Source organism: Streptomyces sp. NPDC001914, assembly GCF_042891215.1.
Lineage (GTDB): Bacteria > Actinomycetota > Actinomycetes > Streptomycetales > Streptomycetaceae > Streptomyces.
The window spans coordinates 169,588-227,258 of sequence record NZ_JBIASW010000012.1 but is presented as its reverse complement, the minus strand read 5'-3'; the positions used below and the strand labels follow the sequence as shown (position 1 = coordinate 227,258).

The following is a 57,671-nucleotide window of genomic DNA, read 5'->3' as shown; positions in this document are numbered from 1 at the left end:
CCCACGCCCCCGTCCGGCCCGGCTGCCCCCGGTCCTCGGCCCGGGCCCGTCCGCCTGCCCGCCGGACCCGGCACCGCCCCGGCCCGGCCCGCGGACCACACCGCCACCGGCACCGCCACCGGCTCGGGCACTGGCACCGCCACCGGCACTGGCTCGGGCGCTGGCCCCGGCGCTGGTACGGGTGTGCTGCGTGCCGCGCTGTCCCCGGCCAGCAGTGCCCGTCTGACCCACTGGGCGGCCCGCTGGGGGGTGGCGGAGAGCAGCGTGCTCCAGGCGGTGTGGGCCCTGCTCCTCTACCGCGCCCGCGCCACCGCGCCCGCACCCGCCACCGTGGGCTTCGGCCTGGACTTCCCCGGCCGCGGCCTGCTCCTGGACGGCATCGAGGGCATCCCCGGCCCCTTCGAGAACACCCTGCCGCTGAGCGTCGCCGTCGACCCGGCACTCACCCTGCCCCGCCTGCTGCGCACCCTGCGCGATGTGGTGATGGACCTGTCCGCCTACGAATGGGCCACCCCCGCCGGACCGGCCACCGCCCACACCCTGGGACCGCGGGCCGGCGGCCTGCTCGCCTTCGACTGCGGACCCGGCCCCGAAACCGCCCACGCCGGCGAACTGGCCGCACACGGCATACGCCTGGAGGAACAGGAAGCCGCCGGAGCACCCGCCGGATACGCCCTGCGCCTGCGCGCCGGCCACGACAGCCACCGCGCTCTCGTCCTGACCTGCGCCTACGACCGCGACCTCATCGACGACACCACCACCCGCACCCTGCTGGCACACACCGTACGGCTGCTGCGCCTGCTGCCCGTGACGGCGACCGCGGCCACCACCGTCGCGGACGTGCTGGCCTGGATGCCGAAGACCCCCACACCCCCGGTACCCGACGGCCCCGCCGCCGGGGAGACGGCCCCTCTCGTCCTGCTGCGCGCCGCGCAGGCGCCCGCGGCGGCCACCGTGTGCCTGCTCGACGCCCCCGGCGCGCCGCGCGCCGGACACCGCGAACTGCTGCGGCACTACCGGGGACCGGAGGCCCTGACCGCGCTGCGCCCGGCCGTGGGCCGGCTGCCCGCCCAGGCCGAGACACTGGCCCGCCTCGCCCGCACCGCCGGCCGGCTGGTCCTGGGCGGCTACTCCGGCACCGGCGCCCTCGCCTGCGAACTGGCCCGGCAGGTCACCCGGGCCGGGGTGCGCCCGCCGCTGGTCGTGGTCGGCGGCCCCGACGACGATCCGCACGCGCCCCGCGGCCTGGCCCACGCCCTGCAACGGGCGAGCGCGTCAGCCGCCCGGCCCTGACGACACCACACCCGCCCCCGGCACACCCGCACCCCGCCCCCGGCACCCGGTGCACCCGGTGCGCCGTACGCCGGCGGGGAACGGGCCACTTCCAGGGCCAGGTGATTTCCAGGGCCGGCCAGGTGTCTTCTAGGGCCAGTTGATGTCGTCGTCCGAGGAGGTGGCGGACACCGGCGCCGGCCGGCCGGCCGGGCCCGTGCGGGCGACGCGGGCGACGCGGCGGGCAAGAACCGCGTGTTTCATGAGGGGACTCCCACGGACGCGGACGAGGCGGCTTCTGGTGAACGAGGACGAGGCCGGTGCGCAGGCAGCGGCCCCGGGTGCTTGAGACATTGCCCGTAACCGCTCAAGAGCCGCTCGAGGAACGCCGGAGGAATCCGTGAGGTTCGCATGAACCCCGGGGCACGGCACCTGGCAAAACATTGCCCGCCCCTTGCCCGGCCCCTACGCTCGGTTGCGGCACCGGGCGGTGACACGCCCGCTCCGCCCCTCACGCCACCCCCCACCCGTCCGTCCCAGGGAATGGTCACATGCTGCGTCAGCCCGCGTTCGGCCGTCGTCTCCGCAAACTGCGACAGGCCCGCGACCTGTCCCAGACCGCCCTGGCCGGGGACGGCATGTCCACCGGATACCTCTCCCGTCTGGAGTCCGGTGCCCGCCAGCCCACCGAACGGGCCGTCGCCTACCTCGCCGAACGCCTGGGCCTGGAGCCGGCCGACTTCGAGGAACCCGCCGGCGGCTCCCTGGCCAACGCCCTGTCGCTGGTCTCCTCCACCGGCTCCGACACGGCGATGGAGACCCTGCGCGAAGCCCTGGCCGCCGAGGGGCACGAGGCCCCGGTGCTGCGCTGGCAGGCCCTGTGGCAGCTCGCCGGACAGCGGCGCCTGCAGGGCGACCACGACGGCGAACGGGAGTACCTGCAGGAACTGGTCCAGCTCGGCGAGGCGGTCGGACTGGTGGCCCTGCGGGTGCGCGGCCTGACCCGCCTGGCCCGCTGCCTGCGCACCCTGGGCGAGATCAACGCCGCCCTCGACGCCGCCATGACGGCCCACCACCTCGCCCGCGAGGACGGCCTCGACGCGGAGGACCGCGCCACCGTGCTGCTGGCCCTGGTCTCCGTCGAGGCCGAGGCCGGCCGGATGCCGGACGCCCGCGCCCACGCCGACGAACTGGCCGAACTCGTCGCGGGCCGCAGCGACACCCTGTGGGCGGAAGCCATGTGGACCTGCGCGGCGGTGCGCCTGCGCCAGGGCGACCACACCGCCGCCCAGGGCTACCTGGAAGAGGCGCTGGAGAAGTTCAGCAGCCGCGAGGACCTCGTCCTGTGGCTGCGCCTGCGGTTCACCGCCAGCCGCCTGTACCTGCAGAAGCAGCCGCCGGACCCCCGGGCCGCCGAGCGGTGCCTGACCGCCGCCGAACCCGCGCTCGCCTTCGTCGGCACCCCCGGCCTGCGCCAGGACCTGCTCGCGCTCAAGGCCGACGTCGCCTTCTTCCTGGCCCGCTACGACGAGGCCCACGCCCTGCTCGGCGAACTCGCCGAGATGGACCTGAGGATGAGCTACCGCGACCGGGTCCGCCTGGACATCCTGCGCAACCAGCTCCGTATCCGCTCCGGCGACCCCAGCGGCATCCAGGGACTGCGGGACCTGGCCGAACAGGCCCAGGCCGGCGCCAACATCGACCTGGCCGCCGACATCTGGCGCATCCTCGCCGAATCCCTGGCCGACTCCACCGCCCGCCCCACCCCCCAGCCCGGCCCCGCCACACCCGGCACATGACCCCCGCCCCGACTGCCGGCCCCGCCGTGCCCGGTACGTGACCCCCGTCCCGCCTACCGGCCCTGCCCCGCCCGGCATGTGACCGTCCGTCTCCTGCCGGCCCGGCCTCGACCGGCCCGGCCCTCGCCTCCGCCGCGCCCGGCGCGTGACCGCCCGCCTCCCGGCCCGGCCCCGCCCCCAGGCCCTGCCTCGCCTCCGTGAAGTTCCCGGCGAGCGTTCTCAGCGGTTCTTCGTGGCCGTCCGGGACCAGCCGGGCGGGACGGTGGCGGCGGCCGGCCACAGGGCCCGGTGACCGGTCGCGTCCGTCAGGACCACGAAGACGGCGCAGGCGTCGTCGAACGGGTCGTCGTGCGCCGGGACGTCCAGCACCCGCAGATTGCCGTACTCGTCGAGCCGGGCGGCCCGCCCGGTGCGCCACATACGGGCCGCACCGCCGGCCGTACTGCCGGCCGTGCCGCCGGCTGGGCTGCCGGACGGGGCGGCGAACGGGTCGGGCAGGAACCGTTCGCAGCCGGCCGCGCGGGCGCCGGTGTAACCGCGGGCCACCCCGGCGCCCGCGATGTACAGGGAGCCGGTCTGGCCCGGGCCCACCGGGCGCAGCCGCGCGTCGAGGAGGTAGGCGCGGTGGCCGGGGGCGGGACGGGCCGCGGCGCCCGGGGTGTGTTCCACGACGAGCCGGGCCTCGGCCCAGCCGCCGCTCACGGTCAGCTCGGCGCCCTCGCCGCGGGCGAGGGCGACCAGCGCGCTCAGTACGTCGTCGGCACCGCCCAGCACCACCCGGGCCCCCTGCCGGCGCAGCCACCCCAGCACCTCGTGCGGCACGTCCCGGGTGAGGGAGTGGTCCGGGATGTGTATGCGCGCCCCGCCGGCCAGGGCGCTCAGCAGTCCGATCGCCGCGTCCCCGTCCGGGTAGCCGCGCACCAGCCACGCCGCATCCGCCGCCGTAGCCGTAGCCGTAGCCGTAGCCGCCGTCGTCGTAGCCGTGGCCGTGGCCGTCGTGGCCGTCGTGGCTGTCGTTGTCGCGGTGACGGTGACGGTCTCGGCTCCCACCGCGACGGTGCCGTTCTCCCCGGGCAGCAGCAGGAGCGGGTCGCCGGCGCGCAGCGGACGGATCCGGTCGGCCGCGGTCACCGGCCAGGGCCCGGCGGGCGGCCACCGCTCGGCCCCCTCCTCACGCACCAGCCGCGCCGCGCCGGGCACGGCCGGCAGCAGCAGGTCCGCGGTCTCGTCCAGCAGCAGCACCACCGGGTGCAGCGACTCGTCCACGTCCAGCGCCGGGTCCACCGGCACCAGCGCGGCCCCCGTCTTGGCCACCGCCAGCGCGGCCACCGCGAACCCGGCCGGTGAGGACAGCGCGGTCAGCACACAGCTGCCCGGACCGGCCCGGTGCTCGATCAGGGCGTGCGCCAACAGATCCGAACGGGCGTCGAGTCCGGCGTAGTCCAGGCCCTCCAGCGCGAGCGCCCCCGGGGCGCGCGCCACCTGCGCGGCGAACAGCGCCGCCACGTCCTGCCGGGCGGGCGCCGCCTCCTCGCCCGCCCACACCCCGCCGCCGGCCGCCGTCCCGGGCAGCAGCCGCAGCCCGCTCAGCGGCGTGGCGGGCGCGCCGAGGGCCGAACGCAGTACGGCGGTGAGCTGACCGGCCACACGGGCCGCGGCCCGCTCGCCGACCGTCTCGTGGCGGAAGGTGACGGTGACGCCGATACCGGCGGCCTCACCCGCCGGGCTCTGCCGCTCGGTGAGCGTCAGCCCCAGGTCCGCGGCCGGCACCGCGGGCGTGCAGTGCTCGGCCCGCACCGACAGCCCGCCCGCCTCGAAGCGGCCCACACACTCCTGCACCACCGACAGCGCGACCCCGCCGGGCAGCGCGGCCAGCGCCGCCTCACCGTCCCGGTAGGCGGCCAGGTCCCGTTCGCGGACCCGGCGCAGCAGTTCGGTGAAGGACGGATCGCCCGAGGTGTCCACCGTCAGCGCCAGCACCCGCCCGTAGGGGCCCACCGCCTCGCGCAGCGCCGCGGTGTCCCGGGCCGGGACCGGCGCGGCCACGGTGACCGGGTCCTGGGCACCCAGCCGCCCCAGCAGCGCCACGAGCGCGGCGTGCACCACCATGAACACGGTGGCGCCCTGCCCGGCCGCCCACCGCGTCAGCTCCGCGTGCAGGTCCGCGTCCAGGGCGTCCTCCAGGGTGCCCCAGGAGGCGTGCGCGGACCGCGGCCCGCTGCCCGGCAGCACGGCGGGCAGCCGGTCGCCGAAGACCGCGCGGGGCGCCGCGTCCAGACCGGCCGGCGAACGGTGCGGGGCGCCCCCGCGCACCCGCGCCCCATAGGCCCGGGCCAGGTCGGCGGCCAGCGGCACATGCGACCACAGGTCCACCGAGTCGGCGGGCAGCGCCACCTCCAGCAGATGGTCGTCCGCCGCCAGCGCCCGCAGCCGTGTCCCCGCCGCGCCCAGCCGGACGTTGCGCAGCGCCTCATGACGCCGCCCCAGATCCTCCAGGGCCCTCTCCAGGGCACGCCGGTCCAGCGCGCCGCGCAGCCGCAGCGAGAACGCACGGCTGTCGCCGGCCGTGTCGTCCGGCCCGATCACCGCGGCGGGCACGTCACCGACCAGCGCGGCGAACGCGGCCGGCGTCGGCGCCTCGTACAGCGCCCGGCTGCCCGGATCGACCCCCAGCGTCTCCCGGACCCGGGACAGCAGCCGGGCCGCCGCCAGCGAGTGACCGCCGATGCGGAAGAAGTCCGACTCCGCCCGCACCCGGTGCCGGGGCAGGCCCACCACCTCGGCGAACAGGTCACGGACGATCTCCTGGATCGGCGTGCCGGGCTGGGTGAGCGGACGGCCGGCGGTGCGGGCGGGCACCGGCAGCGCCGCGCGGTCCACCCCGCCGCCGGCGTCCAGCGGCAGCTCCGGCACGGTCATCAGCGCGGAGGGCACCATGTGCTCGGGCAGCCGCTCGCGCAGATGGGCCCGCAGGACGACCTCCAGATCGACGGTGTGCTCGAAAGCGGCCGGAGTGTTGGCCCACCCCTCCACCCCGGCACCGGCCCCCGTCCCGGCACCGGCTCCTGTCCCGGCACCGGCCCCCGTCCCGGCACCGGCGCCCGTCCCGGCACCGCCCTCCACTCCGGCACCGGCACCGGGCCCAGCCTCGCTTCCCGGCTCCGCCCTGCCCCCGGACCCCGTCCCGCCTCCGGACCCCGTTACGCCGCCCGGCCGGGCCCCGCCCCCGGGCGTCGCGTACACGCCCGTCAGCGCGCCCGGGGGCACCCGCGTGGGATCGAGCAGGACGATGTCGAGGAGTTCGGGACTCTCGCCCCAGGTGGGCAGCGCCCGGTAGCCCAGGTGCTCGGCCCGCTCGCACAGCGCCTCCACGTCGGGTGCCACGGCGTCCTGCGGCGGCAGGTCGACGCTCTCGCGGGGGTCGAAGAGGGACCGCGTCGCCGCGTACTCGTCGTGGATGCGCCGGTTGGGCACCCCGGCCAGACGCAGCACCGCCGGACGCCGCGCCACCACCCGGTCCACCGCCTCCAGCCCGCCCGCCGCGCCGTCCGTACCCCAGCGCACGACGGGCGCGCCGGCGAGGTCGGCGACCGGCTCGGCGGTGGAGAGCACCACGTCGTAGCGGTAGCGGGACAGCTCGTTGTGGTGCACCCCCCGCTTGAGGCGTACGTCGACCGCGCGCACCGCGGGCAGCTCCCGTGCCAGCGCGCCGAACAGGGCGGGGGAGAGCAGCAGTTCGGTCTCCGTGGCCACCCGGTGCCCGATGCCCCGGCGCAGCGCCTCCCGGTCGCCCCCGGCGCCGCCCGGCCGGGCCAGCGCGATCCCGGTCTGCAGACAGCGGGCCAGGTCCAGGCTGCGCACGTCGCCGAGGAAGAGCGAGCCGCCGGGGGCGAGCAGCGGCAGCACCCGCTCAAGGACCGTGCGCAGCCGGGCCAGGCTCGGCAGGTACTGCAGAACCGAGTTGACGACGACCGCGTCGAAATGGCCCGCGGGCAGTCCGCCGGTGTCCTCGGCGTCCCGGCAGTCCAGCCGCACCTTGTCCCTCAGCACACGGTCCGCCTCCACCCGCGCGCCGAGCGCGGCGACGGCGGCGGGGGAGAAGTCGGTGGCCCAGTACTCCTGGACCTCCTCCTCACGCGCGAGGTGGGCCAGCAGCAGCCCGCTGCCCACCCCGATCTCCAGCACCCGCCGGCGCGGCAGCTCCCTGATCCGGTCCAAGGCGGCGTACTGCCACTCCCGCAGCTCCTCGAGCGGGATCGGCAGGGCGTCGTAACTGCTGTTCCAGCCGGTGAAGTCGTCCCCCAGCCCACGGGCCGCGGCGTCGGCGTGGAGCGCCTCGTGGATCTCCTTCCACTGGGCGGTCTGCGCGTCCTGATCGGCGGCCGCCGCGGCCGGTGCGGCCGGCACCACATGGGCCACCAGCCGCCCGCCGCCGTCCGCGTCCTCGTGCAGCGACACCGCGGCGGCGGACACCGCCGGGTGCGCGCCCAGCACCGACTCCACCTCACCGAGCCGAAAGCGCCGCCCGCACAACTCCACCCGCTCCTCCGCCCGCTCAGCCGCCCGCGGCCCGCCGCCCTCACCCGGCCCGCCCTTACCCGGCCCGCCGCCTTCACTCGCCCTGTCGCCTTCACCCGCCCTACCGCCTTCACCCGGTCCGTCGCCTTCGTCCGGTCCGCCGGCCGGGCGGCTCCCTGACGCCAGGGCGCCCCACACCGCGAAGGCGACCGCGTCGAAGGCGGGCCCGGCCCCGGGCAGGCCCGCCGCACCGGCCGGGTCCGGTCCCGGGGGAGCGGCGGAGCGTACGAGGTCCAGCACCGCCCGGTGCGGCACCACGACCCCCTCGACCCCGCCGGGGGCGTACCAGACGCACAGGGCGTCGTCCGGGCCGGTGCTCTGCTCGGGCAGGGCGGCCGAGCGCCGGGCGATCTCGGGCGCCTCGGCGTCCAGCGCGAGGACCACCGTGTCCAGACCCGCGTAGTCCGCGACGCCCGAACTCCCGGTCAGCACCGCCGCGGCCGCACAGTCACGCACGATCGCCCGCCGCCGCTGCGCGGACTCCGCGGGATCGAGGGGGACGTAGGCCGCTCCGGCCCGCACGATCCCGAGGAACGCCGTCACCGTCTCCGGGCCCGGCCGCAGCGAGGTCACCACCCGGTCGCCCCGGCCGATGCCGCGGGCCCGCAGATGGGCGGCGAGGCGGTTGGCCGCGCGGCCCAGCTCCCGGTAGGTCAGGCGCCCGCCGCGGCCGGGGCCGCCACTGTGCCCGGGAAGCCCGGGATGGTGCACCGCGACCGCGTCGGGACGCTCCTGGACCTGCTGCTCGATGAGGCCGGAGATGGACATCGGTACCCGCTCCTTATGACAGCCTTCCGGCTTGGCAAAATGTTTCCTGAATGGTGGCAAGGGTGGCCTGAGGTGGCGTCCTGAGGCGGTCGAGCGGCGCTGGAGCCGCTGGTGGCGAGGGGGTGCCGCCGCCGGGTCGCGGGGCGCGAGGTTGCCAAGGGGCCCGGGGCGGGGGAGTGGCCGGCGATCACCCGGGGCGGCCCGCGCGCGACTTCGCCCCAAAAACGCCGAAGCCCCCGCCAGGCACGCATGCCTGCGGGGGCGTCACGGGGCGGGCACGGATGCCCGGGGTACTGATCTCAGACGCTGGCGACGGCCGGGGCGGTCGGCCAGTCGATGTCACCGGCCGGGGTGGAGGTCGGCGCGACCGGCCAGTGGGTGTCGGCCTGGACCGTGGTGGGGGCGACGGGCCAGTGGGTGTCGGCCTGGATCGCGGTGGGGGCGGTCGGCCAGTGGGTGTCGGCCTGGACCGTGGTGGGGGCGGTCGGCCAGTGGGTGTCGGCCTGGACCGTGGTGGGGGCGACGGGCCAGTGGGTGTCGACCTGGATCGCGGCCGGGGCGGTGGGCCAGTTGATGTCGCCGGCCTGGACCGTGGAGGCCGTCTTCGCCGTCGCCGGGCGGCCGATCGCGTCGGCGGCGGTGACGCCCGCGGCGGTGAGGGCGGTGAGGGCGGTGGCGGCGACGGCGATGCGGGCGATGCGGTTCATGGCGGGCTCCTCGGTGTGTCAATCTCGTTTTCGTTGCTTGGCAACCTTCTGCCAAGAAGATTGGCAACCAAAGCTCGCAAACGGGTCGGGAATGGGTCGATTCGGACTCAAGGTGCACACCAGGAACGCCCCAGAAGCCGGTCCGACACCGCCGAGTTGCCTGAGAAAAGCTTCCCTGAGCTGGGGAAATGAGGATTCTTGGCAGAGCCGGAAACGCTCTGGCAACGCTTGGCAATTCCTGGAGAACCGGGCCGGACGGGGTCGGGATCCTTGCCAGTGGCCCGGCAACTAGAGCCGTGCCGGAGCCGGTGCCCTCCGAGGTTGCCAAACCTCCGACAGTGAAGGCAAGGTATTGCCAAGAACTAGGCAATCATTTGCCTCACCTGTGGGGGGAGGCCCCTGAAGTGAACGAGAAATCCCACGGTGACCGCAGGATCCACCTCGACCCGGCCGGTACGGGCCGCATGCCCGCGGCCGTACGGGAGGTCCTCACCGAGTGGACGCGTTTCGAGGACCGCTACGGCCCCTGCGAGCTGGACGAACACCTCGAGGACGTCCTGCACCGGGAGATCCACCAGCGGCTGGCCGCCCTGCTCGGCGTGCCGCCCGCGGACACCCACCTGTGCACCGGCGCCGCCGACGCGTTCGCCACCGTGCTGTCCCGGCTGCCGCTCGGCCCGCGCGACCGCGTCTGGGCCACTCCCTACGAGTCGGCCGCCAACCTCAGCGCCGTCCTCGCGCTGCGCGCGCGCACCGGCTGCCGCCTGGAGGTCGTACCGCTGCGCCCCGACGGCGACCTCGACCTGGAGTGGATGGCCCGGCACATCGGCGGCGACGTCGCCCTCGTCTGCGTCCCCTACGTGCCCTCCGGCTGCGGCATCGTCCATCCCGTCGAGGACATCGGCCGCCTGCTGGCCCCGCACCGCTGCCTGTACGCCGTCGACGCCTCCTACGCGGCGGGGCAACTGCCCCTGGACGCCGCCCGCATCGGCTGCCACCTGCTGACCGGGGACGGCTGGCGGTTCCTGCGGGGCCCCTACGCCACCGGATTCGCCGGCGTGGCACCGCGGCTGCGCACGGCCCTGGCCCCGCACGGCGGCCTGCCCCTGGCACCGCCGCACGGCGCCGCGGCCGCCGCGCTGAACCGGGCGCTCGCCCTGCACACGCCACCGCCTGCGGGCAGGGACCTCGCCCCCGGCCTGCGCGCCGCCGTCCAGGACGCGGCCGGCACCGAACTGATCGCCCCCGGACGCCTCCAGAGCGGCATCGTCACCTTCCGGCACCAGGACGTGCCGGCCGCGCTGATGCGCCGCCGGCTCGCCGACCGCGGCGTCGTGGTGGGCAAGACGGTCGCCGACGAGATCCCGCTCTACCTGCCCGAGCGGGGCATCGTCACGGCCGTCCGCGCATCCGTCCACCACGACAACGCCGCCGAGGACATCGAGGTGTTCGCCCACGCCCTCAAGGACGCGGTGACCGCGACCCACCCCCTTCCCGCCCCCGCCCAGCACCCGCGGCCCCCCGCCCCGACCCCCGCCCCCGTACCGGAACCGGCCCCGACCTCCGTACCGGCACCGGCATCGGCGCCGCCGTTGGTGGTGCGTGCCGCGCCTGCGGGGCCCGGGACGGCGCGTGTGCGTGCGGCCGGCCGGCGCCACCTGACCCTGGTGCCGGACCGGCCACCGGCCACCGGCCGGCTCCAGCCCGGCGCATGACAGGACGCCCGCCCGGCACCTCACCGCATACGCCCGGCACCTCACCGCGTACGCCACCGCCCGCCCCGGCCACGGAGCCGGGGCGGCCGGTGCCCTGACCCGCCGGACACCTGGGCCCGCACCGGCCCCGCCGGGCAACGCGCCCTGGCACAAGCAGACTTCACCCGCGCGCAGCGCCCCGCGAGCCCCGCGCTCCGATCTGGCCGCGCCGGCGGGAAGAGGGAGCCGGTGAACCAGCCTCAGGGAGCACTTGAGGCGGTTTTGAAAGATGCTCGATCCCGGCCCCGAAGACTGTCCCCACCGAACGCGGACCCCCGGGAGCGGCACCCCCGGGATCCTCCCCGGCGTCCCCCACCCCTCAAGGACGCGGATGAAAGCGGAGGCCTGAGATGACCGTCGAACTTGTCGACACCGCCGAACCCGCCCTGCCCGGGCAGGAGTTCGCCGCCCTGTACGCGCAGGCACAGCACTTCTACGCACACCAGATGCGGCTGCTGGACACGCACGACACCGAACGCTGGGCCGAGACCTTCGCCGAGGACGCCGTCCTGCACCTGCCCTCCCGGCCCGCGCCGGTCAGGGCCCGCACCGCCCTGGCCGGCTACGTACGGGCCGGCGCGGCCCACCGTCTGCGGGCCGGAAACCGCCTGGACCACTGGGTCGGCATCCTCGACGTACGGCCGCAGGCCGACGGCTCACTGCACACCCGCTGCTCCGCGCTGGTCCACATCACACCCGGCCAGGGCGGCCCCAAGGCGCTGCACGTGTACGCCATGCAGGACGTCCTGGTCCGCTCGGGCGGCCGGTGGCGCATCACGCACCGCCGGGTCACCCGCGACGACCTCGCCTGAACCGGAGCCCAGGACACCGCTGCAGCCGCACTCGAAGTCCCGTACAGCACCAAGGACTTGAAGGCCGGCCTCGTCTAGGGTCACCCGTGCACATCCTCCTCCCCGTCCGCGCCCGCCTGCCGTCCCCGACGCGGGCGGGCGCGTCGACGCGGGCGGAAACGCCCCGCGGACTCGAGAGCGGTTCGAGGCCCGCTCGAGGACAGCGGCCCCGGCGGCCCCGGCGCCGCTGTCGTCGCCGTCCCACCCCTGGTCCGGGCCCGTTCTGCCGCAGGGCCGGACACCGGAGTGTCCTCTCGATGGAGTCTTCATGCACAAGGCGGAAGAGCCGAAACTGCGCCTGTTCGTGTTCCACCACTCCGGCGGTTCGCACCTGGCGTACCGCGACTGGCCCGCCGGCTTCCCCGCCCACTGGGACGTGCGGATCCCCGACGCACCCGGCCGCGGCCCCCGCGACCGGCGCCCCGCGCTCGGCGACGCCGGCGCCCTGCTCGACCACTTCCTGCACGAACTGGACACCCGACTGACCGGCCCCTACGCGTTCTTCGGGCACAGCATGGGCGGACTCGTCGCCTACGAACTGACCCGCCGCCTCCTCGACCAGGACCGCACACCCCCTGTCTGGCTCGGCATCTCCGCCCGCGGCACCCTGCACCCCGACGGGGACCCGGTGCGCCGGCACCTGCTGAGCGACACCGAACTGCGCCACGAACTGACCACGATGGGCGGCACCCCCTCCGAGGTCATGGACCACGACGAACTGTGGGAGCTGTTCGAGCCCACCATCCGCGCCGACCTGCGCATGAGCGAGACCTGGCGCACCCCGCCCCTGACCGCGCCGCTGCCGGTGCCCCTGTCGGTGTTCGGCGGCACCCGCGACCAGGTGGCCCCGCCCGACCGCCTGGACGGCTGGGCCGATGCCACCGAGCACTTCCTGGGCCGGCACCTCTTCGACGGCGGCCACTTCTACTTCCAGGACCACCTCCCCGCCGTCGCCGCACAGATCCAGGACGACGTGCGCCGCGCCGCCCTGCTCAGCGCCCGCGCCCCGTCCGCGGTGACGCGATGAGCGTCCTGGACCTCACCGCACCCGCCCCCGCACGCACCCGAACGACCGCAGCGACCCGAACGACCGCAGCGACCGGAACGGCCGGGGCGACCGGAACGGCCGAGGTGATCGAGGCGACCGAGTTCCGGCTGCTGGGCCCGGTGAGCGTCCACAACCGGCGGACCGGGACCGGCATCACCCCCTGCGGACCCAAACAGCGCGCCCTGCTCGCCACCCTCGTCGTCCACGCCGGCGAACAACTGTCCGTGGAGCGCCTGGTGGAGGAACTGTGGGGCGACCGGCCCCCCGCCAACGCGCCCAGCGCCCTGCACACCCACGTCGCCCGGCTGCGCCGCCTGCTGCCCGCCCCCGGCCACGAGTGGATCAGCACCCTGCCCACCGGATACCTGCTCAGCCTGGACCGGGCCTCCACCGACGTGGCCCGCTTCACCCGCCTGTCCGGCCAGGGCCGCGCCACCGCCCCCAGCGACCCCCACGACGCCACCCGCCTCCTGGACCAGGCACTCGCCCTGTGGCAGGGCAGAGCCCTGCAGGACTCCTGCCACGGCCCGCTGTGCACGGCCGAGGCGGACCGCCTGGAGGAACAGCGCCTGACCACCCTGGAAGCCCTCTACGAGGCGAGCCTGAACTGCGGCCGCCACACCGAGATCGTCTCCGGCCTGGAACGACTCACCGCCGCCCACCCGCTGCGCGAACGCCTCTACGACCTGCTGATGGTCGCCCTGTACCGCTGCGGCCGGCAGTCGGAGGCCCTCGGCGTCTACGAACGCGCGCGCCGCCGTCTGGTCGGCACGCTCGGCGTGGAGCCGGGCCCGGCACTGCGCCGCCGCCTGGAGGCGGTCCTCAACCACTGCCCCACCCTGACACCCGCGCGTCCGCACCACCCGGCCCCGGCGGACCTGGCGGCCGAGGCCGCGCGCCTGCAGACCCGGATCGACCAACTGGCCCGGGACCAGGCCGACCTGCTGCGCAGGATCAAGGAACAGGGCACGGGCGCCTGACCCCGCGGCCACCACCGCCCGGCGCCCGGCGCACCGGGCCGGCGGCGATCCTCCTGCCCCCCGGGTCCGGAGGTTCAGAGCAGGCCGGTGAACGCGGCGAAGACGTCGTCGAGTTCGTTGGAGTGCACCGTGAGCGACTCGGGCGCGAGCGCCGCCGCGTCGAGGACCGCGAGCACGGCCCGCAGCGCCTCGACGCCGGCGTCCGCGGGGACCTGGAGGATGCCCGTGGCGGGGTCGCTCACGGCACCCTCGAAGCAGGCGCCGGCCCGCTCCAACGCGACCACGTCGGCGAACCGCAGCCGCACGACGACGGCGGCGGCGGGCGCCCCGGCATACGGCTCGGGCCACAACCCGCCCCCATCAGCGCCGTCACCGTCACCGTCACCGTTGCCGGGGACACGGTTGTCGGTGTCGGTGTCGGTGTCGGTGTCGGTGCCGCTGCCGGCGGGTGGGCGGTCCGGCCCGGGTGCCGGGCAGGCGGGCAGGAGGCTCAGGTGGGAGCGGGCCGCGGGCAGCGGATATTCGGGTCCGTCGAAGAAGAGCCCGCCGCCGGCCTCGTACCCGTCGGGGCTGTCCTCGTATCCGTCCGGGCCGGTCTCGTACTCGTCCGGGCCGGCCTGGTTCTCGTCCGGGACGGTCTCGTGCCAGGGGCCCGTCCGGGTCAGGGCGTCGAGCAGCGCGGACCGGGCCCGGGGCGGCAGCGCGGCGGCGAGCCGGCGCGCGCACTCCTCGGTCTCCGCTCCGCCGGCCGCGGCCACGGTGACCAACTCGTGCACGAGGACGGCCGGCTGCGGGGCCTGCCCGGTGCCCGGGGCCGGGCGCAGGGTGCCCGCCGGCCCGGCGGCCCGCGGCCGCTGTCGCTGGTGCCACTGCTCGTTCACGTCAGGACCTCCTGGTCGTCCGGGTCCGGCACGATCACCGTTCCGATCCCGTCGTCGGTGAACATCTCCAGCAGGACCGAGTGCGCGATCCGCCCGTCGATCACCCGGGCCGCGCCCACCCCGCCCCGCACGGCCGCCAGGCAGCCGGCCATCTTGGGCACCATGCCATCGCTCAGCTCCGGCAGGAGCTTTTCCAGCTCGCCGGCCGTCAGCCGCGGGATCACCTCGGCCCGGTGCGGCCAGCCCGCGCACAGCCCCGCCACGTCCGTCAGCATGACGAGCGCGTCGGCGCCCAGCGCGGTCGCCAGCGCCGCCGCCACGGTGTCGGCGTTGACGTTGTAGACCAGGCCGTCCTCGGCGCTGCGGGCGAGCGGCGAGACGACCGGGATCCGGCCGGCGGCCAGCAGGCCGTCCAGGGTGGTGGTGTCCACGGCGGTGATGTCGCCGACCCTGCCGACGTCGACGGGTTCCCCGTCGATCCACGGCACGTGCCGCACCGCGGTCAGGGTGTCGGCGTCCTCGCCGGTCATGCCGACGGCGAGCGGGCCGTGACGGTTGATCAGCCCGACCAGTTCGCGCTGCACCTGGCCGGCGAGGACCATGCGCACCACGTCCATCGCCGCCGGCGAGGTGACGCGCAGGCCCGCGGCGAACTCGCGTTCCATGCCGCGCCGTTCGAGCTCGGCGTCGATCTGGGGGCCGCCTCCGTGCACCACCACGGGCCGCAGCCCGGCGTAGCGCAGGAAGGCGACGTCGCGGGCGAAGGCCGCCGTGAGGTCCGCGTCGACCATGGCGTGCCCGCCCAGTTTGACGACGACCGTCCGGCCCTGGCGGCGGGCCAGCCACGGCAGGGCGTCGCCGAGGGATCGGGCCTTGACCTGGGCCTGGTGCGCGCTGACGGTCATGACGCCCTCGCCCGCCGAACGAGGCCGCCGACCGGGGAATGGGAGCTCAATGGGTCACGACTCCTTCTGTGGGGGCCCCGGTCACGATCTGGAGCCCATGACCGGTGGACATGCGCTGGAAGGCTGCACGAAAGGACTTGGCTGTGATGCGGGTTCCTGGGACGGTGAACCCGTCCGGCCCGAAGGGGCGCGCCGCGCTCTCGCGCGCGGGTTCTCGAGTGTCCTGCCGCGGGGTCACGTCCTGTCAACAAGACAGCTGCCGGGCCCGGCGCTTCAGGCGGCCGAGCGGGTGGCCCGCGCGGTGCCGGCGCGGTTCAGCTCCTGCTCGGTGCGCCGCAGCACGATCGAATCGGCGATCTCACCGCTGCGGACCGCGATGTTCGACAGCAGGGCCGAGGACAGGCCGTGGGTGTGCTCGGTGCCGCCCTGGAGGTAGACCCCGCTGCTCAGACCGCTCGCGCTCAGAAGGCGGTAGTCGCGCTCCACCTGGTGCCGGCCGGCGCCGTCGCGCAGGAAGTGCCGGTCGAAGTCGCCGAGCAGGCGGGCGGGGTCCAGGTTGTCGTAGCCGGTGGCGAACACCAGGGCGTCGACGGCGAGTTCCTCGGTGCGGTCGTCGAGCAGCGAGCGCAGACCCACCCGTGTCTCGCTCCCGGCGCGCTTGACGTCGGTGACCCGGGTGAGGTTGCGGAAGTGCAGCCGCTCGGTGCCGCGCACCCGCTCGTCGTAGGAACGCCGGTACAGGTCGCGGATGACGTCGGAGTCGACCACCGAGTAGTTGGTGTTGCGGTGGTAGCGCCAGAAGGCGTCCCGTGCCTGCTCGGTGCCGAAGTAGTGGTCGTCGACCGCGCCGGGGTCGAACACCTGGTTGGCGAAGGGCGTGTCGTCGGCGATGGCGTAGCCGTAGGACGGGACGACGGCGCTGACCTGGGCGTGCGGCAGCGTGTCGTGGAAGAACCGGAGGATCTCGGCCGCGCTCTGGCCGGCGCCGACCACCGCCACGCTCCGGAGGTCCCGCGGGTCCTGTGCGTTGAACCGGCTGAGGAACTCCGAGCTGTGCCACACCCGTTCGTCGGAGCTCACGCCGTCCGGCATGCGCGGCACCAGGCCGGTCGAGATGACCACGTTGCGTGCGGCGACCACCCGGGTACTGCCGTCGCCGGTGCGGACCTCGATCTCCAGGAGGTCGCACTTCGCGGCCCCGGCCCCGGTGACGGGCCGGATCGAGGTGACCTCGGCGCCGTAGGTGACCCGGTCGGCCAGGTCGGCGGCCGCCCACTCCAGGTACTGGTGGAACTCCTGGCGGGTGGGGAAGAAGTCCTGGTTGTTGACGAACTGCACCAGCCGGTTCGAGGCGTGCAGATACGACACGAAGCTGTACCGGGACAGCGGGTTCCGGTACGTCGCCAGGTCCTTGAGGAACGAGATCTGCATGGTCGTCGACGGCAGCAGCATGTTCCGGTGCCAGCCGAAGGCGGGCTGCCGCTCGAAGAAGTGGGCGGTGACCGGATGCTGCGGAGTGCTCGCCCCGTGCTCTTCCAGAGCGATGGCGAGCGACAGGTTGGACGGGCCGAACCCGATACCGACCACGTCGTAGACCTCTTCGCTCCGCCTGCCCGTTGTCTCCATGTGAATGCTCCCGATGCGTCTTGAAATCGACCGGTGGCCCACAACGCCTTCCGGCTTGGCAAAACCTTGCCATGATGTTGGCAACTCGATCCTGAGATCCGGTCTCGGGACGCTGGAGCGACGGCGGAGTCGCTGGTGAGAGAGGTGACTTCGCGTCGCGGCGGCGGAGAGGCCCTTGCCCGCGCCGCCCGGAAACCCGCGCCGGGGACCGCCGGGAGGACCGTTCCCGGGACCGCCGGGAAGCCCGCGCCCGGCGCTGACGCACGCTCATGGCGGCGGGCAGCGCGCCGCGCGCCGGTATCGCCGCCGTGCCGGCACCGGCTCTGTGTCGGCCCTGCACCGGTCCGGCGGCGGGCGGACGGGACGGACGGGCGGGAAACGAAAGAGGGATCTACGAAAACGGGCCGCGGAAAGCGGATCTCCGAAAGCGGTCTTCGCGGCCGGGTCTTCGGAATCGGCGTGTTTTCGGAGTATTTCTCGAAGGGCGGTCGAGAACCGCTGGAGGACTCCTTCAGGACTTCTCCAGGCGCCCGGAACGTGGAAGCATTGTCCTGTCGGCGGGACGGCCGTACGGTCGGGGACCCTCGAAACGTGCCGATTTCCGAAAAGGAGAATGCGAATGTTCGTGCCCCGCTTTTATCGCGAGCCGAATAATTCCTGGGCGGCGGATCTGATCCGCGACAACCCCCTGGCTCTCGCGGTGACGAACGGCAGCCCCGAGAACGGTCCCTTCGCCACGCACCTGCCGGTCATCTTCGACCCCGACGCCCCCGACGCCCCCGACTCCTCCGGCACTCCCGATTCCTCCGGTGACGCCGGCGGCGCCGGTGAGGGGCTGCGGGGAGTCACGCTGCTCGGGCACATGAACCGGGCCAACCCGCACTGGGAGGCGCTGCGGCCGGGCGGCGTGCTGCTGCTGACGTTCACCGGCCCGCACACCTACGTGTCACCCACGGTGTACGAGAAGACCCCGGCCGCCCCCACGTGGAACTTCACCGCGGTGCACGTCCGGGGCGTGGTCGAGAAGATCGACTCGACCGAGGAGACGCTGGAGGTGGTGCAGTCCACCGTGCGCGCCTTCGAGAAGGCGTTCGGCGACGGCTGGGACATGACCGACTCGCTCGGCTACTTCCGCGAGATCGTGCCCGCCGTCGGGGCCTTCCGGTTCACGGTCACGGGGGCCGAGGGCATGTTCAAGCTCAGCCAGGAGCAGCCGGACGAGGTACGCGAGCGGGTCCAGGCTTCGTTCGGGCAGAGCGGATGCACCTACAAGCGCGAGGTCGCCGGGCTGATGAACCGGCTGCCGTGAGACGCCCGGTGGTCCCGGCGCCGGCGGGCTCAGGCGCTGATGGCCACCGGCCGGGTCCGCTGCTCGGCGATCCCGCTCACGTCCTGCACGCCCGTGAGTCCGGCCGCCTCGGGGCGCTCCGCGGTGGTGCCGGGAGCCTCCAGGGCGGTCGCGGCGGCGCTGTCCAGTGTGGCCATCACCCACTGCTCGAAGTCGACGCCCAGCTGCTGGGCGGCCTGGTGCCACCACTCGAGACGGCTGCCGGGAACCTCCAGCCGGCGGCCCGCCCTGGCGGGAACGGCCGGCTGCTGCTCGCCCTGGCGTGCGGCGCGCAGGGCGCCACGCAGCTGCTTGGTGGTCCACTGCCGCTGTTCGGCGCGGTCCAGCCACAGTTCCTGGTCCGCGACCGGCATGGAGGCCAGTTCGGCGTGGTGCTGGAAGCTCAGGGCGGCGCGGCGCCGGGTGAGGTCGAAACGCCGTGAGACCCAGGCGTAGTTGCGCAGGGTCTGGTACGACAGGCCGGCGGCGCGTATCCCGCGCTGGTAGCGGTCGGTGTAGTGGTCCTTGCCGTACACCATCCAGTCGCCCAGCCACCAGGAGGAGGAGTCGAGGACGTCGGCGAGCTGCCGGCCGGCCCGCTCCCACTCGTCGTAGGCCATCTTGGCGGGCATCTGCAGGCCCACCTTGGTCGTCAGCACCGGGACCCGGCGCGGCGCGGACGCCGTGGCGCGTGCCGGCCGCGGCATCGCCTGCGCGACGGTGGTCGCCGTGCCGCCGTGCGATCCCGCGGTCTGACCGGCCTGATGCGCCATCATGCCTCCAAAGAACGGTGCATATAACCGTCGATAAGCGTCGCAGCGCTGCCTGGGGTGGCACCGGAGCGGCACTCGAACGGTTGCACGTCGAACTTCCTCACCGAATGAAGGCCGCCCTTTTTCCGCAGGGCACCCGCATTTCCCGCCGGGAAATACGAAGGCCGCGGACCGGCCGCTCCGGGAAAGCGTTCATCAGGTCTCCTTCGTGGATACCCGGCCTTCAGGTCGGGGAGGAAACGAGGCTCCTGCGGAGCAGGGCAGGGCAGGGAAAGCCGGTTCGCCCTGGGTGGAGCGGCGTTGTCAGTGGCGGTCGTTAGGTTGATCGCGTGTATCTGCGGTATTCCTTCCGGATGGAGCCGACTCCGGGTCAGCGCGTCGCGCTGGCTCGTACGTTCGGCTGTGCACGGGTGGTCTACAACGATGCGCTGGCCGCGAGGAAGGCCGCGTACCGGGCGGACGGGTCGCGGGTCGCGACGGGTGTGCTGGCGAAGCGGGTGATCACGGAGGCGAAGAAGACGCCTGAGCGGGCTTGGCTTGCCGAGGTGTCGGTGGATGCCTTGCAGTCCTCTCTTCGTGATCTCGATGCGGCGTACGCGAACTTCTTCGGGTCGGTGTCGGGGAAGCGGCCAGGGCGCCGTATGGGGCTTCCGGTGTTCAAGTCGAAGAAGGACAGCCGGCAGGCCGTTCGTTTCTCCAGGAACGGGTTTCGGTTGCGGGACAACGGGCGATTGAACCTCGCGAAGATCGGTGATGTGCGAGTGCGCTGGTCGCGTTCGCTGCCGTCGGCTCCGTCGTCGGTGACCGTGATGAAGGATCCGTCGGGCCGGTACTTCGCGAGTTTCGTCGTGCAGGTCGAGGCCGAGCCGCTCGCGCCCGTCACGTCCGAGGTCGGCATCGATCTTGGCCTGACCCACTACGCCGTGCTGTCCGACGGGCGGGTGATTGACAACCCGCGCTTCCTGCGGCGTGCCGAGCGGAGACTGAGGAAGGCGCAGCAGGCGCTGAGCCGGAAGACGAAGGGATCGAAGAACCGGGCCAAGGCCCGGCTGAAGGTCGCCCGTGCCCACGCCCGGGTGGCCGACGCGCGCAGGGACTGGTGTCACCAGAATGCTTCGAGGCTGGTCCGCGACAACCAAGCGGTCTACCTCGAAGACCTGGCGGTCTCCGGCCTCGCCCGCACGCGTCTTGCCAAGTCTGTGCACGATGCTGCGTGGGGCATGTTTCGCCGCGTGCTGGAGGAGAAGGCGGCCCGCAACGGCCGGCACGTCGGCATCGTCTCCCGCTGGCTGCCCTCCTCGCAGACGTGCTCGGTGTGCTGGGTCGTGGATGGGAAGAAGCTGCTGCACGTGCGGATCTGGCGGTGCGAGGGCTGCGGTACTGAGCATGATCGTGACCTCAACGCGTCGCGAGTGATCCTCGCCGCCGGGCAGGCGGAGAGGCTAAACGCCCCTGGAGGGCCGGTCAGTCCGGGAGTGGAAATCCCACGCCAGGCACGGCCCGTTGAACGGGGAACCCACCCGAAGGCCCAGCCGGTCACCACTGGCAGTCAGGCGGGAATCCCCGTCCTTTAGGGCGGGGAGGATGTCAACAGGGGTGCTCCTTCGGGGCCGCGGGCGCTCACAGGCTGCGGGCGGTGATGTCGCCGTAGGCGGTGACGGCGTGCAGGTCCAGGTCGCATGTGCCGTTGTTGCGCAGGGAGTTGTCGATGCGGCCGTAACCGGTCCGGGCGTCCAGGGAGGCGGAGACACCGCGCGCGGCGCCCACCGTGATGTCGCCGTGCCGGACGCCGAGGGTGACCGTGCCGCGCACGGCCTCGCCGATGCGGATGCCGCCCTTGTGGACACTGATCTCGGCGGGGCCCTCGAGACGGCCGACCCAGACCTCGCCGTCGTGGGCGTCGATGCGGGCGCCGGCGGCCTCGTCGACCTTGACCGAGCGGTGCCCGCCCGTGAAGGCGACGTCGCCGAGGCGTCCCACGCCGCGGAACTCGGCGGCGGCCGCCTTCGCCTCCACCCGGGAGCCGGCGGGCAGCATGACCGTGACCTCGACGGACCCCGCGTGCCCGAGGAACCTGCGGGCCGCCTGCACGGCCCCGATCCGCAGGACACCGTCGCCGTAGACGGTTCGGATCTCCTCGGCCGCCTTCACGTCACGGTTCTTGGCCGGGTCGGCGGGGCGGACCTCGACGACGGTGTCGGCCCGGTCGGCGGCGATGAACCGGATGCGTCCGGCGGGGATGTCCACCTCGGCGCGGATGGGGGCGGGGGTGTCGAACTGCTGCGTCGCGTACTCGGTCTTCTGCATCGGGGACTCCTTGGACTCGTGTTTTCCGATGCAGAAAACGCTACGTTGCGTTCATGGATCTGGCAACAAGTCTGATGCGCGATGTGCGCGTAACTCCAGCTCAACACTGCCTAATTGTTGCAACCGAGCTGAATGTAATGCAACGTCAGAGGTCTAGCTTGTTGCAATGAACTGTGGGTTAACGCTCCGCGGTGACCTCCCGGGCCACGCGGACGGCAGGCGGCAGGCGGCAGGCGGCGGACGGCGGACGGTGGTCGGTGGTCGGTGGTCGGTCCGGAAACGCGATCCGCCGGGCGCCCGCGGACTTCTCGCGGGCACCCGGCGGATCACGGTTCAGCAGGCGGCCGCCTGCCCCGGCCGGACGCGGCCGGGCTCTGCCGCGCCGCGCGGGCGGGGTCTCAGCCCGCCGCCGGGCCGCAGAACTCGGCGTTCAGGATGGGGATGATCCCCGACGCGTCCCAGTCGCCGTTGTAGTTGAAGGTGAGCTGATGGCGGCCGTCCTCGGTGAAGGCGGCCAGCGTCAGCGACCCCACCACACCCCCGTCGTGGTACCAGATGTCCCCGCAGCCCAGCGTCAGCTTCTCGATGCCGAGCCCGTACGACGTGATCGGCAGGTCGGGGTTGACGACGGTCGTCTTCAGCTCCTTGAGCTGCTGCGCCGGCAGCAACTTGCCGCCCAGCAGGGCCCGGTAGAACAGGTTCAGGTCGTGGGCGCTGGAGATGATGTCGCCGTCGCCCCAGTTCTGCGAGCCGTTCAGCTCGGTGACGTCGTCGATCCGGTCCGGCTGGGTCTCGTAGAACAGCTTGGAGTAGCCGCGGCTGCTGGGCCGGGGCAGCTCACTGCTCGTGCCGGGGTTGGACGTCGACTTCAGCTCCAGGGGCCCGATGATGCGCCGGCGCACCTCGTCCTCGTACGGCCTGCCGGCCACCTTCTGGACGATCAGCGCCGCCAGCAGGTCGTTGGTGTGGGAGAACGCGTGCCGGGCACCGGGCTGGAACAGCGGCGCGTGGGAGAAGGCCACCTGCAGGCGCTGCTGGGCCGTCAGGGTGTCGTAGCGGTGCGCCAGGAAGCTGTCGCCCATGGTGTACGTCTGGTAGTACGACACGTCGGCGAGGTAGTCGAACAGGCCGCTGGTGTGGTTCAGCAACTGGCGCACGGTGATCGCGCCGCCGTCGTTGCCGTTCCCGGCGACCACGCCGGGCAGGTAGCGCTCCACCGGGTCGTCCAGGCTGAGCTTGCGCTCCGCCTCCATCTGGAGCAGGACCGTCGCCACGAAGCTGTCGGTGATGCTGCCGGTGCGGAACCGGTCGCTCTTGCCGCGCGGCGCGCCCGTCGCCCGGTTGCCGACGCCCACCGCGCTCTTCCACACCCCGGCCGCGTCCCGCGCCTCGGCGCTCACGCCGGGGATGCCGGCCGCGACGGCCGCCTCGATCGCCGCCTGCGTGTTCTGGTGACCGGCCGCCCCCGTGGCCGTGTCACCCGATGCCCGGGCGGGACCCGTGAAGACGGTGGCCGTCAGCGCCACCGCCGCCAGACCGACCACGCCGGCTCTTGGCCCATTCCGCATCGTCATCGTCGCTTCCCCGTCTCCTCGTCGTGTCCGCACGTTGGCTGGATTCCTGCAGGTGCGGTTCGTGGCGGCACCGTAGGTCACCTGGCTCAAGGGCAACTCGTGCGGCGACACCGCGTCCGCGAAGACGCAGGTCCGAAGCACTCCGCCCGTTCGCCGTCCGGCCCGCGCGCGGCCGGAATTGGTCGTTCTGCCTTTGCGGTGAGGGGAGTTGGGGTGTGCCGGGTGTGGCCCGTCATCGTCGTGGCGGCCGCCTGCGCCCTGCGGCGGTGCCGGGCCCTGCGGCGGTGCCGGGGCTCGGCGGCATCCGCGCGGGCGTGCGCGGACGCCGGGGCACTGCGGGGAAGGGGGCGTACGGGCCGTGCCCGGGGTGTGTGTCCCGTGGGGGGGCGCCGAGGCAGGGGGGCAGGCACGGCCATGCCCCGGGATGTGTTCCGTGGGGTCAGCGCGGGGGAGGGGCGGACGGCTGTGCGCGGGCCGTCTCCAGTGCCGTGGCCGCGTCCCGTGTCATCTGCCGCAGCAGGGGAGCGGGATCGTCCTGGAAATAGAAGTGGCCGCCGCTGAAGACCCGCAGGCCCAGGAAGAGTTCGGCGTGCTCCGCCCAGCCGGCCATCCGCCGCGGTGGGGCGGAGTGGTCCTCGGCGCCCGCGTAGGCGGACAGCGCCACGGGCAGGGCGGGGGCGCCGGGAGCGGGACGCCAGTTGTCCACCAGGCGCAGGTCGGCCCGGATGACCGGGGCGAACAGGGCCCACAGGTCCGGGTCGTCCAGGACGGCGCCGGGGGTGCCGCCGAGCAGTCTCAGGCGCGCGCGCAGCCCGGCGTCGTCCAGCTCGTGCAACCGGTGTCGCCGCTGGGCGAGTTGAGGGGCGGGGCGGGCGGAGACACCCACCCACACCGGCGGGGGCAGGCCCCGTTCCACGGCCCGCCGGGTGATCTCGTACGCCACGAGGGCGCCCATGCTGTGCCCGAACAGGGCCCAGGGGAGATCCAGTTCGGCCTCGATGCCGCGCAGCAGGAAGTCGGCCAGGCGGCCGGCGTCGTCGATCCGCGGCACGTCGAGGAGGAGTCCGTGGCCCGGCGCGTCGAGCAGCCGTACGTCCCAGGTGTCCGGCAACCCGGCCGCCCAGTGGCGGTAGAGCACGTGGGAGCCGCCCGCGTGGTGCAGCACGAACAGGCGCAGGGCGTCTCGTGTGCCGTCCATCGCTCCCCCTCGGATCGGGCCGCACCCTTCGCACCCTAGAACGCGGCCGGGCCGGGCGGACGCGGCACCCGAGGGGACTCTGCCGCTGGTCAGGCGGCCCTTGAGCGAGCCTCAGGCCGTCCTGGACCCGCCCGCGGGCGAGCCGTCACCGGACGCCGGGCCGGGCCCGGGGAGTTGGGGTGCGCGGGGACGGTCGGCCGAGCCGGGATGCGCGGGGACATACGGCCGGGGCCGGGGGAGGGGACGCGGGGATGCCTGGCCGGTCCGCGGGCGCGGCGGCGAAAGGCGGCCCGTCGGCCCGTCGGCCCGGCGGCCCGGTGGCCCGTCGGCGCGGCGGCGCGGCGGCGCCAAGGGTTCGGCGGTCTGCGGGCGCGGCGACGACAAGGTGCCCGGCGGTCTGGGGGCGCGCGGCGGCGACAAGGTGCCCGGCGGCGCCAAGGGTTCGGCGTCTGCGGGCGCGGCGGCGACAAGGTGCCCGGCGGTCTGGGGGCGCGCGGCGGAGACAAGGGGCCCGGCGGTCCGCGGGCGCGGCATCGTGGCACACGAAAGCGGCCCGGTACAGAGGATCACCGCCGCGTGCAGGCGCGGGCGCACACCGGGGCGGCCGGCAGGGCCGCCTCCCTTGTAGCGCCGGCGGCGCGCTCCCTACGGTTTCGAGGCATCGCCGGGGCCGCCACCGGCGCCGGCTGTCCTGTCGACCGGACAGCGCGGGTGTCCCGTCGACCGGACGGGCGCCGGCCGGCGGACCCGCGCCCGGTGCCCCGCGCACCCGGCCGAGCGATCCTTCGAATCCCGAGCCACCCCCTGACCGACAAGGACGGTGCCCCAGTTGAGCACGAACCCCTTCGATGACGCGGACGGCCGCTTCTACGTGGTCGTCAACGACGAGGAGCAGCACTCCCTGTGGCCGGTGTTCGCCGAGGTGCCCGCGGGCTGGCGTGTGGTCTTCGGTGAGGCGGCCAAGGCCGAGTGCCTGGAGTACGTCGAGCAGAACTGGACCGACCTGCGGCCCAAGAGCCTGCAGGAGGCCATGGCGGCGGACTGAACACCGCCCCTCCCGCGGCCCCGGCCGGGGGACGACGCCGTCGTCCGCCCGCCCGGTCCGCGCCCAGGACGACACTTCGAGTGGGGAGTTGAAGGCTGTGACGGGGGCTGTGAGAACCACGGGCAGGCCCGGACCGGGGCCCGTGGACGCCGGCCGTGCGCCGGCGCAGGGCGACGCGGTCCTGTCCTTCGTGGGATCGCAGGCCACGGTGCAGAAATCGGGGATGGTCCTGCCTCCCAACCTGCCGGAGCGGTCCTGGGAGCGGATCGGCGCCAACCTGCGCGAGCTGGTCAACTCGTCCGCGTGGTGGCTCGCCGACTGGCTGCTCTACGGTGAGGCCACCTACGGCTGGCGGCGCTACAAGGAGGCGATCGAGCGCACCGGGCTCGACTACCAGACCCTGCGCAACTACGCGTGGGTGGCCCGCCGGTTCGAGCACCACCGCAGACGCGACAGCCTCAGCTTCGCCCACCACGCCGAGGTCACCCGCCTCTCACCTCCGGAGCAGGACTACTGGCTGCGCCGGGCCGAACAGCAGAAATGGTCGCGCAACGAACTGCGCAGGGCGGTCCGCGCCGGCCTGGCCGCGCAGAGCGAAGCGGCCGCCACCTGCCCGGACACCGGCACCAGCACCGACACCGGCACCGGCACCGGCACCGGCACCGACACCGGCACCGGCACCGGCACCGGGAAGCAGCAGCCACCCCGGCCCACCGGGCCCGCCACCACCGACCAGCGCCAGGCCACCCCCGGACAGCGGCCGCCCACGACCGGACAACGCCAGGCCGCCACCGAACAGCGGCCGCCCACGACCGACCAGCGCCAGGCCGCCACCGAACAGCCGCAGCCGGTCACCACGCTCACCATCGAGCTGTCCGCCGACCAGCTGGAGCACTACTCCCGGGCGGCCGCCGCGCACGGCCTGCCCGTCGCGCAGTGGGTCACCCGAACGCTCGACACCACCGACCGGCATACCCCGGACCTGCACACCGCAGGCCGGCACACCCCCGGCCACCCCGCCCCAAGCCGGCCCACCACCGCCCGCCCCGCCCAAGGCCCGCACACCGCCGACCGGCGCACCGCCTGAACCGGCCGCGCCCACCGGCACACCGCACCGCCTGGACCAGCCGCGCCCCACCCGCACAGCGCACCACCCGAAGGCACCGCCGCGCCCGTACCGCGTGGCGGGCCGGCGGCCCGCCCCACCGGACACCCCGGACACCCCTCATATCGGAGTCAGTTGATGATCCTTCAGGGAAAGCGGGTCGCCCTGCCCTCGGCGCCCGTCGTCCACCAGCAGTTCGAGGCGCACGCGCAGGCCACCCCCGACGCCGTCGCCGTCGTCCGGGCCGGCCGGCAGGTGACGTACGCCGAACTCGACGCGAGGGCCAACCGGTTCGCGCACTTCCTCGCCGCGCGCGGACACGGCCGGGGCGCGAAGGTGGGCATCTGTCTCGACTACTCCGTCGACCTGCTCGTCGCCATCCTCGGCACACTGAAGGCGGGCGCGGCCTACGTGCCCTTCGACCCGGCCTACCCCGCCGCCCGCCTCCAGCTCCTGCTGGGCCAGGTCCCCGGCCTCGCCCTGATCGTGGCCTCCCCGGACACCGCCGCCATGGTCGAGGCGGCGGCCGCCGACGTCGTCGACCTCGACGAACTCGGCGAGCACCTGGCGAGCCTGCCGGCCACCTCCCCGGACATCCCCGTCACCGGCGACGACCTCTGCTACGCCGTCTTCACCTCCGGCTCGACCGGCACACCGAAACTGACCGCGGTGCGCCACGAGGGCTGGTTCAACCTGATGAACTGGCTGAAGCTCGAATACGGCCTGCACAGCGGCTCGAACAACCTCGTCGTCAGCGCGTTCGGCTTCGACCTGTCCCAACGCGCCCTGATGACACCGCTGTTCTGCGGCGCCACCCAGCACCTGATGGCCAGCCGCAACTTCGACCCCATGCTGGCCTACCGCATCCTGCGCGAGCACGACATCCGCGTCGTGCACTGCGCCTCCAGCACCCTGTACGTGCTGATCGACTGGGAGACCGCGCGCGGCGGCGACGCACTCACCCGCCTGGACTACGTCCTCTTCGGCGGGGAGGCGCTCAAGCCCGAACGGCTCACCGGCTGGATGCGCCGCGAGAACAACACCTGCACCCTGCTGCACCAGTACGGCGTGGCCGAATGCACCGACGTGGCCACGTCGTTCGACCTCGCCGGGTACCGCAGCACCGAGCACGACATCGCCCCGGTGGGCCGGCCGGCGTACAACACCGACATCCACCTCCTCGACGAACGGCTGCGCCCCGTGCGGGCCGGACAGGACGGCGAGATCTGCATCGCCGGGACCGGCGTCGGCGCCGGCTACCTGGGCGCCGCCGGCCCCGAGAACGCCAGGTTCACCACCGTCGAGGTCGACGGCACACCGGTCCGGCTGTACCGCACCGGAGACCGGGGCCGGGTGACCGAGTCCGGCGACCTCGTCGTCGCCGGACGGATGGACGCCCAGGTCAAGGTGCGCGGCATGCGCATCGACCCCACCGACATCGAGCGCGCGCTCGGCAGGCTCGCCGAGGTGCGGGAGGCCGCCGTCGCGGTCACCCACACCGACGCCGGCGAGGCCGAACTGACCGCGTTCGTGGTACCGGAGGCGGGCGCCCTCGCCAAGGACGCCGTGCGCGCCCGCCTCCTTCAGACACTGCCGCGCAACATGGTCCCGGCCCGCTTCGTCGACGTACCGGCCATTCCCCTGAGCCCGCACGGGAAGGTCGACCGCGCGGCACTGGTCGACACCCTCAAGAACCGAGGACTGTGATGACTGCCGACAGCGTGCGCGCCATCTGGAGCCGGGAACTGGGACGCGAGGACATCACGGCCGACGACGACTTCTTCGCCCTCGGCGGCCAGTCCGTGATCATGGTCCGGATCCAGGGCGCCTTCCTGGAGGAACTGGGCGCCGAGGTCCCCATGGACCAGATGTTCCTCCACCCGACGGTGGCGTCGATCTCCGCCTACATCGAATCCCTGCCGCTGCACCGCTAGCACGCCGGACCGGCCCCGGTCCCTTCGGCCCGCGGGCCGTACCGCGTGCAAAAACTACCTGGTTAGAGAGGCGCGCCATGTACGACGTGATTGTCATCGGTGCCCGTTGCGCGGGTTCGCCGACGGCCATGCTCTTCGCCCGGCAGGGCTACCGCGTCCTGCTCCTGGAGAAGGCGCGGTTCCCGCAGGACACCCTGTCCTCCCACTACATCCACATGCAGGGCATGGGGCTGCTGAACCGGTGGGGGCTGCTCGACAAGCTCCGCGACGCGGGCTGCAAGCCCATCACCCGCCAGAGCTACCAGGGCCCCGGAGTGCGCATCGAGGGCTTCTCCCTGCCGGTCGACGGCCTGACCCACACCTACGCGCCCCGCCGCTACGTCCTGGACCCGCTGCTCGCCGAGGGAGCCGTCGAGGCCGGCGTGGACTTCCGCGAGGGCTGCGCGGTCAAGGACCTGCTGTGGCAGGACGACCGGGTCGCCGGCGTGCGCTACACCACCCCGGAGGGCACCGAGACGACCGAGCGGGCACGCCTGGTCGTCGGCGCGGACGGCATGCGCTCCCTGGTGGCCCGCAAGACCGGCGCACCCAACGTCATCGAGCACCCGCGGGTCAGCTGCACCTACTACAGCTACTGGGAGAACGTCCCCTCGCACTTCGAACTCTACGAGCGGCCCGGCCGCTGGATCGGCGTCATCCCCACCAACGACGACCTCACCCTGCTGATGACCTACTTCCCGCAGGACCTCTACAACGAGGTCCGCAAGGGAGTGGAACCCTTCTACCTCGACTCCTTCCGCACCACCGCGCCCGAGCTGTACGAGCGGATGCGGGCGGGCCGGCGCGTGGAGCAGATCTACGGCACCGGCCACCAGGAGAACTACTTCCGCAAGGCCCACGGCCCCGGCTGGGTACTGGTCGGCGACGCGGTCAACCACAAGGACTCCATCACCGCCCGCGGCATCACCGAGGCCTTCGCCCAGGCCCAGTCCCTCACCGCCCACATCGGCACCCAGCTCCACGACGACGCCGCGCTGCGCACCGCGCTCAAGCGCTACGAGAACGACCTGAGCGGCGAGGCCCTGAGCCACTACCAGGGCGCCCTGAACGTGGCCGAGCTCAAGCCCGAGGGCCGCGTGGAGATGCTGCGGCACCTGGTCGGCCACCAGGAACACATCGACCGCTACTTCTCGACCCTGTCGGGCGCGTGCTCCATCGACGACTTCTACAACGACGAACTGCTGGACCTGCTCGACCTGAGCTGAGCCGCCGCTGTCCCTCCTGGTTCCGCCGATTTGGAGAAAACACCAATGATCCCGTTGTCGTTCGCGCAGCGCCGGCTGTGGTTCGTGGACCAGTTCGAAGGCCCTTCGCCGACCTACAACGGCGCTTTCGCCCTGCGGCTGACCGGCAAGCTGGACGCCGGCGCGCTGCGGGCCGCCCTCGCCGACGTCGTCGACCGGCACGAGGTCCTGCGCACCGTGATCGTCGAGGGCGACGACGGCGTCCCGCACCAGCGGGTGCTGGCACCGGGGGACAAGCCCGTCGACCTGGCCGTCGTCGACGTCACCGAGCAGGACCGGGCGGCGGCCGTCGCCGAGACGGCCACCGCCACCTTCGACCTGGCCGCCGACGTGCCGATCCGGGCCCGGCTGCTGCGCTGCGCACCCGACGAGCACACCCTCGTCGTCGTCGCGCACCACATCGCCGTGGACGGGGAGTCCTTCGGGCCGCTGTTCCGCGACCTCACCACCGCCTACGCGGCCCGCGCCGAGGGCCGCGCCCCCGCCTGGGAGCCGCTCGCGGTGCAGTACGCGGACTACACGCTGTGGCAGCGCGAGCTGCTCGGCGAGGAGTCCGACCCGGACAGCGTCTCGGCCCGCCAACTCGCCTACTGGTCACAGGCGCTGGCCGGCCTGCCGCAGCCTCTCGCGCTGCCGGCGGACCGCCCCCGCCCGCGGGTGATGAGCCCGGCCGGCGACCGGATCCCCTTCCGCATCGACGCCGACCTGCTGGGCGCGGTGGAGAAACTCGCCACCGGAGCGGACACCACCGTCTCGATGGTCATGCACGCGGCGCTCGCGGTGCTCCTGCACCACCTCGGCTGCGGCGACGACCTGTCCATCGGCGCACCCATCACGGACCGCACCGACGAGGAACTGCGCGACCTCGTCGGCTTCTTCGTCAACACCTGGGTGCTGCGCGTCGACCTCTCCGCCAACCCGACCTTCCGCGACCTCCTCGGACAGGTCCGCGACCGCTCGCTGGCCGCCTACGACAACCAGGACATGCCCTTCGAACGCCTGGTGGAACTCCTCAACCCCGACCGCTCCACCGCCTACAACCCCTTCTTCCAGGTCATGCTCTCCTGGCAGCCGCCCGTGCCGCCGCTCCAGCTTCCCGGCCTGGACGTGCAGGTCGAACGGCTGGAGACCGACACCGCCAAGTTCGACCTGTTCTTCGACCTGCTCCCGGACGGCTCCGGCGGCGCGCAGTGCCGCCTGGAGTACGCCACCAGCCTCTTCGACCAGGACACCGCCGAGGCCATCGCGCAGCGCTTCGTCCGCGTCCTGGGCCGCCTCGTGGCCGACCCCGCCCGCGCGATCGCCACCGTCGACGTCCTCGACACGGCCGAACGCGACCTGCTGCTCGCCCGCCCGGCCGGCACCACCGCCACCACGCCCGGGGAGACCGTCCCGCACCTGTTCGAGAGCCAGGCGGCCCGCACCCCCGACGCCCCGGCGCTCACCTGCCAGGGACGGACCCTGACCTACCGGGAGCTGGACGAGCGGGCCGATGCCGTCGCCCTCGAACTCATCGGCCGCGGCGCCGGACCCGAGGACCTGGTGGTCCTCGCCCTGCCCCGCACCGAGAACCTGGTGATCGGCCTGCTCGGCATCCTCAAGTCCGGTGCGGGCTACGTACCGCTGGACCCGGCCCACGCCAAGGGCCGGGCCCACAGCGTGCTGACCGAGGCCGCCCCGCGCTTCGCCGTCACCGACACCGCCACCTGGCAGGAGATACCCGCCAACACCGTCGAGACCGTCGTCCGCCTCGACGGGCACACCGGCACCGGACCCACCGCCGAGACCCCCGGCGACACGGCCCGCCGCGCACCGCTCAGCCCGGACAACCTCGCCTACGTGATGTACACCTCCGGCTCCACCGGCAAGCCCAAGGGCGCCGCCCTCACCCACCGCAACATCACCGACGGCGTCCGCGAACTGGCCGGCGTCCTGGGCACCCCGCCCGGCCGGCGGATGCTGGCCGGCACCTCCGTCAACTTCGACGTCTCCGTCTTCGAACTGCTGACCACCCTGAGCACCGGCGGCACCGCCGAGATCGTCGAGAACGCGGCGGCCCTGGCGGAGCGGGAGAGCTGGGACGGGCACATCCTCAGCGGCGTCCCCTCGGTGCTCGGCGAACTCGTGCCCCACCTCGCCAACGCACCCGAGGTGCACACCGTCGTCCTCGCCGGCGACGTGCTCCCGGGCCGTCTGGTCAAGCAGATCCGCCAGGCCCTGCCCGCCGCCCGGATCGTCAACTCCTACGGCCAGAGCGAGAGCTTCTACGCCACCGCCTTCACCCTCGATTCCGCCCAGGAATGGCCGGACAGCGACGTCGCCCCCATCGGCACCCCGCTGGGCAACATGCGCGCCTACGTCCTTGGCCCCGGCCTCGCCCCGGTGCCCCAGGGCGTCATCGGCGAACTGTACGTCGCCGGGACCTGCCTGGGCCGCGGCTACCACGGCCGGGCCGGCCTGACCGCCGAACGCTACGTCGCCGACCCCTACGGCCCGGCGGGCGAGCGCATGTACCGCACCGGCGACCTGGCCCGCCGCACCGCGCACGGACAGCTCGAATGCGTGGGCCGCAGCGACGGCCAGGTCAAGGTGCGCGGTTTTCGCATCGAGACCGCCGAGGTCGAGGCGGCCATCACCCAGCACCCCGGGATCAGCGAGGCGGTGGTGATCAGCCGGGAGGTGCCCGCGGGCGGCAAACGGCTCGTCGCCTACGTCGTGCACACCGGCGAAGGAGCCGTCGGCGACGACGGCGCCGGCGGCATCGGCGACGTGGACGTCCTGGCCGGAGCCTCCTCCGCCGAACTGCGCAAATTCACCGCCGCCCGCCTGCCCGACTACATGGTGCCCGCCGCCTTCGTGGCCCTGGGCCGCCTCCCGCTCGGCCCCACCGGCAAGCTGGACCGCTCCGCCCTGCCCGAACCGGAGTTCCTCGGCGAGGCCTACCGCGAACCGCGCACCGAGGCCGAGGCGATCGTCACCGCCGCCTACGCGGACGTCCTGGGCGTCGAACGCGTCGGCGCCGACGACGACTTCTTCGCCATCGGCGGCGACAGCCTGCGCTCCATCCAGGTCGTCGCCCGGGCCCGCGCCCGCGGCCTGCAGCTGTCCACGCGGGAGATCTTCGAGTGCCGCACCGCGGCCCGCCTCGCCGAGACCGCCGCCGCCCGCCCGGCCCGCACCCCCGTCCTCCAGGAGGACGAGAGCGGCGGCGTCGGCCCGATGCCGCTGCAGCCGGTGGCCCGCCACGTGTTCGAACACGGCGGCTCCACCGGCCGGTTCGCCATGTCGATGGTCCTCGAACTGCCCGCAAACATCACCGCCGACAACCTGACCGCGACCCTGGACGCCGTCCTGGACCGGCACGACCTGCTGCGCGCCCGCCTCGTCCCCGGCGACCAGCCCCAGCTCGTGGCCCGCCCGGCGGGCAGCGTACGGGCGGCGGACCACCTGCGCCGGATCGACTGCGAGGGCCGCTGGGAGGAGCCGGCCGCGCTGGCGGCGGCCACCGCGGAACTGCACGACGCGGCCGGCCGCCTGGACCCCGAGGCCGGCACCATGGCGGACTTCGTCTGGTTCGCCGCCGGATCGGGCGAGGGCAGGCTGCTGGTGGTGCTGCACCACCTGGTCGTCGACGGCGTCTCCTGGCGCATCCTCATGGCCGACCTCGCCGAGGCCTGGCAGCAGATCCGCACCGGCACCGCACCCCAGCTGCCCCCGGTCCCCACCTCCGCCCGCCGCTGGGCGGCCGCCCTGGCCGACGAGGCCCTCACCGAACGAAGGGAGGCCGAACTCCCGTACTGGCAAGGCCTCCTCGAAACCCCCAACCCCCCGCTGGGCAGCCGCGCCTTCGACCCCGCCCTCGACGTGTGGTCCACCCTCGACACCGTGCGGGTCCAGCTGCCCGCCGACGTCACCGACGCCGTACTGACCACACTGCCCGCCGCGTTCAGGGCCACCGGCACCGACGTGCTGCTCGCCGCCCTCGCCCTGGCCGTCGACCACTGGCGCACCGCCAAGGCCCCCACCCTGGTCCGCCTGGAGGGACACGGCCGCGAGGAGGACGCCGTCCCCGGCGCCGACCTGTCCCGCACCGTCGGCTGGTTCACCACCATGTACCCCGCCCGCGTCGACGTCAGCACCGTCGACCTGGAGAACGTGCTGGCCGGCGGCCCCGCCGCCGCCAAGGCCGTCAAACTGGTCAAGGAACAGCTGCGCGAGGTCCCCGACAAGGGCCTGGGCTACGGACTGCTGCGCCACCTCAACCCCGAGACCGCCGCACAGCTCGCCCACCTGGCCGTGCCCCAGATCGGGTTCAACTACCTCGGCCGGATCTCCGAGACCGACGTGCCCGGACACCTGCGCGACCAGGGATGGGGACCGGCGTCCTGGTCCGCCGAACTGATCGCCGAACCCGATGCGGACCTGCCCGCACTGTCCGCGCTGGAGGTCAACTCCGTCGCCACCGACACCGCCGACGGCACCCGCCTGCAAGCCGCGTTCCTCTTCCCCACCGGCGTCCTCTCCCGCGAACGGGCCGGCGAACTGGCCGACCTGTGGGTGCAGGTCCTGCACGGCATGGCCGCCCACGCCGCGAGCGGCCCAACCGGCGGACTCACCCCCTGCGACGCACCGCTGGTCACCGTCGCCCAAGGCGACATCGAGACCTGGGAACACCGCTACGGCCCGCTGGTCCAGGTATGGCCGCAGGCCCCCGGACAGTCCGGCATCCAGTTCCAGGCCGCGCTCGCCGACGGCACCTTCGACGTCTACCACATGCAGTTCGTGCTGCACCTGTCCGGCAACGTCGACCCCGACCGCATGCGGGCCGCCGGCCAGGCCCTGCTGGAGCGCCACCCCAACCTGCGCTCCGCGTTCCTGACCACCGCCGAGGGCGAGCCCGTGCAGGTCGTCGCCGAACACGTCACCCTGCCCTGGCGGCACCTGGACCTGACCGGCCGCAGCGAGGCCGAGCAGAACACCGCCCTGGACGCCGCCCTGGCCGCCGACCGCGCCGACCAGCTCGACCCCACCCGGCCCCCGCTGCTGCGCCTGGCCCAGCTCACCTGCGGACCCGACCGGGCCAAGGTCGTCCTCACCGCCCACCACACCCTCTTCGACGGCTGGTCCTCACCCCTGGTGATCACCGACCTGGTCCGGCTCTACGCCGACACCGGCCCCCTGGCCCCCGTCCGCTCCTACGGCGACTACCTGGCCTGGCTGACCCGGCAGGACAAGGAGGCCTCCGCCGCCCGCTGGAAGAGCGAACTCGACGGATTCGACGAACCCACCCTGGTCGCCGCGGGCCTCACCGCCCAGGGCCAGGCGTCCTCGCTGGGACGGGTCGAGGTGCCGCTGTCCATCGACAAGGGCCGCGAGCTGGCCCGCCGCGCAGCCCAGCTCGGCGTCACCCTCAACACCCTCCTGCAGGGCGCGTGGGCGGTGCTGATCTCCAAACTGACCGGGCAGCACGACGTGGTGTTCGGCGCCGCCGTCAACGGCCGCCCCGCCGACCTGACCGGCAGCGACGAGATGGTCGGCCTGTTCATCAACTCCCTGCCCACCAGGGCCCGGTGCCGGCCCGACACCCCGCTCGGCGACGTCATCACCGACCTGCAGAACCGGCAGATCACCCTGCTCGACCACCACTACTACGGCCTCGCCGACATCCAGCGCGGCACCGGCCTGCCCGCCCTGTTCGACACCATCGTGGTGTTCGAGAACTACCCCGTCGACCGCGAGGGCATCGTCGACGCGAACACCTCCGCCGGCTTCACCATCGACGCCATCCGCCCCTTCGCCGGCTCCCACTACCCCCTCACCCTCAACTCCTCCGACCCCTACCTGCGCCTGTCCCTGGACTACCAGAAGAACCTCTACGACCACGCGGCGGCCGAACAGATCGCCGCCCGCCTCGTACGCGTACTGGAACAGATCCTCCAGGACCCCTCCGTTCCGGTCGGCGCCGTGCAGGTGCTGGGCGAGGACGAACACGACCTGCTGGTACGGCAGATCAACGACACCGCCCGCCCCCTCACCGCCACCACCCTGCCCGACGCGTTCGAGGCCCAGGCGGCCCGCACCCCCGACCACCTCGCCCTGATCGGCGAGGACGAACGGCTGACCTACGCCGAGTTCAACACCCGCGCCAACCGCCTCGCCCACTGGCTGATCGCACACGGCGCCGGCCCCGAACAGCTCGTCGCCGTCAAGATCCCCCGCTCGGTGGACCTGATGGTGGCGATCTACGCCGTCGTCAAGGCCGGCGCCGCCTACGTGCCCATCGACACCGAACTGCCCGAGGACCGCGTACGGCACGTCCTGGACAGCGCACAGCCCCTGCTGGTCCTCGACGAAACACTCCCGGACGTCTCCGCCCGGCCCGGAACCAACCCCGAGCGGACCCTGTCGCCGGACAACGCCGCCTACGCCATCTTCACCTCCGGCTCCACCGGCGGCCCCAAGGGCGTCCCCGTCGCCCACCGGGCCATCATGAACCGGCTGGCGTGGGGACTCGCGCACTTCGACGTCACACCCCAGGACCGGGTGCTGCTGAGCACCACGGCGAGCTTCGACGTGTCCGTACCGGAACTGTTCGCCCCCCTGCAGGCCGGCGCCGCCGTCGTCATCGCCCGCCCCGACGGACGCCGCGACCCCGCCTACCTGGCACAGCTGATACGCCGCGAACACGTCACCGGCGCCGACTTCGTACCCTCCCTGCTGGAGGCGTTCGTCGCCGAACCCGCCGCCAAGGACTGCACCGCCCTGCGCTGGATCGAAGTCGCCGGCGAGGCGTTCCCGCCCGCCCTGGCCCAGCGGTTCACCGAACTGCTGCCCCACTGCACCGCCAACAACCTCTACGGACCCACCGAGGCCGCCGTCGAGGTCACCGCCCACCAGTACGTGCCCGGCAGCGACCGCCTGCCCATCGGCACACCGGTGTGGAACACCCAGGTGTACGTCCTGGACGCGGCCCTGCGCCCCGTCCCGGCCGGCGTCACCGGCGAGCTCTACCTCGCCGGCGACCAGCTCGCCCGCGGCTACCTCGGACAGAGCGCCCTGACCGCGGGCCGCTTCGTGGCCTGCCCCTTCGGCCCGCCCGGCAGCCGCATGTACCGCACCGGCGACGTCGTGCGCTGGAGCCGGGACGGCCAGGTCGAGTACATCGGCCGCTCCGACTTCCAGGTCAAGGTCCGCGGCTTCCGCATCGAGCTCGGCGAGATCGAGCAGACCCTGGCCGCACACCCGGACGTCGACAGCGCGGTGGCCCTGGTGCGCGAGGACCGCCCCGGCGACCAGCGCCTGGTCGCCTACCTGGTGCCCGCCGCCGGCACCGGCCCGGCCGGCCCGGACCTCGCGGCCCTGACCGCCCTGGCCCGCGAGCACCTGCCCGAGTACATGGTGCCCACCGCACTGATCCCGCTGGCCGAACTGCCCACCACACCCAGCGGGAAACTCGACCGGGGCGCCCTGCCCGCACCGGACCAGGCCGACACCGCCACCGGGCGAGGACCGCGCAACCACAACGAGGAAGTCCTGTGCCGGCTGTTCGCCGAACTGCTCGGCACCGACGAGGTCGGCATCGACGTCGACTTCTTCGACAACGGCGGGCACTCGCTGCTGGCCACCCGGCTGGTCGGCCGCATACGCAACGAGCTCGGCGTCGACGTGAAGGTCACCACCGTCTTCCGCAGTCCCACCGTCGCCGAACTGGCGGCCCGGATCGAGAAGTCGGGCAGGTCGAACCGCCTCCAGCTGCGACAGATGAACGTTGAGGAGTAGCTCGATGATCCCGTTGTCCTTCGCCCAGCGCCGGCTGTGGTTCCTGCACCGCCTGGAAGGGCCGTCCGCGACGTACAACATCCCCTTCGTGCTGCGCCTCGAGGGACCGCTGGACACCGCGGCCCTGGCCGCGGCCGTCGAGGACGTCACCACCCGGCACGAGAGCCTGCGCACCCTGCTCGTCGAGAACGCGGACGGCACCCCCGAGCAGCGCATCCTGCCCCCCGAGCAGGCCCGCCACCCCTTCACCGTCCTCGACGTGAGCGCCGACGCGGCGGACGAGGCGATGCGGCACTTCGTGGGCGAAGGCTTCGAACTCGGCACGGACCTGCCGCTGCGCACCCGCGTCCTGCGCCTGTCGGCCCACGAGCACGTGCTGGTCTTCGTCTTCCACCACGTCGCCGCCGACGGCGCCTCGATGGCCCCGTTCCTGCACGACCTCCTCGACGCCTACGCCGCCCGCTGCGCCGGCCGGGCCCCCGACCGGCAGCCGCTCACCGTGCAGTACAAGGACTACACCCTCTGGCAGCGGCAGATGCTCGGCGACGAGGACGACGCCGACAGCGTCGCCTTCGAACAACTCGACTACTGGCGCGGCGAACTGGCCGGGGTGCCGCAACCGGTGCAGCTTCCCCTGGACCGGCCCCGGCCGACGTCGGCGTCCCACCGCGGCGGCCACGTCGACCTCGAACTGGAACCCGAGGTGGTCGCCGGGATCGGCCGCCTGGCCGCCCAACACGGCGCCACCGCCCCGATGGTCGCCCAGGCCGCGCTCGCGGTCCTGCTGCACCACCTCGGCGCCGGCAACGACCTCACCATCGGCAGCCCCATCGAAGGCCGCCCCGACGAACAGCTCGAGGACCTGATCGGGTTCTTCGCCAACACCTGGGTGCTGCGCGTCGACCTCTCCGGCAACCCGGCCTTCGGCGACCTGCTGGACCAGGTCCGCGACCGGGCGCTCGGCGCCTACGACCACCAGGACGTCCCCTTCGAGCACCTGGTCGAACTCCTCAACCCCGACCGCACCACCGCCTACCAGCCGCTCTTCCAGGTGATGCTGGCCTGGCAGTTCGCCTGGTCCCCGCTCCAGGTGCCCGGCCTGAAGGCCACCCCCCTCCCGCTGGGCACCGACACCGCGAAGTTCGACCTGTTCTTCAACATCGTCCCCGACCCCTCGGGCCGCGCCTACGGACGACTGGAGTACGCCACCGACCTGTTCGACCACGCCACCGCCCAGAGCCTCGTCGACCGCTACGTCCGCGTACTGCGCCAGGTCGTCACCGACCCCGCCACCCGCCTGGGCCGGGTGGACATCCTCACCACGGCCGAACAGCGGCGGCTTGCCGACCTGAACGACACGGCCGCACCCGTCGAGGGCACGACCGTGGTGCAGCAGGTCACCGCCCAGGCGGCCCGCACACCCGAGGCCACCGCGGTCGTCTGCGGCGAGACCGAACTGACCTACCGCGAACTGGAGGAGCGCGCCGGACGGCTGGCCGCCGTGCTGCGCACCCGCGGGGTCGGACCGGACGTCCTGGTCGCCGTGGCCCTGCCCCGCTCCGCGGACCTGGTCGTCGCCCTGCTGGCCGTCCTCAAGGCCGGCGGCGCCTACCTGCCCCTGGACCCCGGCTACCCGGCCGCACGCCTGGACCTGCTGCTCACCACCGCCGATCCGGCCCTGCTGGTGAGCGACCGGACCACCGCCGCCGCCCTGGCCACCGACGGACGGCCCGTCCTGCACCTCGACGGCCTCGACGGCCTCGACGACGGCCCCGGCCCGGACGGGCCCGCCGCCGCACCGCACCGAAGCGGCGTGCGGCCCGACCACCTCGCCTACGTCATGTTCACCTCCGGCTCCACCGGCACCCCCAAGGGCGTCTGCGTCACCCACGCCGCCGTCCTCAACGGCGTACAGGACCTGGCCCGGCGCACCCACGTCACGGCGGACTCCCGGATGCTGGCCGCGACCTCGGTCAACTTCGACGTCTCCGTCTTCGAGATCTTCACCGCGCTGACCTGCGGCGCGAGCGTCGAGATCGTCCGCGACGTCCTCGAACTCACCGAACGCGGCCACTGGTCCGGCAGCACCATCAGCGCCGTGCCCACCGTGTTCTCCGCACTGCTCGACCAGATCGCCGCCGACGGCGCCACCGGCCCCCGGCTCGACGTCGAAACGGTGATCTTCGCCGGTGAGGCGCTCTCCGCGGACATGGTCCACAAGGTGCGCCGCATCCTGCCCGGCACCCGCGTCGTCAACGCTTACGGCCAGACGGAGAGCTTCTACGCCGCCACCTTCACCGTCCCCGGGCAGGACGGCGACACGGGCGCGGTAGCGGTGGGCACCCCGCTGGCCAACATGCGCGCCCACGTCCTCGGCCCCGAACTGGCTCCCGTCCCGCAGGGGGTGACCGGCGAGCTGTACGTCGCGGGCCACCTCGCCCGCGGCTACCACCGCCGGCCGGCCCTGACCGCCGACCGGTTCGTCCCCGACCCCTACGGCCCGCCCGGCACCCGCATGTACCGCACCGGCGACCTGGCCCGCCGGGACACCGAGGGCCGGCTGAGGTACGCCGGACGTGCCGACGACCAGGTCAAGGTCAACGGTATCCGCATCGAGCCCACCGAGATCGAGACCGTCCTGGCCCAGCACCCCGCCGTCGCCCAGGCGGTGGTGACCGTGTGCGCGGACCCCGCCGGCACCCGGCGCCTGGTCGGCTACGTGGCACGCACCGGCGCCACAACCGCGGACGGCGACGCGGACGGCGGCACGGGCATCGACGCCGGTGTGTCGGTGGCCGACCTGCGCCGGTTCGCGGCCAAGCGGCTGCCCGACTACATGGTGCCCGCCCAGCTCGTGCTCCTCGACCGTCTCCCGCTGACCGCGAACGGCAAACTCGACCGGGCCGCGCTGCCCGAGCCGCAGTTCACCGGCACCGCCTACCGCGCCCCGCGCACCCGCGCCGAACGGGTGCTGGCCGAGGTGTACGCCGACGTGCTGGGCGCCGGACAGGTCGGCGTCGACGACGACTTCTTCACCGGCGGCGGCGACAGCATCCGCTCCATCCAGGTCGTGGCCCGCGCCCGGACACGCGGCGTCCAGGTCACCACCCGGGAGATCTTCGAGCACCGCACCGTCGCCCGGCTCGCGGAACTGGTCGAGGACCGGGGCGGGGAAGAACGCGTGACGCTGGCCGAGCTGCCGGGCGGCGGCGTGGGCTGGGCCCCGCTGCCGCCCACCGCGGCCCACGTCCTGGCCCTGGGCGGCCCCATCGGCCGGTTCTGCATGTCCGCGCTGCTGACCCTGCCCGAGGACATCGACCGCACCGGCCTGGCCGCGACCCTGCAGGCAGTCCTCAACCGGCACGACGTGCTGCGCTCCCGCCTGGACCGGGCCGAGAAGGGCCTGCGCATGCGGGAGCCCGGCAGCGTCGAGGCCGCCGCGCTGATCCGCGAAGTCCCCTACGACACCGCCACCGTGCAGGCCGAACTGGACGCGGCCGCCGACCGCCTGGACCCGGACGCGGGCGTGATGGCCCAGTTCGTGCACCTCACCGGCACCACCGGGGCCGACCGGCTGCTGATCGTGCTGCACCACCTGGTCGTCGACGGGGTGTCCTGGCGGATCCTGCTGCCCGACCTGGCCGCCGCCTGGCAGCGGGTCCACGCCGGCCTCGAACCGCTGCCGGCACCCGCGGGCACCTCACTGCGCCGCTGGACCCACGCACTGGCCGAACAGGCCGCCACCGCCGGACGCGTCGGCGAACTGCCGCTGTGGCAGGACGTCCTCGCCGGCGACGAACCCGTGCTCGGCACCCGCCCGCTGGATCCCGCACGCGATGTCACCTCCACCGTGGACACCGTCCGCGTCCAGCTCCCGGCCGACGTCACCGCCGCCCTGCTGAACACCGTGCCCGCCGTCTTCGGCGGCGGCGCCGACGACGGCCTGCTCACCGGCCTCGCCCTGGCCCTGGCCCGCTGGCGCAGCACCCGCGGCACACCCGCCGCCGCCACGCTGGTCCGCCTGGAGGGCCACGGCCGCGAGGACCACCTGGTGCCCGGCGCCGACCTGTCCTCCACCGTCGGCTGGTTCACCGCCATGTACCCGGTCGCCCTCGACCTGGCCGGCATCGACCTGGCCGACGCGTTCGCCGGCGGCCCCGCCGCCGGCCGGGCCGTCAAGGCCGTCAAGGAACAGCTGCGGGCCGTCCCCGACCACGGCATGGGCTACGGCCTGCTGCGCCACCTCAACGCGAGGACCGCACCCAGGCTGGCCCGCCTGCGCCGCCCGCAGATCGGCTTCAACTACCTCGGCAAGGCCTCCGGCGCCGACCTGCCCGAGGAACTGCGCGGCCTTGGCTGGGCACCCGACACCACCCACCGCGACCTGATCGCCGCACCGGACGCGGACATGCCGGTCCTGTCCGCGCTGGAGATCAACGCGGTCGCCACCGACACCGGCGACGGCGACGAACTGAGCGCCTACTTCGGCTTCCCCACCGGCGTCCTGTCCCGCGAGGACGTCACCGAACTGGCCGGCCTGTGGACCAGTGCCCTGACCGCGCTGGCCCGCCACGCCACCACGCCCGGCGCCGGCGGACTCACCCCCAGCGACGCACCCCTGGTCCAGGTGGGCCAGGCGGAGATCGACGCCTGGGAGGCCCGCTTCGGCAAGCTCACCACCATCTGGCCCACCACCCCCGCCCAGTCCGGGATCCTCTTCCAGGCCAAGCTCGCCGGCGCCTCCTTCGACCCGTACCACATCCAGCTCGTCTTCCACCTGTCCGGCACGGTCGACCCGGAACGCATGCGCCGCGCCGGACAGGCACTTCTGGACCGCCACCCCGTCCTGCGCGCCGCGTTCACCGACCGCGCCGACGGCGACCTCGTCCAGGTGATTCCCAGGTCGGTGACCCTGCCCTGGCAGCACCTGGACCTGACCGGACTCGACGAGAGCGAACGCACGGCGAGGTTCGAGGAGTTCCTCGCCGACGACCAGAAGGCCTACTTCGACACCGGCACCCCGCCGCTGCTGCGCCTGGCCCTGGCCGTCCTGGACCCCGACCGGCCCGAACTCGTCCTGACCGCCCACCACGCCCTCTACGACGGCTGGTCCACCCCGCTGCTGATGCAGGACCTGCTGCTGCTGTACGCCGCCGACGGCGAGGTCTCCGCGCTGCCCGCCCCCCGCGACTACGGCGACTTCCTGTCCTGGCTCACCCGCCAGGACCCCGAAGAGGCGGCACGGGCCTGGGCGGCCGAACTCGACGGGATCGACGAGCCGGCCCTGCTCGCCCCCGACTCCGCGGACAGCGACGACGGCGTCCGCGACCAGGTCGAGGTCGCGCTGCCCGCCGAGGAGGCCCACGAACTCGTGCGCCGCGCCTCCGCACTGGGCATCACCGTCAACACCCTGGTGCAGGGCGCCTGGGCACTGCTGCTGGGCCAGCTCACCGGCCGCCAGGACGTGGTGTTCGGCGCGACCGTCTCCGGACGCCCGCCCGCGGTGACGGACGTCGAGTCGATGGTCGGCATGTTCATCAACACCCTGCCCGTCCGTGTCACCCACGCACCCGGCGACCGGGTCGGCGAGGTCCTGGACCGCCTCCAGCGCCGCCAGGCCGCGCTGGCCGAACACCACCACCACGGGCTCGCCGAGATCCAGAAGTCCGCCGGAGTGCGGTCCCTGTTCGACACCCTGGTCGTCTTCGAGTCCTACCCCGTCGACCGCGAGGGACTCAAAGACGCCGGCGACGCCGCCGACGGGATCACCTTCACCGGCCTGCGCCCGTTCGCCGGCAACCACTACACGCTGTGCCTGACGGCCGCCGCCGACCCGCACCTGCAGCTCGTCATCCAGTACGCGCCGGGCGTCTTCGACCGGGCCACCGTCCAGACGTACGCGGCCCGCCTGGTGCGCTTCCTGCGCCGCCTCGCGGCCGACCCCGCGCTGAGGATCGCGCAGCTGGACGCGCTCGAGGACGGCGAACGCGAGCGGATGCTCGCCCCCTTCGACCAGGACGCCGCCCGGGCCCGCCGCACCACGCTCACCGAACTGGTCCGCGCGCAGGTGGCCCGGACCCCCGACAAGACCGCCGTGGTCGCCGCGGGCGAGTCGCTGACGTACGCCGAACTGGACGCCCGCGCCGAGGCGCTGGCGGCCGAACTGGCCCGCCGCGGCGTGGGCCCCGAAAGCGTGGTCGGCGTGGTCCTGCCGCGCACCGTGGACGTGGTCGTGGCACTGCTGGGCGTGCTCAAGGCGGGCGGCGCCTATCTGCCCGTCGACCCCGCCTACGCCGCCGCCCGCCTCCCGCACGTCCTGCCCACCGCCCGGCCCGACCTGGTCCTGACCGACACCGCCACCCGCCCCCTCGTCCCCGCCACCGACATCCCCGTCCTCCTCCTCGACGACACCGACCTGCACACCCCGCCCGCCCCGCAGGCGGCGGCGCGGCCGAAGGCCGGCCCGGACAGCCTCGCCTACGTCATCTACACCTCCGGCTCCACCGGCGTGCCCAAGGGTGTGGGCGTCACCCACACCACCGTCGTCAACGCCGTGGACACCCTGGTCGCCCAGGCCGGCGCCGAGGCCGGACGGCGCGTCCTGGTCGCCGCCTCCTTCGGCTTCGACGTCGCCACCTTCGAGACGTTCGCCGCCCTGACCACCGGCGGCACCGCCGAGATCGTCCGCGACGTGCTGGAACTGGCCGAACGCGACGCCTGGGACGTCGACGTCATCTGCTCGGTGCCCTCGGCCTTCGCCGAGCTCGTCGACCAGCTCGCCGACCGCATCGACCCCACGGCCCTGAACATCTCCGGCGAGGTGCTGACCCCGCACCTCGCCGAACGGGTCCGCGCCCGCTGGCCCAAGGCCCGCGTCATCAACAGCTACGGCCCCAGCGAGACGTTCTACGCCACCGGCTTCCTCCTCGACGCGGACGAGACCTACCCCACGGGTGTGCCCATCGGCCGGCCCTTCCCCGGCGTGCGGGCCTACGTCCTCAGCCCCGGCCTGGGCCTGCTGCCCGCGGGCACCCCCGGCGAGCTGTACCTGGCGGGCGCCGGCCGCGGCTACCACCGCCAGCCGGCCCTGACCGCCGACCGGTTCGTCCCCGACCCCTACGGCCCGGCCGGCTCGCGCATGTACCGCACCGGCGACCTGGCCCGCTTCACCGCCGACGGACAGCTCCAGCACCTGGGCCGCATCGACACCCAGGTCAAGATCCGCGGCTACCGGGTGGAACCCGCCGAGGTCGAGGCCGCGCTGACCACCCATCCGGGCATCGCGCAGGTCGCCGTCGTCACCCAGCAGCCCGGCGACACCACCCCCTACCTGGCCGCCTACCTCGTCCCCGCCGACGGCGCGAGCCTGCCCGGTGCGGCCGCGATCCAGGAACACCTGGCCGACCGGCTGCCCGAGTACATGGTGCCCGCCGTCTACGTGCCGCTGGAGCGGCTGCCGCTGTCACCCAACGGCAAGCTCGACCTCAAGGCCCTGCCCGCACCCGACCTCACCTCCGCCACCCCCTTCCGGGCCCCCACCACCCCGCGCGAGCAGGCACTGGCCCGCCTGTTCGCCGACGTGCTGGGCGTGGAGAAGGTCGGAGCCGACGACGGCTTCTTCGAACTCGGCGGGCACTCCCTGCTCGCCACCCGGCTGATCACCCGGGCCCGCGCCGAGATCGGGATGGAGATACCCATCCGCAAGATCTTCGACCTGCCGACGGTCGCGGCGCTCGCCGCATGGTCGGAGGAATCGGCTGTCCCCCTTCGCCCCGCTCTCCGCAGGATGATCCCAGAGGAGCAGAACTCGTGATTCCGCTTTCGTTTGCACAGCGCCGCATGTGGCTCACGCACCAGCTGGAGGGCGGGGCGGAGACCTACAACATCTCCCCGGCCTTCCGGCTCAGGGGACCGCTGGACCAGGCCGCCCTCGTCGCCGCGATCGGCGACGTGGCCGCCCGGCACGAGACGCTGCGCACCACCTACGTGCTGGACGACAACGACGAGCCCCACCAGAAGATCCTGCCCGCGGCACAGGCCCCCGTCGAGGTGCCCGTCGTCGAGGTGACACCCGACGCCCTGGACGAGGCGGTCGACGCGTTCATCGCGCACCGCTTCGACCTGATGGCCGACATCCCCTTCAAGGCACGCCTGTTCCGCTGCTCGCCCGAGGAACACGTCCTGGTCCTGCTCATCCACCACATCGCCTCCGACGGCGTCTCCGGCGGCCCCCTGGCCCGCGACCTGACCACCGCCTACACCGCACGCCTGGCCGGCCAGGCACCCGTCTACGAGCCGCTGGCCGTCACGTACAAGGACTACGCGCTGTGGCAGCGCGAACTCCTCGGCGACGTCACCGACCCCGGCTCGCTGGCTGCCGCGCAGGCCAACTACTGGCGCAAGGAGCTGACCGGGGTCCCGCAGCCGCTCGGCCTGCCGCTGGACCGCCCCCGGCCCGCCACCCGCGACTCCAAGGGCGACTCCCTCTCCCTCCAGGTACGGCCCGAAGTGGCCGCAGGCCTCCAGCGCCTGGCCGACGAGCGCGGCATGACCATGTCGATGGTCGTGCAGGCCGCGCTCGGCGTGCTGCTGGGCAAGCTCAGCGGCGGCGAGGACGTCACCATCGGCAACCCGATCGCCGGACGCACCGACGAGGGCCTGGCCGACCTGGTCGGCCTGTTCGTCAACACCCAGGTCCTGCGCGTCGACCTCTCCGGCAACCCCTCCTTCGCCGACCTGCTCCCGCAGGTCCGCGACAAGGCACTGGCGGCCTACGAGCACCAGGACGTGCCCTTCGAGACCCTGGTCGAACTGATCAACCCCGAGCGCTCCACCGCCTACCAGCCCCTGTTCCAGGTCATGTTCGCCTGGCAGAGCTTCGAGAAGGCCGACTTCGAACTGCCCGGACTCAAGGTCGAGTTCGAGCAGTACCTCACCAACACCTCGCTGGCCGACCTGTTCTTCTCCCTGGCCTACGACAGCACCGGCGCACTGCGCGGCGACCTCATGTACGCCACCCAGCTCTTCGACCGCGACACCGCGAAGTCCCTCGCCGACCGGTTCGTCCGGGTCCTGGAGCAGGTCGCCGCCGCCCCCACGGCCCCGATCGGCTCCATCGACGTGCTCGGTGCGGACGAACGCGACCGTCTGGTGCGGCAGATCAACGACACCGCCCGTCCGGTCGCCGAGACGACCCTGCCCGACGCGTTCGAGGCACAGGTGCGCCGCACCCCGGACCGGGTCGCGGTGATCGGCGAGCACGAGACGCTCACCTACGCCGAGTTCAACGCCCGCGCCAACCGCCTCGCGCACTGGCTGATCGCACAGGGCGCGGGCCCCGAGCAGCTCGTCGCGGTGAAGATCCCTCGCTCCGTGGACCTGCTCGTCGCCGTGTACGGGGTGGTCAAGGCGGGCGCCGCCTACGTACCGCTGGACACCGAACTGCCCGCCGAACGCGTACGCCACGTCCTGGCGAGCGCGCAGCCGCTGCTGCTCCTCGAGGACACCCTGCCCGACCTGTCGGGACAGCCGGAGACGGACCCCGAGCGCGACCTGTCCCCGGACAACGCCGCCTACGTCATCTTCACCTCCGGCTCCACCGGCGGCCCCAAGGGCGTGCCGGTCGCCCACCGTTCGATCACCAACCGGATCGAATGGGGCCTGGAACACTTCGACGTCACGGTCGAGGACCGGATGCTGATGAGCACCTCGGCGAGCTTCGACGCCTCGGTGCCGGAGATGTTCTCCAACCTCCAGACGGGCGCCAGTGTCGTGGTCGCCAGTGCCGAGGGCCGCCGTGACCCCGCCTACCTCGCCGACCTGATCCAGCGCGAGCAGGTCACCGCCGCGTTCTTCGTGCCCTCGCTGCTCTCCGCGTTCGTCACCGAACCCGCCGCCAGGGAGTGCACCAGCCTGCGCTGGATCGAGGTGGCCGCCGAGGCCTTCCCCGCGGCCCTCGCCAACCGCTTCACCGACCTGCTCCCCGGCTGCTCCGCCAACAACCTCTACGGCCCCACCGAGGCCACCGTCGAGGTCACCGGCTGGCAGCACGTGCCCGGCGCCGACCGCGTCCCGATCGGCACCCCGATCTGGAACAACCAGGTCTACATCCTCGACGCCGCGCTGCGTCCGGTCGCGCCCGGCGTCGCCGGCGAGCTCTACCTCGCCGGGACCTGCCTGGCCCGCGGCTACCTCGGCCAGAGCGGGCTGACCTCGGAGCGGTTCGTGGCCTGCCCCTTCGGCCCGGCCGGCTCGCGCATGTACCGCACCGGCGACCTGGTGAAGTGGAACAAGGACGGCCAGGTCGAATACCTCGGCCGCACCGACTCCCAGGTCAAGGTCCGCGGCTTCCGCATCGAACTCGGCGAGATCGACCACGTCCTGTCCGGACACCCCCTGGTCGCACAGGCCGCCGTCGTGGTCCGCGAGGACCAGAAGGGCGACCAGCGCCTGGTCGCCTATGTCGAACCCGACCCGGACGCCGCCGTCGCCGACACCGCGGCCCAGGTGGAGGAGTGGCGCCAGATCCACGACGACGCCCACGCGGACGCCGCCGAGGAGACCTGGGGCGAGGACTTCCAGCCCTGGAAGAGCCTCTACACGGGCGAACCGGTCGGGCACGAGCAGCTGCGCCAGTGGCAGGACGCGGCCGTCGCCCAGGTGCTGCGGCACGCGCCGCGCCGGATCCTGGAGATCGGCGCCGGCTCCGGCCTGCTGCTGGCCAGGATCGCCGGCCAGGTCGAGGAGTACTGGGGCACCGATGTGGCCGCCGCCGCGATCGACCGGCTGCGCACCCAGGCGGAGGCGGCCGGCCACGGCGACCGGGTCCGCCTCGCCGTCCAGCCCGCCGACGACCTCACCGGCCTGCCCCTAGAACACTTCGACACCGTCGTCCTGGACTCCGTCGTCCAGTACTTCCCGAGCGCCGCCTACCTCGACCAGGTCCTCACCGGCCTGCTCGGCCTGCTGGCGCCCGGCGGCCGGATCATCGTCGGCGACGTCCGCAACGCCGCCACCCAGCGCATCCTGGCGACCGCCGAGCAGCGCGCCCAGCAGCCCTACGCCTCCCACGAGGAGATCCGGGCCGCCGTGGAGCAGGCCCTGCTCGCCGAACGGGAACTGCTGCTCGCCCCCGAGTGGTTCGCCGAATGGGCCGGCCGGAACGGCCTGGGCGCCGACATCCGCCTCAAGGCCGGACCGGCGCACAACGCGCTCACCCGCCACCGCTACGAGGTCGTCCTGCACACCGGGCCGGCCGCCGCCCTCGACCTGAGCGCCGTGCCCGCGATCGCCTGGGGCGGCGAGGTGTCCGACCTCGAGGGACCGGCCGTGCGGGCGCAGCGGACGGGCGGCCCGCTGCGGGTGACCGGGATACCCAACGCGCGCCTGGCGGAGGAGGCCGCCGCGGCCGCCTTCGCCGGAGTCGTCACCGACGACGCCCCCACCGGCAGGCCGCTGGACCCCGAGGACGTCACGGCCCTCGCCCGCCGCCACAACCTGGACGCCGTGCTCACCTGGTCGGGCGAGAGCACCCACAGCTTCGAGGCGGTACTGCTGCCCCGGGGACGGACGGTCACCGGCGCCTTCGTGCCCAGCGCCGTGGCCGGCCGCGTCCGCGCCACCGCACCCGCGCTGGCCGGCGCGATCGGCCCGCTGCTGGAAGAACTGCCCGCCTACCTGGGCGCGCGGTTGCCCGACTACATGGTCCCGGCCGCGATGGTGCCGCTGTCCCGGCTCCCGCTCAACCCGGCCGGCAAGATCGACCGCGGTGCGCTGCCCGCCGAGCACACCACCACCGTCAGCAAGGGCGAGCCGCGCAACTCCCACGAGGAGGAGCTGTGCTCCTTCTTCAGCGAACTGCTCAAACTGGAACGGGTCGGCATCGACGACGACTTCTTCGCGCTCGGCGGGCACTCCCTGCTCGCCACCCGGCTCAGCGCCCGCATCCGCAAGCGGTTCGGCGTCGACATGCCGCTGCGCACGATCATCCAGTACCCCACGGTCGCCGAACTCGCCGCGCTGCTGCTCATCGGCAGCATCCCCGGCGGCCACGAGGACTCCTTCAACGTCGTGCTGCCGCTGAACCGGGACCCGGGCACCGGCAAGGAGCCGGTGTGGTTCTTCCACGGCGGCGGCGGCCTGGGCTGGGCGTTCTTCACCTTCGCCCCCCACGTGCCCGACCGGCCGGCCTACTCCCTGCAGTCCCGCGGCTCCAACGGCAAGGAGGCGATGGCCGATTCGGTGGAGGAGATGGTCGAGGACTACCTGGAGCAGATCCTCGCCGTCCAGCCCGAGGGCCCCTACTACCTGATCGGCTGGTCCTTCGGCGGCCCCATCGCGCACGCCGTCGCCGCGGCGATGGACCGCCGCGGCCTGGAGGTCGGCCTCATCGCCGTCCTGGACTCCCAGCCGGCCAACTCCGCCACCAACAACGGCTTCCGCGAGGTCGCCGGCCGCACCAAGGAGCTCTACCGCGCCGACATCGAGGAAGTGTTCGGCAAGTTCATGAACACCGGCAGCATGGACGCCTTCCTCGACACCATGTCGCAGGTGGGCGCCAACAACCTGCAGAAGATGGGCGTCTTCGAGTCGCCGGTCTACCGCGGCGACGTGCTGTATTTCAACGCCCGGCTGGACAAGGTCGACGGAGTGACCTCCTACGGCCCCGACTGGCGCCCGCACGTCCTTGGCACCATCGAGGAGTACGACGTGGACGCCACCCACCACGACCTGCACATGCCCAGGCCCGCCGCCCAGATCATGCGGGTCATCGCCCGCAGGCTGGCACAGCGGTGAACGGGCCGGACGAACCGGGAACGGGACGAGAGGAGTTGACCGCGGTGACAGGACCGGGCACATCAGCGGGAACGGGGGAGCGGACCACGCTTTTGTGCGTGCCGTTCGCCGGAGCGGGCCCCTCCTTCTTCCACCCCTGGCAGGACCTGGCCGCCGGCCGCTGGCGGGTGACCTCGGTCGAACTGCCCGGCAGGGAACGCCGGATCCTGGACGAGCCGTACCGCAACGTCGTCGAGGCGGCCAAGACCGAGATCGACGCCATCGCCGCGGACCTCGGCGAGGGCGGCCGGGTCGTCCTGTTCGGGCACAGCCTGGGCGCGGTCCTCGCCTACGAGCTGGCGCACCTGCTGACCGGGCGCGGCGTGCACGTCGAGCGGCTGGTCGTCAGCGGCTCGCCGGGCCCCTGGACCCAGCGCGAGCGCCGCGCGGCCGGCCTTGAGGGCGACGAATTCCTCGCCCGGGTCGAGGAGTTCGCCGGGTTCCGGCACGAGGCCCTGGACCACCCGGAGATGCGGGAGCTGATCCTGCCCACCCTCCAGGCGGACTGCGAGATGCACGAGGCCTACGTGCCCAGCACCGACGACCCGGTGCGGGTGCCGATCACCTCGCTGCGCGGCGAGGCCGACGGCCTGGTCACCGCCGAGGAGGGCCGCCAGTGGCGCGACGCCACCACGGCCGCGTTCCGCTACACCGAATTCCCCGGCGACCACATGTACCTGGTCGACCAGGGCCGGGAGATCCTGGACGTGATCGAGGCGGAGTGCGCCCAGGGCCGCTGACACGGTCACCGCGCGCGTGAGGGCACGGCCCCGCCCGGCCCGCGCGCCGCGGTGGGTGACGAGGGCGTCCGCTTCGGCGGACGCCCTCGTCCGTACGCCCCGCCCCGATTCCGCTTCCGGCCCCGGATTCCGCTTCCGGCGCGGGCACCGACGGTGTCGAGGAGGGCTCGAGGGCCGTGTCAGGGGTATGACAGGGCGATGCCAAGCACCGGCCCGACAGTGGAGGCATGAAGAGTTCCGCTATCGCAGTGACAGGGCTGCGCAAGGCATATGGCGACAAGGTCGTGCTCGACGGCATCGACTTCGAGGTCGCCGCGGGATCGGTCTTCTCCCTGCTCGGTCCGAACGGAGCGGGCAAAACGACTACGGTGAACGTCCTCACGACGCTGCTCACCGCCGACGCCGGCACGGCGTACGTCGCCGGCCACGACGTGGCGAACGCGACCCGGCAGGTACGCGCCGCCATCGGCGTGACCGGCCAGTTCGCCGCGGTGGACGACCTGCTGACGGGCCGCGAGAACCTGCAGCTGATGGCCGACCTCAAGCGGGTGCGCGCCGGCGGCAAGCTGGTGGCGCAGCTGCTGGAGCGCTTCGACCTGACGGAGTCGGCGGACAAGCACGCGGCGTCCTACTCCGGCGGTATGCGCCGCAAGCTGGACCTGGCGATGACCCTCGTCGGCAGCCCGCAGATCATCTTCCTCGACGAGCCGACGACGGGCCTCGACCCGCGCAGCCGGCGCACGCTGTGGGGGATCGTCCGCGAGCTGGTGGCCGAGGGCACCACCATCTTCCTCACCACCCAGTACCTCGAGGAGGCCGACCAGCTCGCCGACCGGATCGCGGTCCTCAACGGCGGCCGCCTGGTCGCCCAGGGCACCGCCGACGAACTCAAGCGCCAGATCCCCGGCACCCACGTACGGCTGCGGTTCACCGACGCCCTCCAGCTCGACGCCGCCGCACGCATCTTCGCCGACTCCACGCGCGACGAGGAGGAGCTGATCCTGCGGGTGCCCAGCGACGGCCAGTCCCGGTCGCTGCGGGCCCTGCTGGACCGCCTGGACGAACACACCCTCGACGCACAGGAATTCTCCGTGCACACCCCGGACCTCGACGACGTCTTCCTCGCGCTGACCGAGCACACCACCAAGGACGCCACGGACGCCACGGACGCCGAGGACACGAGCAAGAAGAAGGAGGCGATCGCGCGATGAGCACGGTCGCGACGGCGTTCGCCGACTCGGGCATCATGTTGCGCCGCAACGTGAAGCACACCCTCCGCAACCCCACCACGATGTTCAACGCGGTCCTCTTCCCGATCGTCATCATGCTGATGTTCGTGAAGGTGTTCGGCGGCGCCTTCAGCGTCGGCGAGCACTACATCGACTACGCGACACCGGGCCTGCTCGTGATGGCCGTCAGCTACGGCCTGGGAGCCACCGCGACCGCCGTGAACGACGACATGACCAAGGGCATCATCAACCGGTTCAAGACCATGGACGTCTCCCGCGGCGCCATGCTCACCGGACACGTCGTCGTCACCACCGTGCGCTGCCTGGTGGCCTGCGCCGCCATCGTCGGCGTGGCCTTCGCGATGGGCTTCGACCCCGAGGCGGGCGCCCTGGACTGGCTCGGCGTGCTCGGCCTGTTCGTCCTGCTCGCCGTCGGCGCGAGCTGGCTCACCGTCGCCATGGGCCTGGCCGCCAAGACCACCGAGTCGGCGGGCCTGGCCACCGTGCCGCTGATCATGCTGCCGTTCCTCAGCAGCGCGTTCGTGCCCGCGGACACCATGGGCGCCGGCGTGAAGCAGTTCGCCGAGTACCAGCCCTTCACCCCGATCATCGAGACGCTGCGCGGACTGCTGGCCGGCCACGTCGCCCACAACGACGCGATCGCCGCCGTCGCCTGGTGCGTCGGCTTCGCCGTCCTCGGCTACGTGTGGGCCCTGTCCACCTTCAAGAAGCGCGCCTGACCCCCTCGCCGGCCGGCGTCCACCGGCCGGCTCCCACCCCCCGAACCGCCCCGGCGAACCATGCTCTCGCCGGGGCGGCGGCGCTGTGCCCGCGCACACCCCAAGACCCCCCACCGGGCTTGCCACCCGTTCGACGACATCCCCGAAGGAGACGGCAACCATGACCGAGCCGATCGTCAGCCTGACGAACCCCGAGTTCACGGAGAACCCCGTCTGCGCCTACGCGCGCCTGCGCGAACAGGCCCCGCTCGTGCGGATCGGGTTCCCCGGCGGCCCGCGGGTCTGGCTGATCACCCGCAACGAGGAGGTCAAGGCGGCGCTGAGCGACCCGCGCCTGGTGGTGGACTACAGCAACGTGCCCGGCCACCAAGGGCCCAGCGTCGCGGACCAGATGGTCGCGGCCCTCGACCTGCCCGACGAGTTCGTGCCCTACGTCGCCGCCAACATGATGCTCAAGGACGGCAAGGACCACGCCCGCCAGCGCCGCCTGGTGACACCGGCGTTCACCGTCCGGCGCATGAAGGCCCTGCGCACCCGCATCGAGGAGATCTCCGCCGAGTTCCTCGACGCCCTCGCCCTCAAGGGCTCCGGCGACCTCATCGAGGAGTACTCCTCACCGCTGACCGGCACCGTCATCTGCGAACTCATCGGCATCGACAAGGCCGACCAGCCGCAGGTCCGCCAGTGGATGAACGAGTACACCGCCCCCGACGCCGACATCGCCGCGAGCGGCCATTCCATGATCGAGTACGTCAAGGACCTCATCGTGCGCCGCCGGGCCGAGCCCGCACAGGACATGGTCACCGCCCTGGTGGAGGCCAGGGACACCGACGGCGACCGGCTCAGCGAGGAGGAGATCGTCTCGGTGGTCCTGACCGTCATCAACAACGGCCACCACTCCACCTCCCACTTCATCCCCAACGCCGTCCTCGCCCTCTTCGACAACCCCGACCAGCTCGCCCTGCTGCGCGCCCAGCCCGAAGCCCTGCCGCACGCCATCGGCGAACTGATGCGGATCGCGAACCCCGTCCCGACCGCCGGACCCCGCTACGCCACCGAGGACATGGAGTTCGCCGGCGTCCAGATCTCCAAGGGCGACGCCCTGACGGGCTCCTACCTGTCGGCCAATTACGACCCGCGCGTCTTCGCCGACCCCGAGCGCTGCGACGTGCAGCGGGTCCTTCCGCGCGGGCAGGGCCACCTCTCCTACGGGGCGGGCCCGCACTACTGCCCCGGCGCCGCGCTGGCCCAGCTCGAAGCCGAGATCGCCCTGGACCACCTGCTCCTCAAGCGCGACACCCTCGAAGTCACCGTCGGCCGCGACCAGTTGCGCTACACCGAAGCCACCCCGGGCGGCGCCCGGCTCCTCAACGCCCTCCCGGTACGCCTGTGACCGCCTGAACAGCGCACACGAAAAGGACGAGGGGACGGCTCCCGCAACGCACCGCGTCGCGGGAGCCGCCCCCTTGCGGTGCGCCGCTCACGCGCTCTGCGGCTCCAGCAACTGCCCGCGGCCGCCCCGGACATGGGCGAGGCCGGCGCGGTGCCGTGCGCGCTGGTCCCGCACGAGTTCGCCCAGCCGCTCGATGCCCAGGACGATCTGCTCGGGGGTCAGCACACTGAAGGAGAGCCGGGCCTGCTGGAACCCGGACGTGCCGCCGTAGAAGTGGTCCATGGGCGTCCACAGGACGCCGAACCGGGACGCCGAGTACTCCAGCATGGCGTCGTCCGCCCGGAACGGCAGCGTGAGCACGACGAACATGCCGCCCTCGGGCGCGTTCCAGGTGACGTCCTGCGCGGCGCCGGGCACCGGGGCGAACACGGAACGCAGACTCTCCAGCACGGTCGCCAGATTGCGGCGGTAGACCGCGGCCTCGCGGGCGGTGGCCCGCTTGAGACTACAGCCGTTGTGCAGGAGGTATCCGCCGATCACCGCCTGCGCGACGGTCGAGGTGTTGAGCGTGACCATGCTCTTCAGCTTGGCGAGATGGTCGGCGAGCAGCACCGGCTCCTCGTGCGCTGCGCCGGTCGCCGTCACGGGCTGGTCGGCGATGACGTAGCCCACGCGGGCGCCGGCGAACGCCGACTTGGCGAACGACCCGAGATGGATCACCTGGCGCCGTTCGTCCAGGGCCTTGAGCGTCGGCAGCGCCGCACCGCCCGCACGGAAGAGGGAGTAGGGGTTGTCCTCGACGACCAGGACCTCCTCCCGTCCCGCCAGCTCCAGCAGGGCGATCCGGTCCGCCAAGGACATGCTCGCGCCACTGGGATTGGCGAAGTCGGGGACGACGTAGACGGCACGCGGCCGCAGACCCTCGCGCCGCGCCGTCCGTATCTGCCGCTCCAGGTCCGCCAGGTCGATGCCCCTGTCGTGTTCGCGCACCGGACGCAGCCGCGCGCCGGCCACCCGGGCCGCGCCGATGAACCCGACGTAGTTGGGGGTCGCGGCCAGGACGACATCACGGGCGTCGCGGACCAGGGCGCGCAGCAGCAGCACCATCGCCTCCTGGCAGCCGGTGGTCACCACGATGCTCTCCGGGTCGACCGTCAGGCCCTCGTCGACCTCCAGCTGGCGCGCTATCAGTTCGTGGATGACACCTTTCGTGCGGCCGTACTGGAAGAACGTCCGCCGCACCTGCTCCGCGGAAAGGCCCTTCTCACGCTCCAGATAATCCCGGAACGTTCCCAGGTGACGTGAGAGGTCCTCGACGTCGTAGAAGCCTTCGAACGGGCGGCCCGCCGAGAACGACACCGCGTCCGGATACCGTCCGGCGAGTTCGTTGAGCAGCGTCATGGAAGTGAGCGCGGGATCGTCGACCGACGCGTGCAAATCGGTGACACTCAGCCGGATCGGCCCTCGTTGTTCGGTCATAGTCCGTCATCCTCGTCCGCCGGACAACTCAGCCTTGAGCTGGTGTCGGTTGAATGCTGCCTCGTCGGGGTGCTCAAGAACATATGTGGCTCCCCTCGAAGGGCGAAAGAACATCACTGGAGGAAGGGTCGATTCCCGGTCGTCCGCCGTTTCGGGAACAAGGAAATGCACGCACACCGTCCCGTCAGCGGGACAGGGCCAACCGGCATCCGGACCCCGGGCGCCCTACCCGAAACGCGGGCACGCTTTCGGTAAAGCCCTGAGTTCCTTGAGACGTTGACACCCTCTTGGGCGGCCGAGAGAGTAGAGAACTGCTGGGCGAACCGCGAGAAGGCACGGATATTCCTGCCGCGACCGGCCGGCGTCACCCGGGGAACGGCCGGGCCGTGAGCCGTCCGCCCGGCCGATGAGCGGCCGCATTTTCAGCGCGATGCCGCGTCGAGTCTCCCGTTCCACCACCCGCACACGGCCCGCGCCGCATTCACGGAGCCGGAAAAGCCATGCCGGCTTCGGCTCCCCGCACCCCCCTTTTTTCCACGCGGCAAGCGGCACTTGACACCCGAGAAGGAGTTGACGCATGACCACACTCGACGAAGGCGTGCTGGAGAAGGCGGCGAAGGACTACGCCGAACAGGGCTTCTCCATCATCCGCAACGTCATTCCCCAGGAACTCCTGGAAGAGGCGGCCGCGCACGTCGACTGGCTCACCCGGAAGTACCCGGACCTGCGTCCCGAGCACTTCCACCACCCCCTCATCCGCAACGACGCCTTCTGGGCACGCCTGGTCTCCGACCCCCGCCTGGTGGACATCGCCGAGTTCTTCCTCGGCCCCGACCTGGCGTGCTTCACCGCCCACTACATCTGCAAGCCCCCCTACAACGGGCAGCCCGTGCTGTGGCACCAGGACGGCGCCTACTGGACGCTGAGCCCGATGGACGCGCTGACGGTGTGGCTCGCCGTCGACGAGAGCAGCACGGAGAACGGCTGCCTGCGGATGATCCCCGGCAGCCACGTCCTGCCGCTGCACAAGCCCTCGCTGCGCACGGACACCGACAACATGCTCTTCTCCGCCTCCGACGAGGACATCGTGCGGGAGTGGATCGACAAGGCCGGCGTCGTGGACATCGAGCTGAAGCCGGGCGACGTCTCCATCCACCACCCCCACCTGCTGCACCACTCGGAGGCGAACACCTCCGCCAAGCGGCGGTGCGGTCTGGACATCGGCTACATCTCCACGAGCACGCGCATCCACAGCGACGGGATCTACCTCGACCCGCTGCTGGTCCGCGGGACCGACGCGGCCGGACTGAACAACTACCGTCCCTTCCCCGCCTACCAGGAGGGCGAGACGATCCCCTTCGCCGGCCAGGAGGACTGGAACGACACGGTGGCCAAGCTCAACGCGGCCCTGCCGGCGCGTACCCGGGACCTGCCGGAGGAGAGCCCCATCGAGACCACCCGGCACATGATCGAGCGGCTGCGCGCGGGCACCACCAAGGGATGACCGCACCCCCACCGGCCGGTGGCGCGCCGCCCCCGCGGCCCGCCGCCGGCCGTCGGCACGCGCACCGGTCATGCCAGGAGCGCCGTCCCCCTCGAAGGGGACGGCGCTCCTGGCATGACCGGTGCTCCCGCCGACGGCCGCCGGCCGAGGCGGGCCGGGATCCGGGGCGGTGCCCCGGCCCCGGCCCGCCGGCCGAGGACGGCCCTGTCACCAGTCGAAGCCCTCGCCGTCGCCCCG

At 73.1% G+C, this 57,671-nt stretch carries 32 protein-coding genes (2 of these 32 only partly in view); 21 read left to right on the top strand and 11 right to left on the bottom strand.

The genetic code is table 11. The features are described 5' to 3' along the window. Positions 1-1,293: the 3' portion of a condensation domain-containing protein gene (locus ACFYYF_RS30070; RefSeq protein ID WP_388780670.1), read on the top strand. Its footprint begins 1,089 nt before the window's first position; 1,293 of the gene's 2,382 nt are visible here — the last part of the coding sequence; the start codon falls outside the window, past its left edge; the stop codon is at positions 1,291-1,293. Between the two features lie 530 nt (positions 1,294-1,823). Further along, positions 1,824-3,071: a helix-turn-helix domain-containing protein gene (locus ACFYYF_RS30065; RefSeq protein WP_388780669.1), complete on the top strand. Its 1,248-nt coding sequence runs from the start codon at positions 1,824-1,826 to the stop codon at positions 3,069-3,071. Positions 3,072-3,290: 219 nt separating this feature from the next. On the opposite strand, the gene ACFYYF_RS30060 is transcribed toward ACFYYF_RS30065, so the two are convergent. Together ACFYYF_RS30060 and ACFYYF_RS30055 are read right to left on the bottom strand one after the other, a co-directional pair. Next, positions 3,291-8,417, bottom strand: a complete 5,127-nt coding sequence (locus tag ACFYYF_RS30060; protein ID WP_388780668.1) for an AMP-binding protein — start codon at positions 8,415-8,417, stop codon at positions 3,291-3,293. Between the two features lie 299 nt (positions 8,418-8,716). Further along, positions 8,717-9,124 carry a hypothetical protein gene (locus tag ACFYYF_RS30055; RefSeq protein WP_388780667.1) on the bottom strand — a complete coding sequence of 136 codons (408 nt, stop codon included), beginning with the start codon at positions 9,122-9,124 and terminating at the stop codon, positions 8,717-8,719. Positions 9,125-9,528: 404 nt separating this feature from the next. On the opposite strand from ACFYYF_RS30055, the gene ACFYYF_RS30050 reads away from it, so the two are divergent. The 4 genes from ACFYYF_RS30050 (at position 9,529) to ACFYYF_RS30035 (ending at position 13,757) form a co-directional block, all read left to right on the top strand. Further along, complete coding sequence (locus ACFYYF_RS30050; protein WP_388780666.1) at positions 9,529-10,839, top strand: aminotransferase class V-fold PLP-dependent enzyme; 1,311 nt, start codon at positions 9,529-9,531, stop codon at positions 10,837-10,839. A gap of 389 nt (positions 10,840-11,228) precedes the next feature. Next, complete coding sequence (locus ACFYYF_RS30045; protein ID WP_388780665.1) at positions 11,229-11,690, top strand: nuclear transport factor 2 family protein; 462 nt, start codon at positions 11,229-11,231, stop codon at positions 11,688-11,690. A 307-nt stretch (positions 11,691-11,997) separates the two neighbouring features. Further along, positions 11,998-12,756 carry a thioesterase II family protein gene (locus ACFYYF_RS30040; protein WP_388780664.1) on the top strand — a complete coding sequence of 253 codons (759 nt, stop codon included), beginning with the start codon at positions 11,998-12,000 and terminating at the stop codon, positions 12,754-12,756. Further along, on the top strand, positions 12,753-13,757 hold the full coding sequence (locus ACFYYF_RS30035) for a BTAD domain-containing putative transcriptional regulator (RefSeq protein ID WP_388780663.1): 1,005 nt from the start codon (positions 12,753-12,755) through the stop codon (positions 13,755-13,757). Before ACFYYF_RS30040 ends, ACFYYF_RS30035 begins: the two co-directional genes overlap by 4 nt. A 74-nt stretch (positions 13,758-13,831) precedes the next feature. Here ACFYYF_RS30035 and ACFYYF_RS30030 read toward each other — a convergent pair whose 3' ends face one another. From ACFYYF_RS30030 to ACFYYF_RS30020, 3 genes are all read right to left on the bottom strand, one after another. Further along, positions 13,832-14,638: a hypothetical protein gene (locus ACFYYF_RS30030; RefSeq protein ID WP_388780662.1), complete on the bottom strand. Its 807-nt coding sequence runs from the start codon at positions 14,636-14,638 to the stop codon at positions 13,832-13,834. Next, on the bottom strand, positions 14,635-15,543 hold the full coding sequence (argB, locus tag ACFYYF_RS30025; RefSeq protein WP_361684533.1) for an acetylglutamate kinase: 909 nt from the start codon (positions 15,541-15,543) through the stop codon (positions 14,635-14,637). The genes ACFYYF_RS30030 and argB overlap by 4 nt, the downstream gene beginning before the upstream one ends. Before the next feature lie 273 nt (positions 15,544-15,816). Then, positions 15,817-17,169 (bottom strand): lysine N(6)-hydroxylase/L-ornithine N(5)-oxygenase family protein, encoded by a 1,353-nt coding sequence (locus ACFYYF_RS30020; protein WP_388780661.1) that lies wholly within the window; start codon positions 17,167-17,169, stop codon positions 15,817-15,819. Between the two features lie 619 nt (positions 17,170-17,788). On the opposite strand from ACFYYF_RS30020, the gene ACFYYF_RS30015 reads away from it, so the two are divergent. Then, positions 17,789-18,478, top strand: a complete 690-nt coding sequence (locus ACFYYF_RS30015) for an FMN-binding negative transcriptional regulator (RefSeq protein ID WP_388780660.1) — start codon at positions 17,789-17,791, stop codon at positions 18,476-18,478. Between the two features lie 29 nt (positions 18,479-18,507). On the opposite strand, the gene ACFYYF_RS30010 is transcribed toward ACFYYF_RS30015, so the two are convergent. Continuing rightward, positions 18,508-19,272, bottom strand: a complete 765-nt coding sequence (locus ACFYYF_RS30010; protein WP_388780659.1) for an LmbU family transcriptional regulator — start codon at positions 19,270-19,272, stop codon at positions 18,508-18,510. A gap of 326 nt (positions 19,273-19,598) precedes the next feature. Here ACFYYF_RS30010 and ACFYYF_RS30005 point away from each other — a divergent pair, with 326 nt between their 5' ends. Beyond that, on the top strand, positions 19,599-20,843 hold the full coding sequence (locus tag ACFYYF_RS30005) for an RNA-guided endonuclease InsQ/TnpB family protein (RefSeq protein WP_388780658.1): 1,245 nt from the start codon (positions 19,599-19,601) through the stop codon (positions 20,841-20,843). A 46-nt stretch (positions 20,844-20,889) separates the two neighbouring features. Here the strand turns inward: ACFYYF_RS30005 and ACFYYF_RS30000 are convergent, their stop codons facing one another. The 3 genes from ACFYYF_RS30000 to ACFYYF_RS29990 all read right to left on the bottom strand — a co-directional run bounded on the left by ACFYYF_RS30000 (position 20,890) and on the right by ACFYYF_RS29990 (position 24,348). Next, entirely contained in the window at positions 20,890-21,576 is a 687-nt protein-coding gene (locus ACFYYF_RS30000) for a hypothetical protein (protein WP_388780657.1), read from the bottom strand. Positions 21,577-21,974: 398 nt separating this feature from the next. Beyond that, entirely contained in the window at positions 21,975-23,150 is a 1,176-nt protein-coding gene (locus tag ACFYYF_RS29995) for a serine hydrolase domain-containing protein (RefSeq protein WP_388780656.1), read from the bottom strand. A 439-nt stretch (positions 23,151-23,589) separates the two neighbouring features. After that, a complete protein-coding gene (locus ACFYYF_RS29990; RefSeq protein WP_388780655.1) occupies positions 23,590-24,348 on the bottom strand; it encodes a thioesterase II family protein in 759 nt (252 codons plus the stop codon). 829 nt (positions 24,349-25,177) lie between these two features. Between ACFYYF_RS29990 and ACFYYF_RS29985 the strand changes: the two genes are divergently transcribed. The 12 genes from ACFYYF_RS29985 to ACFYYF_RS29930 all read left to right on the top strand — a co-directional run bounded on the left by ACFYYF_RS29985 (position 25,178) and on the right by ACFYYF_RS29930 (position 54,451). Continuing rightward, the gene (locus tag ACFYYF_RS29985) at positions 25,178-25,393 is read left to right on the top strand and encodes an MbtH family protein (RefSeq protein ID WP_328443621.1); all 216 of its coding nucleotides are present in this window, start codon (positions 25,178-25,180) and stop codon (positions 25,391-25,393) included. Positions 25,394-25,535: 142 nt separating this feature from the next. Then, the gene (locus ACFYYF_RS29980) at positions 25,536-26,480 is read left to right on the top strand and encodes an LmbU family transcriptional regulator (protein ID WP_388780654.1); all 945 of its coding nucleotides are present in this window, start codon (positions 25,536-25,538) and stop codon (positions 26,478-26,480) included. A gap of 156 nt (positions 26,481-26,636) precedes the next feature. After that, on the top strand, positions 26,637-28,205 hold the full coding sequence (locus tag ACFYYF_RS29975; protein ID WP_388780653.1) for an amino acid adenylation domain-containing protein: 1,569 nt from the start codon (positions 26,637-26,639) through the stop codon (positions 28,203-28,205). Next, the gene (locus tag ACFYYF_RS29970; protein ID WP_361684555.1) at positions 28,205-28,432 is read left to right on the top strand and encodes a phosphopantetheine-binding protein; all 228 of its coding nucleotides are present in this window, start codon (positions 28,205-28,207) and stop codon (positions 28,430-28,432) included. Before ACFYYF_RS29975 ends, ACFYYF_RS29970 begins: the two co-directional genes overlap by 1 nt. Positions 28,433-28,509: 77 nt before the next feature. Then, entirely contained in the window at positions 28,510-29,697 is a 1,188-nt protein-coding gene (locus ACFYYF_RS29965) for an NAD(P)/FAD-dependent oxidoreductase (protein WP_361684557.1), read from the top strand. A 45-nt stretch (positions 29,698-29,742) separates the two neighbouring features. Beyond that, complete coding sequence (locus ACFYYF_RS29960; protein ID WP_388780652.1) at positions 29,743-37,515, top strand: amino acid adenylation domain-containing protein; 7,773 nt, start codon at positions 29,743-29,745, stop codon at positions 37,513-37,515. A 4-nt stretch (positions 37,516-37,519) separates the two neighbouring features. Next, positions 37,520-45,328, top strand: a complete 7,809-nt coding sequence (locus ACFYYF_RS29955) for an amino acid adenylation domain-containing protein (RefSeq protein ID WP_388780651.1) — start codon at positions 37,520-37,522, stop codon at positions 45,326-45,328. Next, positions 45,325-50,310 carry an amino acid adenylation domain-containing protein gene (locus ACFYYF_RS29950; RefSeq protein ID WP_388780650.1) on the top strand — a complete coding sequence of 1,662 codons (4,986 nt, stop codon included), beginning with the start codon at positions 45,325-45,327 and terminating at the stop codon, positions 50,308-50,310. Before ACFYYF_RS29955 ends, ACFYYF_RS29950 begins: the two co-directional genes overlap by 4 nt. Before the next feature lie 92 nt (positions 50,311-50,402). Further along, the gene (locus ACFYYF_RS29945) at positions 50,403-51,089 is read left to right on the top strand and encodes a thioesterase II family protein (protein ID WP_388780692.1); all 687 of its coding nucleotides are present in this window, start codon (positions 50,403-50,405) and stop codon (positions 51,087-51,089) included. A 227-nt stretch (positions 51,090-51,316) separates the two neighbouring features. Then, on the top strand, positions 51,317-52,300 hold the full coding sequence (locus ACFYYF_RS29940) for an ATP-binding cassette domain-containing protein (protein WP_388780649.1): 984 nt from the start codon (positions 51,317-51,319) through the stop codon (positions 52,298-52,300). Next, entirely contained in the window at positions 52,297-53,058 is a 762-nt protein-coding gene (locus ACFYYF_RS29935; protein WP_361684569.1) for an ABC transporter permease, read from the top strand. Before ACFYYF_RS29940 ends, ACFYYF_RS29935 begins: the two co-directional genes overlap by 4 nt. A 160-nt stretch (positions 53,059-53,218) precedes the next feature. Further along, positions 53,219-54,451 carry a cytochrome P450 gene (locus ACFYYF_RS29930; RefSeq protein WP_388780648.1) on the top strand — a complete coding sequence of 411 codons (1,233 nt, stop codon included), beginning with the start codon at positions 53,219-53,221 and terminating at the stop codon, positions 54,449-54,451. 87 nt (positions 54,452-54,538) lie between these two features. Here the strand turns inward: ACFYYF_RS29930 and ACFYYF_RS29925 are convergent, their stop codons facing one another. Beyond that, complete coding sequence (locus ACFYYF_RS29925) at positions 54,539-55,930, bottom strand: PLP-dependent aminotransferase family protein (protein ID WP_388780647.1); 1,392 nt, start codon at positions 55,928-55,930, stop codon at positions 54,539-54,541. 577 nt (positions 55,931-56,507) lie between these two features. Here ACFYYF_RS29925 and ACFYYF_RS29920 point away from each other — a divergent pair. Beyond that, a complete protein-coding gene (locus tag ACFYYF_RS29920) occupies positions 56,508-57,434 on the top strand; it encodes a phytanoyl-CoA dioxygenase family protein (protein ID WP_388780646.1) in 927 nt (308 codons plus the stop codon). A gap of 207 nt (positions 57,435-57,641) precedes the next feature. Here ACFYYF_RS29920 and ACFYYF_RS29915 read toward each other — a convergent pair whose 3' ends face one another. After that, positions 57,642-57,671: the 3' end of a putative nonproteinogenic amino acid hydroxylase gene (locus ACFYYF_RS29915; RefSeq protein ID WP_388780645.1), read on the bottom strand. It continues 807 nt past the right edge of the window; the window shows 30 of its 837 coding nt (coding positions 808-837); the start codon falls outside the window, past its right edge; its stop codon occupies positions 57,642-57,644.

What these genes read in the sequence shown, in the direction of transcription:
- ACFYYF_RS30065 (WP_388780669.1), top strand. Translation starts at nt 1,824, where the DNA reads ATGCTGCGTCAGCCCGCGTTCGGCCGTCGTCTCCGCAAACTGCGACAG.
- ACFYYF_RS30060 (WP_388780668.1), bottom strand. Translation starts at nt 8,417, where the DNA reads ATGTCCATCTCCGGCCTCATCGAGCAGCAGGTCCAGGAGCGTCCCGAC.
- ACFYYF_RS30055 (WP_388780667.1), bottom strand. Translation starts at nt 9,124, where the DNA reads ATGAACCGCATCGCCCGCATCGCCGTCGCCGCCACCGCCCTCACCGCC.
- ACFYYF_RS30045 (WP_388780665.1), top strand. Translation starts at nt 11,229, where the DNA reads ATGACCGTCGAACTTGTCGACACCGCCGAACCCGCCCTGCCCGGGCAG.
- ACFYYF_RS30040 (WP_388780664.1), top strand. Translation starts at nt 11,998, where the DNA reads ATGCACAAGGCGGAAGAGCCGAAACTGCGCCTGTTCGTGTTCCACCAC.
- ACFYYF_RS30035 (WP_388780663.1), top strand. Translation starts at nt 12,753, where the DNA reads ATGAGCGTCCTGGACCTCACCGCACCCGCCCCCGCACGCACCCGAACG.
- argB (WP_361684533.1), bottom strand. Translation starts at nt 15,543, where the DNA reads ATGACCGTCAGCGCGCACCAGGCCCAGGTCAAGGCCCGATCCCTCGGC.
- ACFYYF_RS30020 (WP_388780661.1), bottom strand. Translation starts at nt 17,169, where the DNA reads ATGGAGACAACGGGCAGGCGGAGCGAAGAGGTCTACGACGTGGTCGGT.
- ACFYYF_RS30015 (WP_388780660.1), top strand. Translation starts at nt 17,789, where the DNA reads ATGTTCGTGCCCCGCTTTTATCGCGAGCCGAATAATTCCTGGGCGGCG.
- ACFYYF_RS30010 (WP_388780659.1), bottom strand. Translation starts at nt 19,272, where the DNA reads ATGATGGCGCATCAGGCCGGTCAGACCGCGGGATCGCACGGCGGCACG.
- ACFYYF_RS30000 (WP_388780657.1), bottom strand. Translation starts at nt 21,576, where the DNA reads ATGCAGAAGACCGAGTACGCGACGCAGCAGTTCGACACCCCCGCCCCC.
- ACFYYF_RS29995 (WP_388780656.1), bottom strand. Translation starts at nt 23,150, where the DNA reads ATGACGATGCGGAATGGGCCAAGAGCCGGCGTGGTCGGTCTGGCGGCG.
- ACFYYF_RS29990 (WP_388780655.1), bottom strand. Translation starts at nt 24,348, where the DNA reads ATGGACGGCACACGAGACGCCCTGCGCCTGTTCGTGCTGCACCACGCG.
- ACFYYF_RS29975 (WP_388780653.1), top strand. Translation starts at nt 26,637, where the DNA reads ATGATCCTTCAGGGAAAGCGGGTCGCCCTGCCCTCGGCGCCCGTCGTC.
- ACFYYF_RS29970 (WP_361684555.1), top strand. Translation starts at nt 28,205, where the DNA reads ATGACTGCCGACAGCGTGCGCGCCATCTGGAGCCGGGAACTGGGACGC.
- ACFYYF_RS29965 (WP_361684557.1), top strand. Translation starts at nt 28,510, where the DNA reads ATGTACGACGTGATTGTCATCGGTGCCCGTTGCGCGGGTTCGCCGACG.
- ACFYYF_RS29960 (WP_388780652.1), top strand. Translation starts at nt 29,743, where the DNA reads ATGATCCCGTTGTCGTTCGCGCAGCGCCGGCTGTGGTTCGTGGACCAG.
- ACFYYF_RS29955 (WP_388780651.1), top strand. Translation starts at nt 37,520, where the DNA reads ATGATCCCGTTGTCCTTCGCCCAGCGCCGGCTGTGGTTCCTGCACCGC.
- ACFYYF_RS29940 (WP_388780649.1), top strand. Translation starts at nt 51,317, where the DNA reads ATGAAGAGTTCCGCTATCGCAGTGACAGGGCTGCGCAAGGCATATGGC.
- ACFYYF_RS29935 (WP_361684569.1), top strand. Translation starts at nt 52,297, where the DNA reads ATGAGCACGGTCGCGACGGCGTTCGCCGACTCGGGCATCATGTTGCGC.
- ACFYYF_RS29930 (WP_388780648.1), top strand. Translation starts at nt 53,219, where the DNA reads ATGACCGAGCCGATCGTCAGCCTGACGAACCCCGAGTTCACGGAGAAC.
- ACFYYF_RS29925 (WP_388780647.1), bottom strand. Translation starts at nt 55,930, where the DNA reads ATGACCGAACAACGAGGGCCGATCCGGCTGAGTGTCACCGATTTGCAC.
- ACFYYF_RS29920 (WP_388780646.1), top strand. Translation starts at nt 56,508, where the DNA reads ATGACCACACTCGACGAAGGCGTGCTGGAGAAGGCGGCGAAGGACTAC.